General features: G+C 71.9%; 53 protein-coding genes, 1 pseudogene and 1 riboswitch. Of the genes and pseudogenes, 27 read left to right on the top strand and 27 right to left on the bottom strand.

Annotated elements, in window-relative coordinates; all coding sequences use genetic code 11:
* From ASG63_RS12235 to ASG63_RS12210, 6 genes are all read left to right on the top strand, one after another.
* On the top strand, positions 1-601 hold a 601-nt coding region (locus tag ASG63_RS12235; RefSeq protein ID WP_162248643.1), incomplete at its 5' end, for a DNA translocase FtsK.
* 126 nt (positions 602-727) lie between these two features.
* Complete coding sequence (locus tag ASG63_RS12230; protein ID WP_056216451.1) at positions 728-1687, top strand: LolA family protein; 960 nt, start codon at positions 728-730, stop codon at positions 1685-1687.
* 80 nt (positions 1688-1767) lie between these two features.
* Positions 1768-3051 (top strand): serine--tRNA ligase, encoded by a 1284-nt coding sequence (gene serS / locus ASG63_RS12225; RefSeq protein ID WP_056216449.1) that lies wholly within the window; start codon positions 1768-1770, stop codon positions 3049-3051.
* Positions 3051-3818: a 5'/3'-nucleotidase SurE gene (gene surE, locus ASG63_RS12220; RefSeq protein WP_056216447.1), complete on the top strand. Its 768-nt coding sequence runs from the start codon at positions 3051-3053 to the stop codon at positions 3816-3818. The genes serS and surE overlap by 1 nt, the downstream gene beginning before the upstream one ends.
* A gap of 259 nt (positions 3819-4077) precedes the next feature.
* The gene (locus tag ASG63_RS12215; RefSeq protein ID WP_156394180.1) at positions 4078-4734 is read left to right on the top strand and encodes a protein-L-isoaspartate O-methyltransferase family protein; all 657 of its coding nucleotides are present in this window, start codon (positions 4078-4080) and stop codon (positions 4732-4734) included.
* A gap of 119 nt (positions 4735-4853) precedes the next feature.
* Positions 4854-6224, top strand: a complete 1371-nt coding sequence (locus ASG63_RS12210; protein ID WP_056216446.1) for a M23 family metallopeptidase — start codon at positions 4854-4856, stop codon at positions 6222-6224.
* An 86-nt stretch (positions 6225-6310) separates the two neighbouring features.
* Here the strand turns inward: ASG63_RS12210 and ASG63_RS12205 are convergent, their stop codons facing one another.
* Together ASG63_RS12205 and ASG63_RS12200 are read right to left on the bottom strand one after the other, a co-directional pair.
* Positions 6311-7453 (bottom strand): polyamine ABC transporter substrate-binding protein, encoded by a 1143-nt coding sequence (locus ASG63_RS12205; RefSeq protein WP_056216444.1) that lies wholly within the window; start codon positions 7451-7453, stop codon positions 6311-6313.
* A complete protein-coding gene (locus ASG63_RS12200; protein WP_056216442.1) occupies positions 7450-7809 on the bottom strand; it encodes a RidA family protein in 360 nt (119 codons plus the stop codon). The genes ASG63_RS12205 and ASG63_RS12200 overlap by 4 nt, the downstream gene beginning before the upstream one ends.
* A 322-nt stretch (positions 7810-8131) precedes the next feature.
* Between ASG63_RS12200 and ASG63_RS12195 the strand changes: the two genes are divergently transcribed.
* Positions 8132-8398, top strand: coding sequence for a GlsB/YeaQ/YmgE family stress response membrane protein (locus ASG63_RS12195; RefSeq protein ID WP_056185315.1), 267 nt, complete (start codon positions 8132-8134; stop codon positions 8396-8398).
* Positions 8399-8508: 110 nt separating this feature from the next.
* Here the strand turns inward: ASG63_RS12195 and ASG63_RS12190 are convergent, their stop codons facing one another.
* Both ASG63_RS12190 and ASG63_RS12185 read right to left on the bottom strand, forming a co-directional pair.
* The gene (locus ASG63_RS12190; protein ID WP_056216439.1) at positions 8509-8727 is read right to left on the bottom strand and encodes a YgaP family membrane protein; all 219 of its coding nucleotides are present in this window, start codon (positions 8725-8727) and stop codon (positions 8509-8511) included.
* A gap of 116 nt (positions 8728-8843) precedes the next feature.
* Positions 8844-9746 (bottom strand): DUF3108 domain-containing protein, encoded by a 903-nt coding sequence (locus ASG63_RS12185; protein WP_082504141.1) that lies wholly within the window; start codon positions 9744-9746, stop codon positions 8844-8846.
* A 140-nt stretch (positions 9747-9886) separates the two neighbouring features.
* Here ASG63_RS12185 and ASG63_RS12180 point away from each other — a divergent pair, with 140 nt between their 5' ends.
* The 7 genes from ASG63_RS12180 (at position 9887) to ASG63_RS12150 (ending at position 16055) form a co-directional block, all read left to right on the top strand.
* Entirely contained in the window at positions 9887-10552 is a 666-nt protein-coding gene (locus tag ASG63_RS12180; RefSeq protein ID WP_056216437.1) for a DUF1045 domain-containing protein, read from the top strand.
* A gap of 12 nt (positions 10553-10564) precedes the next feature.
* Entirely contained in the window at positions 10565-11194 is a 630-nt protein-coding gene (locus tag ASG63_RS12175) for a DapH/DapD/GlmU-related protein (protein ID WP_056216434.1), read from the top strand.
* Positions 11195-11286: 92 nt separating this feature from the next.
* On the top strand, positions 11287-12081 hold the full coding sequence (phnC, locus tag ASG63_RS12170) for a phosphonate ABC transporter ATP-binding protein (protein WP_056216433.1): 795 nt from the start codon (positions 11287-11289) through the stop codon (positions 12079-12081).
* Between the two features lie 30 nt (positions 12082-12111).
* Positions 12112-13038: a phosphonate ABC transporter substrate-binding protein gene (gene phnD, locus ASG63_RS12165; protein ID WP_056216431.1), complete on the top strand. Its 927-nt coding sequence runs from the start codon at positions 12112-12114 to the stop codon at positions 13036-13038.
* 48 nt (positions 13039-13086) lie between these two features.
* Positions 13087-13965: a phosphonate ABC transporter, permease protein PhnE gene (gene phnE / locus ASG63_RS12160; protein ID WP_056216428.1), complete on the top strand. Its 879-nt coding sequence runs from the start codon at positions 13087-13089 to the stop codon at positions 13963-13965.
* Positions 13962-14813, top strand: coding sequence for a phosphonate ABC transporter, permease protein PhnE (gene phnE, locus ASG63_RS12155; RefSeq protein ID WP_056216425.1), 852 nt, complete (start codon positions 13962-13964; stop codon positions 14811-14813). Before phnE (ASG63_RS12160) ends, phnE (ASG63_RS12155) begins: the two co-directional genes overlap by 4 nt.
* Positions 14814-15194: 381 nt before the next feature.
* Positions 15195-16055 carry a universal stress protein gene (locus ASG63_RS12150; protein WP_056216423.1) on the top strand — a complete coding sequence of 287 codons (861 nt, stop codon included), beginning with the start codon at positions 15195-15197 and terminating at the stop codon, positions 16053-16055.
* Positions 16056-16559: 504 nt separating this feature from the next.
* Here the strand turns inward: ASG63_RS12150 and ASG63_RS12145 are convergent.
* The 3 genes from ASG63_RS12145 to phnF form a co-directional block, all read right to left on the bottom strand.
* The gene (locus ASG63_RS12145; RefSeq protein ID WP_056216422.1) at positions 16560-17075 is read right to left on the bottom strand and encodes a DUF1993 domain-containing protein; all 516 of its coding nucleotides are present in this window, start codon (positions 17073-17075) and stop codon (positions 16560-16562) included.
* Positions 17076-17140: 65 nt separating this feature from the next.
* Positions 17141-19093: a YgiQ family radical SAM protein gene (locus ASG63_RS12140; protein WP_156394182.1), complete on the bottom strand. Its 1953-nt coding sequence runs from the start codon at positions 19091-19093 to the stop codon at positions 17141-17143.
* Between the two features lie 256 nt (positions 19094-19349).
* Complete coding sequence (gene phnF / locus ASG63_RS12135; RefSeq protein ID WP_056216417.1) at positions 19350-20096, bottom strand: phosphonate metabolism transcriptional regulator PhnF; 747 nt, start codon at positions 20094-20096, stop codon at positions 19350-19352.
* A gap of 151 nt (positions 20097-20247) precedes the next feature.
* On the opposite strand from phnF, the gene phnG reads away from it, so the two are divergent.
* Genes phnG through phnN form a run of 8 tightly spaced genes read left to right on the top strand, consistent with a single transcriptional unit; the run spans position 20248 to position 26570 of the window.
* On the top strand, positions 20248-20691 hold the full coding sequence (gene phnG, locus ASG63_RS12130; protein ID WP_274534731.1) for a phosphonate C-P lyase system protein PhnG: 444 nt from the start codon (positions 20248-20250) through the stop codon (positions 20689-20691).
* A complete protein-coding gene (gene phnH / locus ASG63_RS12125; RefSeq protein ID WP_056216414.1) occupies positions 20691-21353 on the top strand; it encodes a phosphonate C-P lyase system protein PhnH in 663 nt (220 codons plus the stop codon). The genes phnG and phnH overlap by 1 nt, the downstream gene beginning before the upstream one ends.
* Positions 21344-22483: a carbon-phosphorus lyase complex subunit PhnI gene (locus tag ASG63_RS12120; protein ID WP_056216411.1), complete on the top strand. Its 1140-nt coding sequence runs from the start codon at positions 21344-21346 to the stop codon at positions 22481-22483. The genes phnH and ASG63_RS12120 overlap by 10 nt, the downstream gene beginning before the upstream one ends.
* Positions 22480-23394 carry an alpha-D-ribose 1-methylphosphonate 5-phosphate C-P-lyase PhnJ gene (locus ASG63_RS12115; protein ID WP_056216409.1) on the top strand — a complete coding sequence of 305 codons (915 nt, stop codon included), beginning with the start codon at positions 22480-22482 and terminating at the stop codon, positions 23392-23394. The genes ASG63_RS12120 and ASG63_RS12115 overlap by 4 nt, the downstream gene beginning before the upstream one ends.
* Positions 23394-24164 (top strand): phosphonate C-P lyase system protein PhnK, encoded by a 771-nt coding sequence (phnK, locus tag ASG63_RS12110; RefSeq protein ID WP_056216408.1) that lies wholly within the window; start codon positions 23394-23396, stop codon positions 24162-24164. Before ASG63_RS12115 ends, phnK begins: the two co-directional genes overlap by 1 nt.
* Complete coding sequence (gene phnL / locus ASG63_RS12105; RefSeq protein WP_056216405.1) at positions 24161-24868, top strand: phosphonate C-P lyase system protein PhnL; 708 nt, start codon at positions 24161-24163, stop codon at positions 24866-24868. The genes phnK and phnL overlap by 4 nt, the downstream gene beginning before the upstream one ends.
* 23 nt (positions 24869-24891) lie before the next feature.
* A complete protein-coding gene (locus ASG63_RS12100; protein WP_056216404.1) occupies positions 24892-26034 on the top strand; it encodes an alpha-D-ribose 1-methylphosphonate 5-triphosphate diphosphatase in 1143 nt (380 codons plus the stop codon).
* A complete protein-coding gene (gene phnN, locus ASG63_RS12095; protein WP_056216402.1) occupies positions 26034-26570 on the top strand; it encodes a phosphonate metabolism protein/1,5-bisphosphokinase (PRPP-forming) PhnN in 537 nt (178 codons plus the stop codon). The genes ASG63_RS12100 and phnN overlap by 1 nt, the downstream gene beginning before the upstream one ends.
* A 122-nt stretch (positions 26571-26692) precedes the next feature.
* Here phnN and pnp read toward each other — a convergent pair whose 3' ends face one another.
* The 3 genes from pnp to ASG63_RS12080 all read right to left on the bottom strand — a co-directional run bounded on the left by pnp (position 26693) and on the right by ASG63_RS12080 (position 30614).
* Entirely contained in the window at positions 26693-28864 is a 2172-nt protein-coding gene (gene pnp, locus ASG63_RS12090) for a polyribonucleotide nucleotidyltransferase (protein WP_056216400.1), read from the bottom strand.
* A gap of 206 nt (positions 28865-29070) precedes the next feature.
* Entirely contained in the window at positions 29071-29340 is a 270-nt protein-coding gene (gene rpsO, locus ASG63_RS12085) for a 30S ribosomal protein S15 (RefSeq protein WP_055950756.1), read from the bottom strand.
* 218 nt (positions 29341-29558) lie between these two features.
* A complete protein-coding gene (locus tag ASG63_RS12080; protein WP_056216398.1) occupies positions 29559-30614 on the bottom strand; it encodes a threonine aldolase family protein in 1056 nt (351 codons plus the stop codon).
* A 64-nt stretch (positions 30615-30678) separates the two neighbouring features.
* Positions 30679-30791: riboswitch (SAM-I-IV-variant riboswitch) on the bottom strand.
* A gap of 164 nt (positions 30792-30955) precedes the next feature.
* Here ASG63_RS12080 and ASG63_RS12075 point away from each other — a divergent pair.
* The gene (locus ASG63_RS12075) at positions 30956-32431 is read left to right on the top strand and encodes an amino acid permease (protein ID WP_082559286.1); all 1476 of its coding nucleotides are present in this window, start codon (positions 30956-30958) and stop codon (positions 32429-32431) included.
* A gap of 235 nt (positions 32432-32666) precedes the next feature.
* On the opposite strand, the gene ASG63_RS12070 is transcribed toward ASG63_RS12075, so the two are convergent.
* From ASG63_RS12070 to ASG63_RS12060, 3 genes are all read right to left on the bottom strand, one after another.
* Complete coding sequence (locus ASG63_RS12070) at positions 32667-33278, bottom strand: class I SAM-dependent methyltransferase (RefSeq protein WP_056216395.1); 612 nt, start codon at positions 33276-33278, stop codon at positions 32667-32669.
* A gap of 26 nt (positions 33279-33304) precedes the next feature.
* Positions 33305-34552, bottom strand: a complete 1248-nt coding sequence (locus tag ASG63_RS12065) for a DUF3419 family protein (RefSeq protein ID WP_056216393.1) — start codon at positions 34550-34552, stop codon at positions 33305-33307.
* A 76-nt stretch (positions 34553-34628) separates the two neighbouring features.
* Positions 34629-35438: an exodeoxyribonuclease III gene (locus tag ASG63_RS12060; RefSeq protein WP_056216391.1), complete on the bottom strand. Its 810-nt coding sequence runs from the start codon at positions 35436-35438 to the stop codon at positions 34629-34631.
* 166 nt (positions 35439-35604) lie between these two features.
* On the opposite strand from ASG63_RS12060, the gene ASG63_RS12055 reads away from it, so the two are divergent.
* Entirely contained in the window at positions 35605-36357 is a 753-nt protein-coding gene (locus tag ASG63_RS12055) for a lysophospholipid acyltransferase family protein (protein ID WP_056216389.1), read from the top strand.
* Between the two features lie 11 nt (positions 36358-36368).
* Here ASG63_RS12055 and tatC read toward each other — a convergent pair whose 3' ends face one another.
* The 6 genes from tatC to argS form a co-directional block, all read right to left on the bottom strand.
* Positions 36369-37169, bottom strand: coding sequence for a twin-arginine translocase subunit TatC (tatC, locus tag ASG63_RS12050; protein ID WP_056216387.1), 801 nt, complete (start codon positions 37167-37169; stop codon positions 36369-36371).
* Complete coding sequence (gene tatB / locus ASG63_RS25965; RefSeq protein WP_082559285.1) at positions 37166-37774, bottom strand: Sec-independent protein translocase protein TatB; 609 nt, start codon at positions 37772-37774, stop codon at positions 37166-37168. The genes tatC and tatB overlap by 4 nt, the downstream gene beginning before the upstream one ends.
* A gap of 117 nt (positions 37775-37891) precedes the next feature.
* Entirely contained in the window at positions 37892-38149 is a 258-nt protein-coding gene (locus ASG63_RS12040) for a twin-arginine translocase TatA/TatE family subunit (protein WP_055950728.1), read from the bottom strand.
* 251 nt (positions 38150-38400) lie between these two features.
* A complete protein-coding gene (nagZ, locus tag ASG63_RS12035; protein WP_056216385.1) occupies positions 38401-39408 on the bottom strand; it encodes a beta-N-acetylhexosaminidase in 1008 nt (335 codons plus the stop codon).
* Between the two features lie 273 nt (positions 39409-39681).
* The gene (locus ASG63_RS12030) at positions 39682-41157 is read right to left on the bottom strand and encodes an SPOR domain-containing protein (RefSeq protein WP_056216383.1); all 1476 of its coding nucleotides are present in this window, start codon (positions 41155-41157) and stop codon (positions 39682-39684) included.
* 30 nt (positions 41158-41187) lie between these two features.
* Positions 41188-42936 (bottom strand): arginine--tRNA ligase, encoded by a 1749-nt coding sequence (gene argS / locus ASG63_RS12025; protein WP_056216381.1) that lies wholly within the window; start codon positions 42934-42936, stop codon positions 41188-41190.
* 333 nt (positions 42937-43269) lie between these two features.
* On the opposite strand from argS, the gene ASG63_RS12020 reads away from it, so the two are divergent.
* Both ASG63_RS12020 and ASG63_RS12015 read left to right on the top strand, forming a co-directional pair.
* Positions 43270-43893 carry a transglutaminase-like cysteine peptidase gene (locus ASG63_RS12020; RefSeq protein ID WP_056216378.1) on the top strand — a complete coding sequence of 208 codons (624 nt, stop codon included), beginning with the start codon at positions 43270-43272 and terminating at the stop codon, positions 43891-43893.
* A gap of 205 nt (positions 43894-44098) precedes the next feature.
* On the top strand, positions 44099-44785 hold the full coding sequence (locus ASG63_RS12015) for a transglutaminase-like cysteine peptidase (RefSeq protein WP_056216376.1): 687 nt from the start codon (positions 44099-44101) through the stop codon (positions 44783-44785).
* A gap of 115 nt (positions 44786-44900) precedes the next feature.
* Here the strand turns inward: ASG63_RS12015 and ASG63_RS12010 are convergent, their stop codons facing one another.
* From ASG63_RS12010 to ASG63_RS11975, 8 genes are all read right to left on the bottom strand, one after another.
* Positions 44901-45230: a DUF6949 family protein gene (locus ASG63_RS12010; protein WP_055950713.1), complete on the bottom strand. Its 330-nt coding sequence runs from the start codon at positions 45228-45230 to the stop codon at positions 44901-44903.
* Between the two features lie 144 nt (positions 45231-45374).
* Positions 45375-45587, bottom strand: a complete 213-nt coding sequence (locus ASG63_RS12005; protein WP_055950709.1) for a DUF3126 family protein — start codon at positions 45585-45587, stop codon at positions 45375-45377.
* Positions 45588-45751: 164 nt separating this feature from the next.
* A complete protein-coding gene (gene cysE / locus ASG63_RS12000) occupies positions 45752-46609 on the bottom strand; it encodes a serine O-acetyltransferase (protein ID WP_056216374.1) in 858 nt (285 codons plus the stop codon).
* Between the two features lie 243 nt (positions 46610-46852).
* Positions 46853-47788 (bottom strand): helix-turn-helix transcriptional regulator, encoded by a 936-nt coding sequence (locus tag ASG63_RS11995; RefSeq protein WP_274534732.1) that lies wholly within the window; start codon positions 47786-47788, stop codon positions 46853-46855.
* Between the two features lie 351 nt (positions 47789-48139).
* Positions 48140-49036, bottom strand: a complete 897-nt coding sequence (locus ASG63_RS11990; protein WP_056216369.1) for a transglycosylase SLT domain-containing protein — start codon at positions 49034-49036, stop codon at positions 48140-48142.
* Between the two features lie 213 nt (positions 49037-49249).
* Positions 49250-50077 carry a Cof-type HAD-IIB family hydrolase gene (locus ASG63_RS11985; protein WP_056216367.1) on the bottom strand — a complete coding sequence of 276 codons (828 nt, stop codon included), beginning with the start codon at positions 50075-50077 and terminating at the stop codon, positions 49250-49252.
* Positions 50078-50092: 15 nt separating this feature from the next.
* Entirely contained in the window at positions 50093-50647 is a 555-nt protein-coding gene (locus ASG63_RS11980; protein WP_056216365.1) for a gluconokinase, read from the bottom strand.
* 113 nt (positions 50648-50760) lie between these two features.
* Complete coding sequence (locus ASG63_RS11975; RefSeq protein WP_056216363.1) at positions 50761-52089, bottom strand: hypothetical protein; 1329 nt, start codon at positions 52087-52089, stop codon at positions 50761-50763.
* Between the two features lie 240 nt (positions 52090-52329).
* Here ASG63_RS11975 and ASG63_RS26460 point away from each other — a divergent pair.
* Positions 52330-52498 (top strand): annotated as a pseudogene (locus ASG63_RS26460) (polysaccharide biosynthesis/export family protein); the annotation flags it as partial.

Raw genomic sequence — 52498 nt, 5'->3', positions numbered from 1 at the left:
CCCGACCCGGATCTCCTTCCAGGTGACGAGCAAGATCGACAGCCGCACGATCCTGGGCGAGATGGGCGCCGAGCAGCTGCTGGGCCAGGGCGACATGCTGTTCATGGCCGGCGGTGGGCGCACGACGCGCGTGCACGGGCCGTTCTGCTCGGATGCGGAGGTCGAGAGCGTGGTCGCCCACCTCAAGCGCCAGGGCCGGCCCTCCTACCTCGAGGCCGTCACGGCCGACGACGGCAGCGGCGACGAGAAGCCCGCCAAGGGCGCGAAGGCGGACAAGGCCGACCGGGCCGAGAAGGCCCAGGCGGCCGAGATCGAGGACAGCGACGCCCCGATCTTCGACGCCGGCGCCTATGCGGGCAGCGGCGGCATCGATCCCGGCGCCGAGCTCTACGACCAGGCGGTGCAGGTGGTGATGCGCGACCGCAAGGCCTCGACGAGCTACATCCAGCGCCGCCTGCAGATCGGCTACAACCGCGCCGCCTCCATCATGGAGCGGATGGAGATCGAGGGCATCGTCGGCCCGGCCAACCATGCCGGCAAGCGCGAGATCCTGATGGAGGGCGGCCACGCCGCCTCCGGCATGATGGATTACGACGACTGAGCCGGATGGCGCGGGTGGGGCGGTGGCCGTCCCACCCGTCGCATATTCGCCACAGGGCGGGCTTCTAAGCGGGCACCACCCGCACTCGATCCGCACGCCTACGCATCGCCTCAAGGGAGCGTCCCGATGATCGGCCGCCGTCACCGCCTCGCCGCCGGTCCGCTGCTCGTCCTGGCGGCGGGCCTCGCCCTGCCGCAGCCGGCCTCCGCCCAGGTCTCCTCGTTCCTCGACGGCCTGTTCGGCCGCAAGGAGCAGCCGGCCCCGGCCCCCGAGCCGGAGCCCGCCCCGGAGGCCGCGCCCCCGGCCGCCGCTCCGAAGAAGCCCGTCGCCCAGGCGCCGAAGACCACGAAGCCGTCCGACAAGGCGGCCAAGGGCGAGGCGAAAGCCCCCAGGGGCGAGGCCAAGGCCGCGGATCCGAAGGCTGCCGATGGGAAGGCCGCCGACGGCAAGGTCGCCGACGGAAAGGCCGCCAAGGTCGCGGCCGTGGGCGCGCCCGCCGCAGCCGCCGTCGCGGTCGAGGCGGACGACGCCACGGTGATCGCGCAGGCCAACGCCTACTTCAACGGCATGACCACGCTCACCGGCAGCTTCGTCCAGATCGGCCCGGACGGGCGCCGGATCGGCGGCAAGCTGACGCTGGCCAAGCCCGGCCGCCTGCGCTTCGACTACGACCAGCCCTCCCCTCTCGAGATCGTGGCCGACGGGACCTCGGTGGCGGTCAAGGACCGCAAGCTCGGCACCCAGGACCTCTACTTCATCTCGCAGACGCCCCTGAAATTCCTGCTGCGCGACAAGATCGACCTCGCCCGCGATCTCTCCGTCACCGACGTGGCCAACGATCCGGGCGGCCTGCGCATCGCCCTGGAGGACCGCTCGACGCTGGGCGGCACCTCGAAGATCCAGCTCTTCTTCGACGCCGAGGTGAAGACCCTCAGCCAGTGGCGGATCACCGATCCGCAGGGCTACCAGACCACGGTGCAGCTCACGAACCTGCAGAAGGGGCGCCCCGTGGAGGGGAACCTGTTCTTCATCAATTACGGGCGCGCCGAGGACAAGGCGGCCGAGCGCCAGATCCGCGCGCAGTAGCGGGGGGATCACCCGGCCGCGCTTGTCGGGCCGGGTCCGATGCGGCTAAGCGTCGGGCTCGCATCGTACGAGCCGAGCCCATGCACGACATCCGCGCCATCCGCGAGAACCCGGACGCCTTCGACGAGGCCCTGCGCCGCCGCGGGCTGGCGCCGCTCGCCGCCGAGCTGATAGCCCTGGACGACGCGCGCAAGTCCGCGATCTCGGCCGCGCAGGGCAACCAGGAGCGCCGCAACGCGCTTGCCAAGGAGATCGGCGGCGCCAAGAAGGCCAAGGACGAGGACCGGGCGCAGGCGCTGATGGCCGAGGTCGCCCGCCTGAAGGACGAGGCCCCGGCCCTGGAAGCCGCGCAGGCGGAGGCGGCGGCGACCCTCGACGCGCGCCTCGCCGCGATCCCGAACCGCCCGAACCCGGAGGTGCCCGAGGGCGCCGACGAGCACGGCAACGTGGAGTACCGGCGCTTCGCGGCGCACCGGCCCCAGCTCGCCACCGGAAAGCAGCATTTCGAGATCGGCGAGGCCTCGGGCCTGATGGATTTCGAGGCCGCGTCCCGGATGTCCGGCGCTCGCTTCGTGGTGCTCAAGGGCCAGCTCGCCCGCCTGGAGCGGGCGCTCGGGCAGTTCATGCTCGATCTGCATACCGGCGAGCACGGCTACACCGAGGTGGCGCCGCCCATCCTGGTCCGCGACGAGGCGATGTTCGGCACGGCGCAGCTGCCGAAGTTCCGGGACGACCAGTTCCAGGCGGGCGAGCACTGGCTCATCCCCACGGCGGAAGTCCCCCTCACCAACCTCGTGCGCGAGAGCATCCTGCGCGAGGAAGAGCTTCCCCTGCGCTTCACCGCCCTCACCCCGTGCTTCCGGGCCGAGGCCGGCTCGGCGGGGCGGGACACCCGCGGCATGCTGCGCCAGCACCAGTTCAACAAGGTCGAGCTCGTCTCGATCACCCATCCGGAGCAGTCGGCCGCGGAGCACGAGCGCATGCTGGGCTCGGCCGAGGCGGTCTTGAAGAAGCTCGACCTGCCCTACCGGATCATGACGCTGTGTACCGGCGACATGGGCTTCGCCTCCCAGAAGACCTACGACATCGAGGTCTGGATGCCGGGCCAGGAGACGTTCCGCGAGATCTCGTCCTGCTCGGTCTGCGGCGACTTCCAGGCGCGGCGGATGAACGCGCGCGTCCGCGCCCGGGATGGCAAGGCGGTGAATTTCGTTCACACCCTCAACGGGTCCGGCGTGGCCGTGGGCCGCGCGCTCATCGCCGTCATGGAGAACTACCAGAACCCGGATGGCAGCGTCACGGTGCCGTCGGTGCTGAAGGCCTATATGGGCGGGATCGATCGGATCGAGGGGTTCAAGAGCTGATGCGCATTCTCGTCACCAACGACGACGGCATCCACGCGCCGGGGCTCGAGACCCTGGAGGGGATCGCCCGGGCCCTCTCGGACGACGTCTGGGTGGTGGCGCCGGAGACCGACCAGTCCGGCGTCTCGCATTCCCTCTCGCTGAACGACCCCCTGCGTCTGCGCCAGGTCGCCGAGAAGCGCTTCGCCGTGAAGGGCACGCCGTCCGACTGCGTGATCATGGGCGTGCGCCACATCCTCAAGGACCACGGGCCCGACCTGGTGCTCTCGGGCGTCAACCGCGGCCAGAACGTCGCCGAGGACGTGACCTATTCGGGCACCATCGCGGCGGCCATGGAGGGGACGATCCTCAACGTGAAATCGATCGCGCTGAGCCAGGCCTACGGGGCCGGCGGGCGCGGCGCCATCAAGTGGCACTGCGCCGCCGAGCACGGCCCCGGGGTCGTCCGCAAGATCCTCGACATCGGCATCGAGCCCGGCATCGTCGTCAACGTGAACTTCCCCGATTGCGAGCCCGGGGAGGTCCTGGGCACGGCAGTGACGGCGCAGGGCTTCCGCAACCAGGCCCTGCTCCAGATCGATGCGCGCCAGGACGGGCGCGGCAATCCCTATTTCTGGCTCGCCTTCGCCAAGGCGACGTTCCAGCCCGGCCACGGCACCGACCTCAAGGCCATCGCGGAGAAGCGCATCTCGGTCACGCCGCTGCGCCTCGACCTCACCGACGAGCCGAGCCTGACGCGCTTCGCGCAGGGTTTTTCGGAGGTTTAGCAATCGTTTTGCTCAGCCCGATGCGGCCCTCCTCCCCCTTGTGGGGAGGCGTGGGAGGCGTGGGAGGTGGGGGTGGCTGGGTGACCCGCGACCGACTGAGGCCAGCGGAGCGACCCCCACCCCTGCCCCCTCCCCGCAGGGGGGAGGGGAACGCGTTCCATTCGAATCCGAGCCGCAACTCTGAGCAGCCGCGCCCGGGACAAGCCGTCCCCCCTGCGGCACACACCCAGAGACAATGGGCCTTCTTCGAGAATCAGCCATGATGCACGAGGGCTCGATCGAGGATGCCGCCTTCGTCATGGCCCTGCGGGGCCGCGGCGTGCGCGACACCGACACCCTGCGGGCGATGGAGCGGGTGCCGCGCGAGCGCTTCGCCCCGGCCCGGCACCGCGACCTCGCCCGGCGCGACCTCGCCCTGCCCCTGGCCTGCGGGCAGACCATGACGGCGCCGACCACGGTGGCGGCGATGCTGAAGGCCCTGGGCCTGCGCCCGGGCGCCCGCATCCTCGAGATCGGCACCGGCTCGGGCTACGTCACCGCCCTGCTGCTGCGGCTGGGCGCCGCCCATGTCCGCAGCCTCGAGCGCTACGCCACCCTGGCGGACGAGGCCCGCGACAACCTCGTGCCGGAGGACCGGCCGCTCGCCACGATCACCATCGGGGACGGGCTGCACCCGGCGACCCTGCGGGGGGCGGAGCCCTTCGACCGCATCCTCCTCAACGGGACGGTTCCGGCGATTCCTGGGCACTTCGGCGACCTGCTCGGCCCCGGCGGCCGCCTCGTCGCCCCGGTCGGCCGGCCCGAGGCGGCGGGCCTCGTCACCTGGACGCGGGGACCGGACGGCGCCCTGGACGTGCGCCCCGGCGCGGCCGTCCGGCTGGCGCCGCTCACCCCGGGGCGCGCCGGCGTCCTGTAGCGCGAAAGGTTCCGGCGGAGCCCCGTCCTTGCCGCGAACGTGGTGAATCGGAACGGTTGCTTAACCTGAATCGGGTTTGAATGACGTCATCAAGTTGCGTCAGGCAAACAGGTGCGTCGATGCGGGTTCGCGGGACTGGTCGAGGGTTGAGGACGCTGTCGCGTTTCGCGCTCATCGGCGTGATTGGAGGCGGTGCGGCCGCCTGTTCTTCGGATGCGTCCCGGTTGGGCGATCCCTTCGGCAATCCATTTGCCTCGAACCTGTCGAGCGAGCCCGCCGCGACGGGCAGCCTGCCCGACGGCGAGATCGCCCCGGCGCCGGTGGTGCGCACCAGCCGCATCCAGTCCCAGGCCCTCGGGGCCCCGGGCGCGGCTTCCTCGCCGGCGGCCATGTCGCCCCGCCCGATGGCGGCGGCCCCCGCCCCGGCCCGGCCCCAGACCACGCGTCTCGCCTCCACCGAGCCGGTCTCGGGCGGCATGACGGGTTCGGCGGTCTCGGGCATGAATCCCGATGCGGCCCGCATGAGCACCCGCGCAGTGCCCGCCGCGCCGGCCCCGAAGGTGATCGACCGGGCCGCCGAGAAGCGTGCCGCCGACGCCCGCCGCGAGGCGGAGGCCCGCGAGGCCGCCGAGGCCAAGGTCGAGGCCAAGCGCCAGGCCGAGGCCGCCAAGCTCGCCGAAGCCCGCAAGGTCGTGGAGGCTGCGAAGGCCTCCGAGACCCGCAAGGCCTCGGAGAAGGCGGCGGCCGCCGCCAAGCTCGCCGAGACCAAGGCGGCCGAGGCCCGCAAGGCCCATCCCCGTCCCGGTCAGGCCGTCGCCAAGGCCGAGGACAAGGCGGTCCGCAAGATCGAGATCAAGGAAGCCAAGGCGGAGGTGAAGGCCGAGGCGAAGGCGGACGCGGCCAAGGACGCGGCCAAGAAGGCCGAGGCGGCCCGCAAGACGGCCGAGGCCGAGGCGGCCAAGCTGGCCAAGGCCGACGCCGCCAAGGAGGCCGCCCGCAAGGTCGCCGAGGCGAAGGCCGCGGAGGCCGCCGCCAAGGAGGCCGCCAAGGCGCCCGTGAAGGTCGCTGCGGTCGAGGCGCCCAAGGCAGAGCCGGCGAGCACCGGGTCGGTCGCCGCCTCCGAGCAGTCCTTCCGCTGGCCCGCCAAGGGCCGGGTGATCTCGGGCTACGGCACCTCCGGCAACGAGGGCATCAACATCTCGGTGCCCGAGGGCACCGCGGTGAAGGCCGCCGAGGACGGCACCGTGGCCTATGCGGGCTCCGACGTGAAGGGCTACGGCAAGCTCGTCCTGGTGCGCCACTCCAACGGTTACGTCTCGGCCTACGCCCATAACGGCGAGCTCGACGTGCGCCCCGGCGAGAAGGTCAAGCGCGGTCAGACCATCGCGAAGTCCGGCGCCTCCGGCAACGTGACCTCGCCCCAGCTCCACTTCGAGATCCGCAAGGGCGCGACCCCGGTCGACCCGATGCCGCACCTCGCCAGCAACTGACCCCCCCCGGTCGGAGCGTCCGAAAACACGAAACGGCGGTCCCTCGGGGCCGCCGTTCTCGTTTGGGGGGCCGGTCGGCGACGGCCTCAGCGGCCGGTGCGCACCCGGGTCCAGCTCCGGGTGACGAAGCGCTGGGTGCGGTCGTCCCAGGCGGTGTTGCTGGCGAGGCGCTGCATCGTCGCCTCGTCCGGGTAGATGCCGGGATTGGCCAGGATCTCGGGCTTGACGAACTTCCGGGCCGCCGCGTTGCCGCTGGCGTAGGAGACGAAGTTGGTGTTGGCCGCCGCCACCTCGGGCCGCATCAGGTAGTCGAGGAAGCGGTGGGCCTCGGCAGGATGGGGGGCGTCCTTCGGGATCGCGAGGGCGTCGAACCACATCAGCGCGCCCTCGCGGGGGATGACATAGCCGATCTCGACCCCGTTCTTGGCCTCCTCGGCCCGCTTGCGCGCCTGCATGATGTCGCCGGAATAGCCGACCGCCAGGCAGAGGTCGCCGTTGGCCAGCCCGTTGATGTATTCCGAGGAGTGGAACTTGCGCACCGAGCCGCGGACCTTGAACAGGGCGTCGGTGACCTGGGTGATGTCGTCCCAGCGCTTGGAATCCGGCTTGAAGCCATAGAACGGCAGCAGGCTCGGGATCAGGTCCTCGGGGGAATCGAGCAGCATCACCCCGCAATCCTTGAGCTTGGCCATCAGGCCCGGATTGAGGACGAGGCCCCAGCTGTTGAGGGGCTGGTTCGCCCCCAGGCGCTCGCGCACCTGGGCGAGGTTCACGCCGATGCCGGTGGTGCCCCACATGTAGTCCACGGCGTAGGTGTTGCCGGGGTCGTAGGTGGCGAGCCGCGCGGCGATCTCGGGCCAGGCATGGACGAGGTTGGGAATCCGGGCCTTGTCGAGGGGCTGGAACACGCCCGCCCGGATCAGCCGCTGCAGGAACGGCCCGGAAGGGGCCACCACGTCGTAGCCCGAGCGCCCGGCCAGCAGCTTGGTCTCGAGGATCTCGTTGTTGTCGTAGGTGTCGTACACGACCTTGATCCCGGTCTCCCGGGTGAAGGCGTCGAGCACCTTCGGGTCGATGTAGTCCGACCAGTTGTAGATGTTGACCACGCGCTCGCCCTGCGGCGCGGGCGTCTGCGCCCGGGCCCCCGGCAGGCCGGGCGCCAGGGCGGCGAGCGCCCCGGCGACCAGCCCCCCGGACAGGAGCGCGCGGCGGGTGCCGGCTCGGCTCATGCCTGTCCTTTCGCGGCCACGACCACGATCTCGACAAGGTATTCGGGGGCGGCGAGCTTGGCCTCCACCGTGGCGCGGGCCGGCGGGTTGTCCTTCGCCACCCAGGCGTCCCAGGCGGCGTTCATCTCCGCGAAGGTGGCGATGTCGGCCAAGTAGATGGTGGCGGTGAGGATGCGGCTCTTGTCGGTGCCGGCGGCCGCCAGCAGGCGGTCGATCTCGCCCAGGATCTCCTGAGTCTGCGCGGTGACGCCGGCGCCCACCACCGTGCCGGCCACCTGGCCCGCGAGGAAGACCATGTCGCCGTAGGTGACGGCCTGGCTCATGCGGGGACCGGATTCGAAGCGCTGGATCGTCATGGCGGGGATACGTGCCTCTCGCGTGTCGGCCGCGGGATGCCGCGGGGCACCCCTGGAATGCCCCCTTGGCATCCCGGCTCGGGGCAAGCGTTGTGCCGCGTCGGGGACCCGAACGTAAAGGCCCCCCGCGCCCGGCGCGCGCGGCGAACCGGCCGCGCCGGATCGGCGTTTCCGTCCACGTGACAAAGTCCCGTCGTGCGGCGCAACTCATCCCGCGGGTGCGGCGTTCTCACCCCATGCGCCAAGGCCAAGGCTCGAAAGCCGGCCCCTGCCGCCAGTGACGTCCGACCCAGAGGGTTCGGCCAAGTTCGAGGATCAGCTCATGGGTATCATCTGGACCATCATCATCGGCTTTCTGGCCGGTGTCATCGCCAAGTTCATCATGCCGGGCAGCAACGAGCCCGGCGGCTTCATCCTGACCACGATCCTCGGCATCGTCGGCGCCTTCGTCGCCACCTTCCTCGGCCAGGCGCTGGGCTGGTACGGTCCGAACCAGGGCGCGGGCCTGATCGGCGCCGTCGTCGGCGCCATCGTCGTGCTGGCGATCTACGGCTTCATCCAGGGCCGCCGCTCGACCACCACGCTGTAAGGCCAGCGACGTCCGAAGCCCGAAACGAGACGGGGCGCCTCACCGAGGCGCCCCTTTTTCGTGTCCGGTCGCGATCCGCCCGATGCCGTGGGCACCGGGCGCGGGGCCGGTCAGGCCTCGGTGGCGGCCTTGACGGCGCAGTGGCCGGTGGCGCCGCGGATGGCGAGGCCGGCGCCGACCACGAGGGCCGCGAGGCTGAGCCACTTGTTCGGGCGCGGCTGCGCGGCGGCGGCGGCGATGCCGAGGCCGAGCACCACCGAGACGGCGCGCTCCGTGGTGGTGAGGTTCGGGGTGCCGCTGAAGATGTCGTGGATCATCGCATTGGCCATGCTGGCGTCTCCTGTGCTGCGTCGCGGGGCGAACGCGGCGGGGGAACGGGCGTTCCACCGCCGGCGTGCGGGGCGGCACGAGGTCGTCGCCGGGGCCGGTCCCAGCCACGCCCCAGCTAGCGGGCGTTGGGCAGCCGCACGGTCACCCCGGGCCTCGCCGCCGGGGCGTCCGGGCCGGCCGGCGGCGCCCCGCCCCAGCGGGTCGCCTCGATGCGCACCGAGCCCCAGCCGGTGGCGACCGTGATCGACAGCGGCAGCAGCAGCGCCCCGTCGAGGATCGGGGCGAAGCGCACCCGCATGTCGTCGTTGGCGGCCATGCGGCGGACGTTGCTCCCGCCGGAGCGGTGCCCGGAGATCGGCACCCAGCGCACCCGGCAGTCGAGGGCGGGGCCGCGATAGGCGCCCTCCGTCACCGTGGCGAGGCTGCCCCGCGACAGCACGAGGTCGGCCCGGCTCGCCCCGTCGAAGACCGGGATGCGCCGGTCGCACAGGCCGGGGTCCAGGGGAGCGGTCCCGAGGGGAATCGTCAGCATGGTCAGGGGGTCGACCACGCCGACCCTGTCCTCCGGCGCCACCGGGACCCGGTCGTCGCGCGGGGTCGGGGGCGGCGCGACGCTGGCGCTGCGCACGCGCCCGCCGGCGAGGTCGAGTTCCACCGCGATCGGCTTGCCGCCGTAGCGGCTGTCGATCCGGAAGGTGGCGGTGACCGCGCCGGCGCGATTCGTCGACCCCGCGACGGTGGCCTTGCCGGCCCCGTCGAAGAAGAATCCGGCGAGGCCGCGCAGGCCCGCCTCGAGCTCGAGGGCGTAGCGCGCGTCCGCCCGCTCGACCGCGAGGCTCGCCTCGCCCGCCGGCAGGTTCAGGAAGCTCAGGCCGTAGGCGGCCGTGAAGCGGCGCGTGGGCGCCTCCCCCGCGGCCTGCGCGCCGGCCCCGCCGGCCACCAGCAGGGCGACCGCCACGGCAAGGGAGGGCGGGGTCAGGGTCCGGATCTGTCTGTGCCTGCGCGCGGACACGGCCATCGCCTCATCGCGCCTCGGACGGCGCCCAGCCTGTCATATCGGCGTCGGGCGCCCGTGGTATGCGCGCTTCGGCACCTCGCGCGCGGGCGCACCCCGTGCGGCCCACCCCGCCCCTCGCGTGCCGCCAGGACACGACCCCGTTGGACCGACCCGCCCGATACGCCCTGTACTTCACGCCCGCCCCCGGCTCGGCCCTGGCCGCCTTCGGCGAGGCGATCCTCGGTCCCGGCCCGGCGCCCGGCCCGGAGGCGCTCCGGGCGATCCTGGCCGCCCACACCGCCGAGCCGCGCACCTACGGCTTCCACGCCACCCTGAAGGCGCCGATGCGCCTCGCCCCCGGCGCCACCGAGGCCGATCTCCTCGCGGCGGCCGAGGCCCTGGCCGCGCACCGGAGCCCCCTGCCCGTCGGCCCCCTGCGGGTCGCCGCCCTCGGGGCCTTCGCCGCCCTGGTGCCGGTTGCCCCCCCGGCCGCCCTCGGCCTCCTCGCCGCCGAGTGCGTCGCGGCCCTCGATCCCCTGCGCGCGCCCCTCACGCCCGCCGAGCGGGCCCGCCGCCGCCCCGAGCGCCTCGATCCCCGCGGCCGGGCGCTGCTGGAGAGCTGGGGCTACCCGCACGTCTTCGAGGCCTTCCGCTTCCACATGACGCTCACCGGCCCCCTCGGGCCGGAGGACGGGGCGACCGCCCTGCCCCTGCTGGCCGCCGCCGCCGCGGGCCTGCCCGACCTGACGGTCGATGCGGTGAGCGTGGTCGTCCAGGACGGCGCGGGCCCGTTCCGCCTCCTACGCCGCCTCCCCTTCCCCGCCTGACAGGATCGCCCGATGGTCTCCGATCGCCTCGGCCTCGAACCGGCCGTCCACCCGACCGCCGAGCTCTCGGCGTGCCGCCTCGGGCGCTACACCGAGGTCGGCGCGCGCACGCGCCTCAGCGAGACGCATCTCGACGATTACACGTACATCGTCGAGGACGGGCAGGCGAACCACACCACCATCGGCAAGTTCTGCTCCATCGCCTCCCACGTGCGGATCAACCCCGGCAACCACCCGATGGAGCGGGCCTCGCAATCCCACTTCACCTACCGGGCCGGCGCCTACTGGCCGGGGGAGGAGCGGGACGAGCCCGCCTTCTTCGCCCGGCGCCGGGCCCGGCCCGTCCGCATCGGCCACGACGTCTGGATCGGCCACGGCGCCGTCATCCTGGCCGGGCGCACCATCGGCACCGGGGCGGTGGTGGGCGCCGGCACGATCGTGACGCGGGATGTCGCGCCCTACACCGTCGTGGTCGGCAATCCGGGCCGGGTCGTGCGCCGCCGCTTCCCCGAGGCGATCGCCGAGCGCCTGCTGGCCCTGGCCTGGTGGGATTGGGACCACGCCCGCCTGCGCCGCGCCCTGCCGGACTTCCGCGCCCTGTCGATCGACGCGTTCCTGGAGCGCTACGAAGCAGAGGCCTGAGGCTTCCAGCTCTCGATTAGCCGAACAACTGTCATGATCCTGTCGTGCCCCGCGGGTTTACCGGCGTTCATCGTGAAGCGCCGGATACCCGCATGCTGATCCTCGAAGATCTGACGCGCCGTTACGGCGACCGCCGCGCCGTGGAGCGCGTCTCCCTCGCCATCCCCCGCGGCCGCTTCGTCGGCGTGATCGGGCGCTCGGGCGCCGGCAAGTCGACCCTGCTGCGGATGATCAACCGCCTCGCCGAGCCGACGGGCGGCCGCATCCTGTTCGACGGCCTCGACGTCACGGCCCTGCGCGGGCGGGACCTGCGGCGCTGGCGGGCGCGCTGCGCCATGATCTTCCAGCAGTTCCACCTCGTCGGCCGCCTCGACGTGCTCAGCAACGTCCTGATGGGCCGGCTCTCGGAGGTGCCCCGGCACCGCGCGCTGCTCAAGCTCTGGTCCGAGGGCGAGCGCGCCCTGGCCCTGGCCGCCCTCGACGGCTTCGGCATGGGCGACTTCGCCGGGCACCGGGCCGACCAGCTCTCCGGCGGCCAGCAGCAGCGCGTCGCCATCGCGCGGGCGATGATGCAGGCCCCCGACCTGATCCTGGCCGACGAGCCCGTGGCCTCCCTCGACCCGCGCAACACCCGCATCGTCATGGACGCCCTGGCCGAGGCCAACCGGCGCCACGGCATCACGGTCCTGTGCAACCTGCATTCCCTGGATCTGGCCCGCACCTATTGCGACCGCCTCGTCGGCCTCGCCGACGGCCGCCTCGTGTTCGACGGCGCCCCCGCCGACCTCACCGAGGACGTCGCCCGCCAGCTCTACGGGCTGGAGGCGGGCGAGGTCATGGACGCGCCCGCGCGCCGCGCGCCCTACCCCGCCGCCCTCGTCGCCTGAGTCCTGAAACCCTCCATCCGGGAGTTTCCCATGCTGACCCGCCGATCCCTCGCCGGAGCCCTCGCGCTCGCCCTCCTCGCCGCGCCCGCCGCCGCCCAGGACTGGAGTGCGGCCTATCCGGAGCTGACCCTGGCGGTGATCCCGGCCGAGAACGCGTCGGGCACCACCGATCGCTACGCGCCGATGACCGCCTACCTGTCGAAGGCCCTCGGGGTGCCGGTCAAGCTGCGCATCGCCAACGACTACGCCGCCGTGATCGAGAGCCAGCGCGCCGGCAACGCCCAGCTCGCCTTCTACGGCCCCGCCTCCTTCGCCCGCGCGGTGATGACCGGCGTCAAGGTCGAGCCCATCGTCAACCAGCGCCACAACACCGGCGCCTCGGGCTACTATTCGGTGGTCTACGTGCGCGCCGACAGCCCCTACAAGACGATCGAGGACCTCAAGGGCAAGAACCTGGCCCTGGTCGACCCGAACTCCACCTCCGGCAACCAGGCGCCGCGCTTCTTCCTGAACAAGGCCGGCTACCCGGTCGACACGGTCTTCGGCAAGACCGTCTATGCCGGCAGCCACGAGAACGCGGTCCTCGCCCTGGTGCAGGGCACCGTGGACGCGGCGGCCAACCTCTACAACACCGACACCGACACCATGGTCACCCGCATGGCCGCCAAGGGCATGCTGAAGAAGCCCGACGGCACGCCGATGAGCCAGGCCGATTTCCGCGTGGTGTTCAAGTCCGACTTCCTGCCCGAGGGCCCCTTCGCCATGCTGTCGAGCCTGCCCGACGCCCTCAAGGCGAAGATCCGCGAGGCCCTGGTGGCGATGCCCACGGCCGACAAGGCGGCCTTCGACCGGCTCTCGGACGGCAAGGACCAGGGCCTCACCCCCGTGACCCTGAAGGACTACCAGCCGATCATCGAGATGCTGAAGTTCAACGACGACCAGCGCCGCAAATCTTGACCGGACCCGTCACGAGCCGTGGGCGCGGGGGCGCGCCGGGGACGACCGATGCCTGAGCGGATCGCGCCCCTGCCCCCGGACCGGGCCGCCGCCCTGGCGGGGGCCTACGACGCCGTCGTCGCCGCGACCCGGCGCCGGACCTGGGCGGGCTTCGCCGGGCTCGTCGTCCTCACCGGGCTCGCCGCCTGGGCCGCGGAGGTGCGCCCCTGGGTGCTGGCGACCCATCTCGGCCGCTTCACAGACTACATCGTCCAGATCCTGCCGCCCCTGACCTGGGCGAACCTGCCGGGGGACCTGGCCGAATGGTACTGGGGCGGGCCGAAATGGCTCGGGCTCCTGGGGGAGACCCTGCTGATGGCCTATCTCGGCACCCTCCTGGGGGCGATCGGCGGCGTCCTCCTGTGCTTCTCCGCCGCCGCCAACGTGACGGGCAGCCGGACGGCCTGCATCCTGGTGCGGCGCGGGCTCGAATTCTGCCGCACCGTGCCCGAGATCGTGTTCGCGCTGCTCTTCGTCATCGCCTTCGGCCTCGGGCCGATGGTGGGCGTGCTGGCCCTGGCGATCCACAGCACGGGGGCGCTCGGCAAGCTGTTCTCGGAGGTCGTCGAGAACATCGACATGCGGCCGGTGGAGAGCCTCACCGCCGCCGGGGCCGGGCGGATCGAGACCCTGCGCTTCGCCGTGCTGCCGCAGGTGCTGTCGAACTTCGTCTCCTACGGGCTGCTGCGCTTCGAGATCAACGTGCGGGGTGCCGGCGTCATGGGCTTCGTCGGCGCCGGCGGCATCGGGCAGGAGCTCCTCGTGGCGATCCGCAACTTCTACTACGCCGACGTCAGCGCCATCCTGGTCCTGATCATCCTCACCGTGATGGCGATCGACCTCGGCACCGAGCGCCTGCGCCACGGGCTGCTCGGGGGCCTGCGATGACCGGCCCCGACCCGACCCCGGCCGAGATCGCCGCCCTGCGCCGGCGCTTTCCCGACAGCTTCCGGCCGGCCTGGCGGGGGCGCCTCCTGGCGGTCCTGGCGCTGGCCGGCCTCGCCGCCCTGGCGGCCTACGCCCTGGTGCGCCTCGATGTCTCCGGCGCGCGCCTGCTGGCCGGTCTCGGCCGCCTCGGCGAGTTCAGCCTGCTGATGTGGCCGCCCGAGACCGGCGGCCGGGCCTTCGCCTTCCTCCAGGCGCTGGCCGAGACCCTCGGCATCGCCTTCATCGGCACGCTGACGGCCGCGCTCCTGGCCTTTCCCGTGGCGTTCCTGGCCGCCCGCACCGTGGTGCCGAACCCCTTCGTGCACTTCACCGTCCGGCGCGGCCTCGACGTGATGCGCTCCGTCGACGTGCTGATCTGGGCCCTGATCTGGATCAACGTCGTCGGGCTCGGCCCCTTCGCCGGGGCGCTCGCCATCGCGTGCGCGGATGTCGGGGCGCTGGGCAAGCTGTTCTCCGAGGCGGTGGAGACCGCCGACGCCAAGGCCGGCGAGGGCGTCTCCGCCTCCGGCGGCACCGCGCTGCACCGCATCCGCTTCGGGCTGATCCCGGCGGTGCTGCCGGTGCTCGGCAGCCAGGTGCTGTACTTCTTCGAATCGAACACCCGCTCGGCCACCATCATCGGCATCGTCGGCGCGGGCGGCATCGGCCAGTATCTCAGCGAGCTGATCCGCGTCCTCGAACTGCGCCAGGTCGCCTTCCTGATCCTGATGATCCTGGTGACCGTGGCCCTCATCGACGCCGTCTCGGGACGCCTGCGCCGGGCCCTGATCGGCGGGGCCGCGCGCTAGGCGGCCGGTCCCGCGGCGAGATGGGGCGGATCGGGTCTGACGCGGCCCGGATCGTCCGCCCCGGGCCGGCCGGTCGCCGCATGGGGGATCGAGCCGCCGGGCGAACGTCCGAGGCATCGGCGCATCTCGCCGAGGGCGGGCGCCGTCGGGGACGTCCTGCCGGAAAGCTCCCGGGTCGGTACGTCATCGCAGGGGCGGGCTGTCCCGCGCATTCCAGGCCTTCCCGGGTCCGTGGTGGTGCGTCCCGTCTTCGCGGCACGCAGTGGAAATCCCGCCCGGCCGCGTTCGCCGGGATCGGGCCTGCGCGATGACTTGAGGTGGATCAAGGCGGATCGTTCGAAACCGGCCGAGGCTGAGGGCGGCTCAATCGGGAGACGAACGATGTCCCAGGCCGTTCCTTCGCCGCTCTCTGCCATCCGCGACATCCTCGTCGGGACCGCCATCGAATCCGACCGCCCGGAGGCCTCCGCCGCCATCGGCTACGGGCTGACCCTCGCGAGAGCCGCGGGCGCCCACCTGACGGTCCAGTCGGCCTCGTGGCGGCTGACCGGCGACGATGCCTGGCTCGGCGCGTTCGACCTCGACGGCGTGGCCGCCATCGACCGGCGCCTCGATGCGCTGGCTCGCTCCGTCGCGGACCGCGTGGCCGGGGATGCGGCGCAGGCGGGCGTGATCTGCACGGTCGAGACGCCGAGCCTGCCCTTCCCGGAGATCGTGGGCCGGCTCGCGAGGCAGGCGCGCCTGCACGACCTGACGGTCCTCGACGCGGGCTCCCGGACCTACGACATCGACCGCGAGATCGTCGAGAAGGCCCTGTTCATCAGCGGACGCCCCGTCATCGCCGTGCCGCCGGGCATCGAGGCCTTCTCCGCTCAGCGGATCTTCGTGGCCTGGGACGGCAGCGCGCAGGCGGCGCGGGCGGCCAACGACGCTCTGCCGTTCCTGCGCGCGGCCGAGGTGGTGGAGATCGTCTGCGTCGCCGACCCGGAGGACCTCCATGCCGCCGTGCCGGGCGCCGAGTTCGCCCCCCATCTGGCGCGCCACGGCGTGGCCGTCACGGTCGTCGACCTGCCGGTGGCGGACGGCATCGCGGAGACGCTGTGCGACCGGGCGCGGATGCTCCGGGCCGACCTGATCGTGGCCGGCGCCTACCGGCATTCCCCCATCCGGGAGTTCTTCTTCGGCGGCGTCACCCGGGCGCTCCTTCGGGGCAGCCCGGCGGCGCTGTTCCTGGCCCATTGAGGTTCCTGGCCCATTGAGGAGGGCTTCCATGACGATTCCGAGACGACACGCCGGCGGTCGGACCCCGGGACGGGGGGCGCGGGCGAGCGATCCGCCCCGGCCCGGCCCGCGCCGCGCGGGGGAACCGGCATCCCCGGTCCGGCCCGCGCCGCCCGCCGCACCGGCGGTCGCCGGGGATGCCTGCCGAGATCCGTGCCGAACTCCTCGCCCGGATGATTGGATGTGCCCGATGGACGAGGACGACCGGCGCGCGCGGGACGCCGCCTGGGGCTTCGTCGAGTGAGTTCGGGACGTCGTCGGCCCGCCCGCATCCCATCCTCTGCCCGGGGGCAATCGGTCCCCGGGCCGGGACATCCTGGCTCGTCCCGCGCGCGCCCGCCTTGATCCCGCCCGGCCGTCACGATCCGGGTCCTGCCGGGGGGCGGATCGGCCGCCACGGCGTCCACCGGCAGGCCGGCGACGAGCGCCCGGTCTCGGGTTTCGGGTTTCGGGCGCCTGGCGCGCCTACTTCGTCGTGGGGAGGGTCGGCGGGCCGAGATGCTGGAGGTAGTCGATCTTGCCGAGGCCCACCCCGGCGCTGCGGAGGATGCCGTACGCGGTGGTGACGTGGAAGAAGAAGTTCGGAAGCGCGAAGCCGGTGAGATACGCCTGCCCGCTGAAGCGGTATCCCATGCCGTTCGGGAATTTCAGCTCCACCTCGCGCTCCGCGCTCAAGGCGGCCGGATCGACGCCCTCGACGAAGGCGATCGTCCTGGCACAGCGCGCCTGGAGTTCGGCGAAGGTCGTCTCGACGTCGGGCATCGCGGGCGCCTCGATCCCGGCGAGCCGGGCCACCGCGTTCTTCGCGCTGTCGGAGGCCATCTGATACTGGGCCGGCAGGGGCTTCATGTCCGGCGCCAGCCGCCGGCCGATCAACGCGGCCTCCGGCTGTTCCGATGCCGCCTTGTCGAGCCACGCGCTCATGCTGCGCAGGGCGTTGACGAAGATCGGGACGCTGACGTCGCGGATGGGGATGCTCATCCGGGGGGCGTAGGGCACCTGTCGCCCCGGATGCGGTGAGACCGCGCACATGGCGCGCGGGACCGTCACTTCCGCAGCGGCACGCCCTTCGTGGTGAAGCGCGGCGCGCCCGGATGGCGGGCGGGCTGCGGCTGGCCCCGCCCCTTGCCCGCCCCGGAGCCCGTTCCCGACGGCTGCGAGACCGGAACCAGCTGGTCCGGCCGCGGCCCGATGAGATCCGCCCGGCCCATCGCCCGCAGCGCCTCGCGCAGCAGGGGCCAGTTCTCGGGGTCGTGATAGCGCAGGAACGCCTTGTGCAGCCGGCGCTGCCGCAGTCCCTTGATCGCGTCGACCGGTTCGCTGCCGCCGCGCCGTACGCCCTGCAGGGGGTTGATCTCGGTGTGGTACATGGTCGTCGCCGTCGCCATGGGCGAGGGCAGGAAGGTCTGGACCTGATCGGCGCGGTAGTCGTTCTTCTTGAGCCAGAGGGCGAGGTTGAGCATGTCCGCGTCGGTCGTGCCCGGATGGGCCGCGATGAAGTACGGGATCAGGTAGTACTTCTTCCCGGCCTTCTGGGCGGCGGCGTCGAACATCTCCTTGAAGCGGTCGTAGGTGCCGATGCCCGGCTTCATCATCAGGTCGAGGGGGCCGCGCTCGGTGTGCTCGGGGGCGATCTTGAGACGGCCGCCGACGTGGTGGGTCACGAGCTCCTCGACGTATTCGGGGCTCCGGACCGCGAGGTCGTAGCGCACGCCGGAGGCGACCATCACCTTCTTGACGCCCTCCACCTCGCGGACCTTGCGGTAGAGCCGGATCAGGTCGTCGTGCGAGGTGTTCAGATTCGGGCAGATGTCGGGGAAGACGCAGGAGGGCAGCCGGCAGGCCGCCTCGATCTTCGGGTCCTTGCAGGCCATCCGGTACATGTTCGCCGTCGGCCCGCCGACATCCGAGATCACGCCCGTGAAGCCCGGCGTCTTGTCGCGAATGTGCTCGATCTCGCGCAGGATCGAACCCTCCGAGCGGTTCTGGATGACGCGGCCCTCGTGCTCGGTGATGGAGCAGAAGGTGCAGCCGCCGAAGCAGCCGCGCATGATCGTCACCGAGAACTTGATCATGTCCCAGGCGGGGATCTTGGCGTCGCCGTAGGACGGATGGGGCGCGCGGGCGTAGGGCAGGTCGTAGACCGCATCCATCTCGTCGCTGGAGAGCGGGATCGGCGGCGGGTTCAGCCACAGGTCGCGGTCGCCGTGGCGCTGGACGAGGGGGCGCGCGTTGCCGGGATTGGCCTCCCGGTGCAGCACCCGCGAGGCGCGGGCATAGGCCTCCTTGTCGTCCTTGACCTCGTCGTAGGCGGGGAGCCGGATCACGGTCTCGCCGGGGCGGCGGCTGGCGGCCTCGTCGGCCGAATCGAGGTCGTCGGCGGGCAACTCGGTGTAGGGCTCGGGCACCCGGCGGAACAGGGCGACGCCCCGGACGGAGTGGAGATCCTGCGGGGCCTCGCCGGCCGCGAGGCGGTTGGCCACCTCGACCACGGCGCGCTCGGCATTGCCGTAGAGGAGCAGGTCGGCCTTGGCATCCGCCAGGATCGAGCGGCGCACCTTGTCGGACCAGTAATCGTAATGGGCGATGCGGCGCAGCGAGGCCTCGATGCCGCCGAGGATGATCGGCACGTCCTTGTAGGCCTCGCGGCAGCGCTGCGTGTAGACGATGGTGCAGCGGTCCGGCCGGGCGCCGCCTTCGCCTCCGGCCGTATAGGCGTCGTCGCTGCGCAGGCGCCGGTCCGCCGTGTAGCGGTTCACCATCGAATCGAGGTTGCCGCCGGTGACGCCGAAGAACAGCGTCGGCCGGCCCAGGGCCTTGAACGGCTCCGCCGATTGCCAGTCCGGCTGCGCGATGATGCCGACCCGGAAGCCCTGCGCCTCGAGCAGCCGGCCGATGATGGCCATGCCGAAGCTCGGGTGGTCCACGTAGGCGTCCCCCGTCACCAGGACGATGTCGCAGGCGTCCCACCCGAGCCGGTCCATCTCGGCGCGGCTCATGGGCAGGAACGGCGCCGCCGTCCGGTTCAGCGGCGGCGTGCAGGCGAGGGGAGCCACGGAGCGACTCACGGGAGCTTGGAGGTCCATGGGGCCCGTGCATAGACCGCCCGGGCCACGATCTCAACGAAGCCCGCGGCGGCCGGGTGCCGCGACCACATCGGACCGGCCGCGACGCCGTGCCCGTCCGCCTCGTCCGTCTCCTGGCCTTTCCCGTACTGCCAGCACGTCGCCCGCCCCGGCCGAATCGGAGCCCGCCTCACTCCACCACCAGCTCCACCCGGTCGGCGGCGAAGAGGCTGCGGGTGGCCTGGATGCGGGTGCCCGCGCCGTCCACGTTCACGCTCGACAGGGCGATCAGGGTGCGGCCGGGGGCGATGTCCAGGCGCTCCGCCTCCTCGGGGCTGGCCGGGCGGGCGCCGATTCGGGTGGAGAGGCGGGTGTAGTCGGCCACCCCGAAGCCCGCATAGGCGCGGGTGAGCGAGCCGCTGGCGGCGTAGGCGGCGTCGAAGCCGGTAAAGCGCGGCAGGGGCAGGCAGGTCCGGGCCGTCGAGATCGGGGCGCCGTCGGCCCGGTGCACGGTGAGGAGTTCGAGGATCGGCGCGCCCGGGGCGATCCCCAGGGCCTCGGCCCAGTCCGCATCCGCCGGGTTGGTGGCGGCCGCGATCAGGTCGCCCCAGGCCTCGCGCCCGGTGCGCGAGACGATCTCGGAGAAGCGGGTGCGCGGGCCGATCGGGTAGGCGATCGGGCCCTGCTCCACGAAGCTGCCCCGCCCCTGCGTGGTCCGCACCAGCCCGCCCTCGGCGAGCACGCCGAGCGCCCGGCGCACCGTGTGCCGGTTCACGCCGAAGCGCGCGGCGAGCGCCGCTTCGGCCGGCAGCTGCGCCCCGGCCGCCAGGGTCCCGCCGCGGATCTCGTCCGCCAGGGCGTCCGCGATCTGCCGCCAGGCGGCGAGGCCGCCCCCGCGCTGGAGCGCCGTCACGCGGCTGTCGCCCGCCTCGGTCATGGGTGGCTCGCGTGCGTCGTCTGCATGGTGTCCTCGAAATGCACGGTGTCCTCGAAAGCCCTTGCGCCCGATCATCCGCTTGTCTACACATATAGACAGGTTTGGAGACCGACCGATGCCGAGCGCCAGCCAAACACCACCCGGGCCCGGGATGCCAGACCTTGCCCCGCGCCAGCGGGCGATGGCGCGGGCCGGCCAGGCCTCCGCAGACGAGTTGCTGGCCGCCCTGGCGCGGGCCGGCGCCGCCCCCGAGGCGGAGGACCTGCGGGCGCCCGAGACGGGCCTCGTCATGGTCCGCGGGCGGATCGGCGGCGACGGCCGGCCCTTCAACGCCGGCGAGGCCACGGTGACCCGGGCGGCGGTGCGCCTGCCCGGGGGCGAGACCGGCTTCGCCTACCATCTCGGCCGCGACCGGGCCCGCGCCCGCCTCGCCGCCATCCTGGATGCCCACTGGCAGCGCCCGGAGGCGCGGCCGGCCCTCGAGGCGGCGCTGGCGGAGATCGCCGGCCGCCGGGCGGAGGCGGCGCAACGGGCCGCCCGGAAGGCGGCGGCCACCCGGGTCACCTTCTTCACCCTGGCGCGGGGCGAGGATTGATGGCGCATAGGCTCGCCCCCGGCTTCGCCGATCCCGTCCACGAAGGCCAGGCCGTCTTCCGCGCCGCGATGGAGGCCCTGAGCCGGCCCGGGCGGATCCGCCCTCTGGTCACCGCCCTGGCGCCGCCCGGCCCCCTCACCCCCGAGCTCGCGGCCCTGGCCCTGGCGCTGACCGACGCCGACACGCCGGTCTGGCTCGATGCGCCGCTCCGGGCGGACCCGGCGGTCGCCGGCTTCCTGCGCTTCCACACCGGGGCGCCCCTGGTCGCGGCCCCCGCAGAGGCCGCCTTCGCACTGATCGCCGATCCGGCCCATTGCCCGCCCTTCACGAATTTCGCCCAAGGCACCCCCGCCTACCCGGATGCCTCCGCCACGCTGATCCTGGCCGTCGACACCCTCTCCGACGAGGCAGGGCCGGGTTTCACGGGGCCGGGTTTCGCGGGGCAGGTTTTCGCGGGACCCGGCATCCGCGGCACGGCGCGGCTCGACGCCGGCCCCCTGCCTGCCGCCTGGGCCGCGCGCTGGGCCGCGAACCATGCGGGCTTCCCGCTCGGGATCGACTGTCTGTTCGTGGCGCCGGGGCGCCTCGCCGGGCTGCCGCGCTCGACCCGGCCCGTCGCCGCCGAAGCTTTGCCGGGTTCGGAGGCTCTGCCATGTACGTAGCGGTCAAGGGCGGCGAGGCCGCCATCGACAACGCCCACCGCCTCCTGGCCGAGGTCCGGCGCGGCGACCCGGCCGTGCCCGAGCTCACCGTGGCGCAGATCCGCGAGCAGATGCGCCTCCTCGTCGACCGGGTGATGACCGAGGGCTCCCTCTACGATCCCGATCTGGCCGCCCTCGCCCTGAAGCAGGCCCGGGGCGACGTGGTCGAAGCGGTGTTCCTGGTGCGGGCCTACCGCACCACCCTGCCGCGCTTCGGCGCCACCGAGCCGGTCGACACCGGCGCGATGACCCTGGCGCGGCGCATCTCCGCCACCTTCAAGGACCTGCCCGGCGGGCAGGTGCTCGGCCCGACCTTCGACTACACCCACCGCCTCGTGGATTTCGGCCTGGCCGACGGGGATTCGCGAGACCGCTCCCCCGATCCCGCCGCCGAGGCGGAGCCGGAGGCCGATGCCGCCGCCTGCTCGCGGGTCACCGACCTCCTGGGGCAGGCCGGCCTGCTCGAACCCTCGCCCCCGGACGCGGGCGCCCCCGTGGGCGACCTCACCCGCGAGCCGGTGGACTACCCCGTCGACCGGGCGGTGCGGCTCCAGGGGCTGGCCCGGGGCGACGAGGGCTTCCTCCTCGCCCTCGGCTACTCGACGCAGCGCGGCTACGGCCGCACCCACCCCTTCGTCGGCGAGATCCGGGTCGGGGCGGTGGACCTCGAATTCACCCCGGAGGAACTCGGCTTTCCGGTCGGCCTCGGCACGGTGGACCTGACCGAGTGCCAGATGATCAACCAGTTCCACGGCCACGGGGCGGTGCCGCCGCAATTCACCCGGGGCTACGGCCTCGTCTTCGGCCAGGGCGAGCGCAAGGCCATGGCCATGGCCCTGGTCGACCGCTCGCTCCGGGCCGCCGAACTCGGCGAGGCCGTGGCGGTGCCGGCCCAGGACCAGGAATTCGTGCTGGCCCATTGCGACAGCCTGCAGGCCACGGGCTTCGTCGAGCACATGAAGCTGCCGCACTACGTGGATTTCCAGGCCGAGCTCGACCTGGTGCGGCGCCTGCGCGCCGAGCACGCCGCCCGGGCGGCGGCGCCTCCGCCCGAATCCGACGAATCGCCGCTGCGGGAGGCCGCCGAATGAACCCGTCCAATCCCGCCGCGGCGCCCGCCGCCGCCCCCGTCTCGGCCGGCCCCGGCTACAGCTTCGCCTATCTCGACGCGGGCACGAAGCGGATGATCCGCCGAGCCATCCTCAAGGCCATCGCGATCCCGGGCTACCAGGTGCCCTTCGCCGCCCGCGAGATGCCGATGCCCTACGGCTGGGGCACCGGCGGCGTGCAGGTCACCGCCGCGATCCTCGGCGCCGCCGACGTCCTCAAGGTGATCGACCAGGGCGCCGACGACACCACCAACGCGGTCTCGATCCGGCGCTTCTTCACCGCCACCGCGGGAATCGCCACGACGACGCGCACGGCCGAGGCCAGCGTGATCCAGACCCGCCACCGCATCCCGGAGGCGCCGCTCGTCGAGGGGCAGGTCCTCGTCTACCAGGTGCCGATCCCCGAGCCCCTGCGCTTCCTCGAACCGCGCGAGACCGAGACGCGCCAGCTCCACGCGCTGGCCGAGTACGGCCTCATGCACGTGAAGCTCTACGAGGACATCGCCCGCCACGGCCACATCGCCACCACCTACGCCTATCCGGTGGAGGTGGCCGGCCGCTACGTGATGGACCCCTCCCCGACCCCGAAATTCGACAACCCCAAGATGGACGACTGCCCCGCCCTCCAGCTCTTCGGCGCTGGGCGCGAGAAGCGCATCTACGCGATCCCGCCCTACACGCGGGTGCGCAGCCTCGACTTCGAGGACCACCCCTTCCGGGTCCAGAGCTTCGACCGCCCCTGCGCCCTCTGCGGCGCCGAGGGCGTCTATCTCGACGAGGTCGTCCTCGACGATGCCGGCGGGCGGATGTTCGTCTGCTCGGACACCGACCATTGCGAGAGCTGCCTTGGCGAGACTCGCCGCGCCGACGGTCAGACCGGGGAGGCCGCGTGATGGACCCGCTCCTGAGCGTCGAGGGCCTGACCAAGCGCTACGGCCGGCGCCTCGCCTGCGACGGCATCGGCTTCACCCTCGACCCCGGCGAGGTCCTGGCGGTGGTCGGCGAATCCGGCTCCGGCAAGTCGACCCTGCTCTCGCTCGTCGCCGGCGAGGTCGCGGCCGATGCCGGATCGGTCGCCTACCGCCTGCGCGACGGCGCGACGCGCGACCTCGATACGCTGAGCGCGGTCGAGCGCCGCGCGCTCATGCGCACGGATTGGGGGTTCGTGCGCCAGGACGCGACGCAGGGCCTGCGCATGGCGGTCTCGGCCGGGGGCAATGTCGGCGAGCGCCTGATGGGCATCGGCGACCGCCATTACGGCCGCATCCGCGCCACCGCCCTCGACTGGCTAGCCCGGGTCGAGATCGCCCCCGACCGGGTCGACGACCCGCCGACGCGCTTCTCCGGCGGCATGCGCCAGCGCCTGCAGATCGCCCGCAACCTCGTCACCGCCCCCCGCCTCGTCCTCATGGACGAGCCGACCTCGGGCCTCGACGTCTCGGTCCAGGCCCGCCTCCTCGACCTGATCCGGGGCCTGGTGGCCGAGCTCGGCCTCGCGGTCATCATCGTCACCCACGACCTGGCCGTGGCGCGCCTGCTCTCGCACCGCGTCCTCGTCATGCGGGCGGGCCGGGTGATCGAGACCGGCCTGACCGACCAGGTCCTCGACGATCCGCAGGCCGCCTACACCCAGCTCCTCGTCTCCTCGGTGCTCGCCGCATGACGCCTCCCCTCCTCGCCTTCGAAGACGTGGCCAAGAGCTTCACCCTGCACCTGCGCGGCGGCGCCGTGCTGCCCGTCATCGCCGGCGCCACCCTGGCGGTCCGTCCGGGCGAGTGCGTCGTGCTCGGCGGCGCCTCCGGCGCGGGCAAGTCCTCCCTGCTGAAGATGGCCTACGGCAACTATCGCTGCGCCGCCGGGGCGATCCGGGTCCGCGACGGGGCCCGCATCGTCGACCTCGCCACGGCCGCGCCGCGCGAGATCCTGGGGCTGCGCCGCACCACGCTGTCCTACGTCTCGCAGTTCCTGCGGGTGATTCCCCGGGTCGGCGCCCGCGCCGTGGTGGAGGCCGCCGGCCTCGAGGGCGGCCTCGCCCCCGCGGCGGCCCGGACCCGGGCGGGCGACCTCCTGGCCCGCCTCAACCTGCCCGAGCGCCTCTGGGCCCTCCCGCCCGCCACCTTCTCGGGGGGCGAGCAGCAGCGGGTGAACATCGCCCGCGGCCTCATCGCCGACCGGCCCATCCTGCTCCTGGACGAGCCCACCGCCTCCCTCGACGCGCGGAACCGCGCCGTGGTGGTGGACCTCATCGCCGAGAAGCGGGCCGCCGGCACCGCCATCCTCGGCATCTTCCACGATGCGGACGTGCGCGAGGCGGTGGCGACGCGCATCGTCGACGTCTCGGCCTTCCACGGGGCGCTGGCGGCATGATTCGGGATCGGGAACAGGCAAGCATGACGGACCGGGTCCAGATCCTCGAGAACGCCCGCCTGGTCCTGCCCGACCGGGTCGAGGACGGCTGGCTCGCCGTGGTCGACGGGCGCATCGCCGAGATCGGCACCGGTCGCGCCCCCGAGCGCGGCCTCGACTGCGCCGGCGACACCCTCATCCCGGGCCTCGTCGAGCTCCACACCGACCACCTGGAGAGCCACTACGCCCCGCGCCCCGGCGTGCGCTGGCATCCCCTCGGGGCGGTGCTGGCCTACGATGCGCAGATCGCGGCGTCGGGCATCACCACGGTGTTCGACTCGCTGCGCGCCGGCACCGACCCGGACGGCAGCGGCCTCGGCACCGAGCTGGAGCTGCTCGCCGCCGCCCTGGCGGAGGCCGGGGAGGCCGGCCTGTTCCGGGCCGAGCACCGCACGCACCTGCGCTGCGAGATCCCCTCCCCCGACGTGGTCGAGACCGTGCGCGCCTTCGCGGGGCGCTACCCCATCGGCCTGCTGTCGCTGATGGACCACACGCCGGGTCAGCGCCAGTTCCGTGACGTCGACAAGTACTTCGTGTATGCTGGGCGCGGCGGTCGCTCCCTCGAGGAGATAAAACGCAGCACCGCCCGCAAGATGCGCGACGGCCGCGCCCTCAACGCCGTGAACCGGCCCGCCCTGGTGGCCCTCGCCCACGCGCACGGCATCCCCCTAGCCAGCCACGACGACACCACCCTGGCCGATGTCGCGCTGTCGCGGGAGGAATCGGTGGTCCTCGCCGAGTTCCCCACCACCCTGGAGGCGGCGGAGGCTTCGCACGCGGCCGGCATCACCGTGATGATGGGGGCGCCCAACCTGATCCGGGGCGGCTCGCATTCCGGCAACGTCGCGGCCCATACCCTGGCGGAGGCCGGCACCCTCAGCATCCTATCCTCGGACTACGTGCCGGCGAGCCTGCTGATGGCGGCTTTCGGGCTGCCCGAGCGCGTCCCCGGGATCACCCTGCCGGACGCCATCGCCACCGTGACGGCGAACCCCGCCCGCGCCACCGGCCTGACCGATCGCGGCCGGCTGGCGCCGGGCCTGCGCGCCGACCTCGTCCGCGTCCGCCTCGCCCGGGGCGTGCCGGTGGTGCGCCAGGTGTGGCGCGCCGGCGAGCGGGTGGTGTGATGGCGGGCGGCTTCGCCCTCGTGGTCGGCCCGAGCGGGGCCGGCAAGGACACCCTGCTGCGGCTGGCGCGGGACGCGCTGGGCGGTGATCCCCGTTTCGTCTTCCCGCGCCGCCTCATCACCCGCGCACCCTCGGCCCACGAGGACAACGTCGCCCTCACGGAGGAGGCCTTCACCGAAGGCGCCGCCGCCGGCGCCTTCGCCCTGCACTGGCGGGCGCACGGTCTCGGCTACGCGATTCCCGGCAACGCCGTGGAGCCGGCGCGGGCCGGACGGCTGGTGGTCTGCAACGTTTCCCGCCGGATCGTCGAGGAGGCGCGGCGGACCCTGCCACAGGTCGGCGTCGTCGCCATCACGGCGGCCCCCGAGGTGCTGGCCCGGCGCCTCGCCGCCCGCGCCCGGCCCGAGGACGGCGACCTGCGCACCCGCCTCGACCGCGTCGTCCCGATCGCGGCCGAGTGCACGATCTGGAACGATCGCGATCCGGACAGCGCCGCCGCCGTGCTGGTCGCGCACCTGCGGGAGCGGGCGGCCTGAGCCTCGGCCGATCGCGGGTCAAGGCGCTGTCCAAACGAGAAGAGCGCGGCCCCGGCGGGACCGCGCTCTTCTCGTTCTGACCGTGCGGCCGGGCGCTCGCGCACCCGGCCGGATCGGATGGCCTACGCCTCCTGGCGAGGTCCGCGGGCGCGGTCCTGCTCGGCGTTGCGCTCGGCCTTGAGCTTCTCGGTGAGGTCCTCGCCGGTCTCCTGGTCGACGACCTTCATGGACAGGCGGATCTTGCCGCGGTCGTCCTGGCCGAGGAACTTCACCTTGACCTTCTGGCCCTCCTTGACGACGTCCGTCACCTTGGCGACCCGCTGGGCGGCGAGCTCCGAGATGTGGACGAGGCCGTCCTTGGCGCCGAAGAAGTTCACGAAAGCGCCGAACTCCATCGTCTTCACGACGGTGCCGTCATAGATCATGCCCGGCTCGGCCTCCGCCACGATGGACCGGATCCAGTTGTAGGCGGCCTTGATGGCCTTGCCGTCGCTGGAGGCGATCTTCACCGTGCCGGTGTCGTCGATGTTGATCTTGGCGCCGGTCTTCTCGACGATCTCGCGGATCACCTTGCCGCCGGTGCCGATCACTTCCCGGATCTTGTCGGTGGGGATCTGCATGGTCTCGATGCGCGGCGCGTACTCGCCGAGCTCGGGACGGGCATCGGTCAGGGCCTTCGCCATCTCGCCGAGGATGTGGACGCGGCCTTCCTGCGCCTGATGCAGGGCGACCTTCATGATCTCCTCGGTGATGCCCGCGATCTTGATGTCCATCTGCAGCGAGGTGATGCCGGCTTCCGTGCCCGCCACCTTGAAGTCCATGTCGCCGAGGTGATCCTCGTCGCCGAGGATGTCGGACAGCACGGCGTAGCGCTCACCCTCGAGGATGAGGCCCATGGCGATGCCCGCCACCGGACGGCGCAGGGGCACGCCCGCATCCATCAGCGACAGCGAGGCGCCGCAGACGGAGGCCATCGAGGAGGAGCCGTTGGACTCGGTGATCTCGGACACGACGCGGATCGTGTACGGGAACTCGTGGGCCGGCGGCAGCACGGGGTGTACGGCGCGCCAGGCGAGCTTGCCGTGGCCGATCTCGCGACGGCCCGGGGAGCCCATGCGGCCGGTCTCGCCCACCGAGTAGGGGGGGAAGTTGTAGTGCAGCAGGAAGGTCTCCTTGTAGGTGCCTTCCAGCGCGTCGATGAACTGCTCGTCCTCGCCGGTGCCGAGGGTGGCGACCACGAGGGCCTGGGTCTCGCCGCGGGTGAAGAGCGAGGAACCGTGGGCGCGGGGTAGCACGCCGACCTGGGACTCGATCGGGCGCACGGTGCGCACGTCGCGTCCGTCGATGCGGGACCCCGTGTCGAGGATGTTCCAGCGCACGACCTTCGACTGCGCTTCCTTGAACGCGGCCTTGACCTTCTCGGCCGGGAAACGGGCCTCGCCCTCGGCGGGGCAGAGCGCGGCCATCACCTTCGCCTTCACGGCGTCGACGGCGGCGTAGCGCTCCTGCTTGACGGTGTTCTTGTATGCGGCGCGCAGGTCGGCCTCGCACACGTCGAGGACGGCCTGCTCCACGTCGCCGTTCTCCGGCGCCTGGAAGTTGCGGGGCTCCTTGGCGGCCTTCTCGGCGAGGCGGATGATCGCCTCGATGACCGGCTGGAAGTGCTTGTGGCCGAACATCACGGCGCCGAGCATGACCTCCTCGCCGAGTTCCTTGGCCTCGGACTCGACCATCAGGACGGCGTCCTGGGTGCCGGCGACGACGAGGTCGAGGGTCGAGGCCTCGAGGTCGGCCACGTGCGGGTTCAGGGTGTACTGGCCGTTGACGTAGCCGACGCGGGCGGCGCCGATCGGGCCCATGAAGGGCACGCCCGACAGGGTCAGGGCGGCGGAGGCCGCGACCATCGCGAGGATGTCGGGGTCGTTCTCGAGGTCGTGGGTCAGGACGGTGACGACCACCTGGGTGTCGTTGCGCCAGCCCTCGACGAAGAGGGGGCGGATCGGGCGGTCGATCAGGCGGGAGACCAGGGTCTCCTTCTCGGACGGACGGCCTTCGCGCTTGAAGTACCCGCCGGGGATTCGGCCGGCGGCGTAGGCGCGCTCCTGGTAGTTCACCGTGAGGGGCAGGAAATCGATGCCGGCCTTGGGCTCCTTGCCGGACACGACGGTGGCGAGCACCGAGGTCTCGCCGTAGGTCGCCATGACGGAACCGTCGGCCTGGCGGGCGACCTTGCCCGTCTCGAGGACGAGCTTGCGGTCGCCCCACATCAGCTCTTCGCGTTGGATATCGAACATATGTCTAGCCTTCCTGCGGTCGGGCGAACCCGGCGCCGTCAGGGGCAAGATGGCGGGGGGCGCCGCGCGCCGCGCCCCCCGCGATCCTGTCCCCGACGCATCCGCCTTCAAGTCGCCCGGGTCTTCGGGTGGCCGGACCCATTCCGGCAGCCCGAACTGTCAAAACGCGGTCCCGGGCCGGGCCCGGAACCGCGTGAACGCCGTGTTTAGCGGCGGATGCCGAGACGCTCGATGAGGCTGCGGTAGCGGGCCTCGTCCTTGCGCTTGACGTAGTCGAGCAGCGAGCGGCGCTGCGAGACCATCTTCAGGAGTCCGCGGCGGGAATGGTTGTCCTTGCCATGGGTCTTGAAGTGGCCGGTGAGGTTGGTGATCCGCTCGGTGAGGATCGCCACCTGGACCTCCGGAGAACCGGTGTCCTTGCCGCCGGTCGCGTATTCCTTGATGAGCGCGGTCTTGCGCTCTGCCGTGATCGACATCGCAGTGCCTTTCGGTCCGGGTTTTCGGAAACGGGCGGCCTCGTCAGGAGGGCCGCGCCACGCTCGCGGAAGGCCGGTGCCGGGATGTCGTCCAGCACGGTCAGGCCCACAAGCAGCTTGTGCCCCGGCCCCGTTCATACGGGTCGGAGCGGCGCGGACCATACACGAAACCGGCCCTGACGCCAGCCCTCCGTCCGTCGCAGGGAGAAATCGACGTCTCAGGCCGCCACGGAGACCGAGGCGCCCACGGCGCGGATGTCCGCCGCCAGGGCCTCGATCCGGGCCGGGTCCGAATCCCAGGCGAACATGAAACGGGCACCGCCGCCGATGAAGGTGTAGAAGCGCCAGCCCCGGGCGCGCAGGGCCTCGAGGTGCTCGGGCGCGGCGCGCAGGAACACGGCGTTGGCCTCCACCGGGAACATCAGGTCGAAGGCCGCCACATCGGCCACGGCGGCGGCGAGGCTCTGCGCGCATGCATTGGCGTGGGTCGCGTGACGCAGCCAGGCCCCGTCCTCCAGCACCCCGACCCAGGGAGCGGAGAGGAAGCGCATCTTCGAGGCGAGCTGCCCCGCCTGCTTGCAGCGGTAGCCGAAATCCTCCGCCAGGGCGGCGTCGAAGAACAGGATCGCCTCGCCCGCCGCCATGCCGTTCTTGGTGCCGCCGAAGCAAAGGAGGTCGACGCCGGCCTTCCAGGTCATGTCGGCGGGGCTGCAGCCGAGGCTGGCACAGGCATTGGCGAAGCGCGCCCCGTCCATGTGGAGGCGCAGGCCGAGATCCCGGCAGGTGGCGGCGATCGCCCGGATCTCGGCGAGGCTGTAGAGCTGCCCCGTCTCGGTGGGCTGGGTGATCGTGACCACGCGGGGCTTGGGGAAATGGATGTCCGAGCGCCCCGTGGCGACGCCCCGGATCAGGGCCGGGTCGAGCTTGCCGTCGGGGCTCGCCACCACGAGCAGCTTCGAGCCGTTGGAGAAGAACTCGGGCGCGCCGCACTCGTCCGTTTCGACATGGGCCGAGGCCGAGCAAATGACGCTGTGGTAGGATTGGCAGAGAGAGGCCAGGGCCAGGGCGTTGGCGGCGGTGCCGTTGAAGGCGAAGAAGACGTCGGCGGCGTCCGTCTCGAACAGGGTCCTGAAGGTGTCGGCCGCCCGCTTCGTCCACGGGTCTTCGCCGTAGGCCGGTACCGAGCCGCGATTGGCCGCGTCCATGGCGGCCCAGGCCTCGGGGCAGATGCCGGCGTAGTTGTCGCTCGCGAATTGCTGGGGCTCGGGGGGCATGGGTCGCTCTCGTCTGGCCAAGGTCCGCATCGGGAGTGCAGCGGCCGGCCGAACAGAGATATGGCGAAGCCCGTTTGGTTGCCGGTCCGGCCACATCCCCGCCGATTGCCGGAGGGTGCCACCTTGCCCGGGGGAGCAGGTTGGCGTCAGGGATCGCCCCGACTCTTGATGCGGCCCATGATTTACCAGAGGGGTCCGGCTCTGACAACACGGGCAGGTTGCCGCCTGGTGCGGGAACTAGATCGTGGCGTGAAATCCGGGGCGAGTGCTCGGCACCCCCTGCCTGGCCCGGGACTTGCCCCGACTGGCCCGCGATCCACCGTCATGCGAAGGTCCTGCCGATGACGGGCAACAGCCTCACCGCGCGCAAATCCGTCGCCGACATCCTGGCGGCCGACGCCGAGGGCGAGGGACCCTCGCGCCTGCCGCGCTCGCTCTCGGCGTTCGACCTCGTCGCCCTCGGCGTGGGTGCTACCATCGGGGCGGGCATCTTCGTCCTCACCGGCACGGCGGCGGCGAACTATGCCGGCCCCGGCCTGACCCTGTCCTTCGTGCTCGGCGGCATCGCCTGCGGATTCGTCGCGCTCTGCTATGCCGAGCTCGCCGCGATGGTGCCGGCCCCGGGCAGCACCTACACCTATGCCTACGCAACCCTCGGCGAGGCCTGCGCCTGGATCATCGGTTGGGATCTCGTTCTCGAATACGCGATGAGCGCTGCGACCGTGGCGGTGGGCTGGTCGGGCTACGCTCGCTCCCTCCTCGCCGATGCCGGCCTGCACCTGCCTGCGTTTCTGTCGGCGGCTCCCTTCACCCCCCTGCCCGGCGGGGGCGCCGCATGGTTCGACCTGCCGGCGGCGGCCGTGATCGGCCTGCTGACCCTGCTCCTCGTGCGTGGCAACCGTGAATCGGCCCGGGTGAACGCCGTGATGGTGGCGATCAAGGTCGCGATCATCCTGTCCTTCGTCGGCGTCGGTGCCGCCCATGTGGATGTGGGCCTGTGGTCTCCCCTGGTGCCGGAGAACACCGGCCCCTTCGGCGCGTTCGGCTGGAGCGGCGTGCTGCGCGGGGCCGGCGTGGTGTTCTTCGCCTTCATCGGCTTCGAGACGATCTCGACGGCGGCGGGCGAGACGCGCCGCCCCCAGCGCGACGCGCCGATCGGGCTCCTGGGGTCGCTGGCGATCAGCACGGTGCTCTACGTGGCGGTGGCGGCGGTGCTCACCGGCCTCGTCCCCTACCGGGCCCTCGACGTGCCCGACCCCATCGCCAAGGCGGTGGAGGCGATCGGCTTCGGGGCCTTCGCGGTGGCGATCAAGATCGGGGCGATCCTCGGCCTGACCACGGCGGCGCTCGCCGCCCTCTACGGGCAGGCCCGGATCTTCTACGCCATGGCGCGCGACGGTCTGTTGCCGCCGGCCTTCGCACGGGTGCATCCGCTCTTTCGCACGCCGGCCGCCAGCCAAGTCACCATCGGCGCGGTGACGGCCCTGGTGTCGGGGCTGGTTCCGATGGATCTCCTGGGCGAACTGGTGAGCATCGGCACCCTTTTCGCCTTTCTGGTGATCTGCACCGCCGTCCTGGTGCTGCGCCGGACGGATCCGGGGCGCCCCCGCCCCTTCCGGGTGCCGGGCATGCCGGTGGTGCCGATCCTCGGCATCCTGTCCTGCCTCGCACTGATGCTCGGCCTGCCCGGAGACACCTGGTTGCGGCTCGCCCTGTGGCTCGTCGTGGGGCTGGCGATCTACCTCGGCTACGGTCGACGGGCGGCGCGGCTGCGCCGGCTGCGCGCGCCGGGCCTCGGGGCGGGCGCGGCGCGCTGAACCTCAGGAGTAGTGGCGCGGGCTCGGACGGCCGGAATAGCGCCGGCGCAGATAGGAGACGAGCTTCGGGAGCAGGAAGGCGACGAGGAGCTTGCGCATGGGAAAACCTCCGGTTGGGGTGGGCGGCCTGGAAGCCGCCGCGTCGGAAACCCAATGCGGGGTCGGGCCCGGGCGTTCCGGAGACGGCTGAATCAATCTCTGCGATCGTCGGTCGCCGGGAGAGTCCTGCACCGCCTCAGCGCGTGATCACCGCGTGCACGCAGTAGCCGCGGAAGCGCTGCTGCACCCGCGCCTCGGCGTCCAGGGCGGAGGCCACGGCCGCGACCGCCCGCGGCAGGTCTGCGCGCGGCGTCACCGCGAAAGCCGCGAGCCATCGGTTGAGGAGGCTGCGGGCGGGCCGCGGCAGGCCCGCCTGATCGCCGAAATCCACCACGTGGAGCTGGCCGCCTGGCGCGAGGTGTCCGGCGGCCTGGGCCAGCACCCGCTCCCACGGCGGGATCATCGACAGGGCGTAGGAGATCACGATCCGGTCGAAGCGGGCCCGCCCGAAGAGGGCCTCCGGGTCGAAGGCCGTGGCGTCCCCGCGCGCGAGGCGAATGCGGGGCTGGAGCCCGGCACGTGCGATGCTGCGGGCGGCCGTGGCGAGCATTGCCGCCGAGACGTCGAGGCCGTGGCAGGCGGCCTCCGGGTAGCTTCGGGCGATGCGCACGAGGTTCCGTCCGGTGCCGCAGCCGATCTCCAGCACCGAACCGCCCGCCGGCACGGCGAGGTCCGCGATCGCCCGGTCACGCCCGAGGAGATAGAACTTGCGGCTGGCGTCGTACAAATGGCGCTGGCGCCGGTACATCCGGTCCATCGCCCGCGCGGCGTCGCTCACGCCGCCCGCCTACGGTAGAGATGGAAGCCGCCGTAGATGGCCGAGCGGTCGCGGGCCTGTCCCGCGCGGCTCTCGGCCTCGGCATAGTCCCAGGCGTCCAGGATCCCGTCCGGCACCCGGCCCGGCAGGCAGCGCTCGTCGGCGGCCGTGCGGAAGATGACCCGTGCGCCCGGCCGGGCGGTGCGGGTGATCTCGGTCCACAGGGCGGTCAGGTCGGCGTCGCTCATCCAGTCCTGCGCATCGAGGAGCACGTAGGCATCCGCACTCCGGTCGGGGCTGGCGGCCAGGAACGCCGTCATCGACTGCTGGCGGTAACTCACGCGTCCGGCCCGGGCCCGCAGGGTCTCGAAATGGCGCGGCTGCAGGTAGGGCGGCAGGGCGGCGTCGGGACCCGGGGCGTAGCCCCGGCCGAAGGCTTGCCAGGCGAAGTAGTTGTCGGCGAGGTCGAAGTCGCAGGCGAGTCGCTCCAGGCGGTGGCGCAGGACGTCGACCATGCCGCCCGGGTGGTCCTGGGCGAGGGCGCGGTACTGGGCCGGGGGAATTCCGAGGCCGTAGAGGGAGGCCGGGCGCCGGATCAGCCAGCGCACGAGGCGCTTTTCGAACAGGGGGGCCACGTGCGCCGCGAACAGGCTGCGCTGTTCGGCGCGGTCGCGGGCCTTGAGGACGGCGGAGAGGTCGCAGCCGTAGAGCCGGGCCAGCCGATGCCCGGTCCCGATGAAGCGCCCGAGCAGGCCGTGGCCGAAGACGTTCTCCGAGAAGGCGGCGATGCGCCGACGCCCGTCGAGGCGATGGGCCTCCCAGTAGGCGCGTGCGGTGGCGTCGAGGTGGGGCGCGATCCATGCATCGTAGGCGGCGATGTTGTCGGCTCTGTCGGCCCGCCCGAAGAAGCGCAGGTAGGCTGCCGAATCCGGCAGCCGCGTCAGGGCCGCGAGCTTGAGGCGCCCCAGGGCGATGTGCGCGCCGTTGAGATCGACCGCGCTGATCCGCGCCGGATCGGCGGTGAGGTAGGACAGGACGTTGCAGCTGCCCGACGCGATGGCGACGACGTGGTCCTCCGGCCCCAGCGCCAGGGCCTCCAGATCGACCGCCGGATCCTCCCAGATCTGGGGATAGACCAGCCCGCTGAAGGCCAGGGTGAACAGCCGTTCGGACAGGCCGGCGCGGGACAGGGCGCGGCTGCGATGCACGGCCTGGGTCAGGCCGAGGCTGGTTTCGCGGCGGACCGCCCGTGCTGCGGGATTCATGCGGGCTCTCGGGCTGTCCATCGGGGATGATGGACGCCGCCCCTACGCCTCGCGCATGACCGGCCGGTGACAGCCCTCAGAGTTCCAGGGTCAGCGTCACCGGCGCATGGTCGGAGGGGCGGTCCCAGCCCCGGACATGGCGGGCGACCGTCATGTCGCGCACCGTGCCGGCGAGGTCGGGAGAGACCCAGGCATGGTCGAGGCGCCGGCCCTTGTCGGCCGCCGACCAGTCGGGGGAGCGGTAGCTCCACCACGTGTAGATCTTCGTCGGCTCCGGCACGAGCAGGCGGGCGGCATCGACCCAACCGGCCTCGCCCCGCAGGGTCTCGAGCCGCTCGGTCTCGATGGGGGTGTGGCTCACCACGTCGAGGAGCTGCTTGTGCGACCAGACGTCGTGCTCCAGGGGCGCCACGTTGAGGTCGCCGACCAGGATCGCGGGGCCCGTGACCCGACGGCCGCCCCAGGCGCGCAGTTCGTCGAGGAAGTCGAGCTTGTGCGCGAATTTCGGGTTGAGGCCGCGGTCGGGCACGTCGCCGCCGGCCGGGACGTAGAAATCGTGCAGGACGATCCCGGCCGCCGCCCCGGCTTCGGGGCCGAGGACCGCCGAGATGTGGCGCGCGTCCTGGCGCTCGCAGAACGCCATCACGTCGCGCGCGAGGAGGGGAAAGCGCGACAGGATCGCGACGCCGTTGTAGCCCTTCTGGCCGGCGAACACGACGTGCTCGTAGCCGGAGCCCCGCAGGGCCTTCAGCGGAAACGCGTCGTTAGGGCACTTCGTCTCCTGCAGGCAGAGCACGTCCGGCTGGGCCTCGGCGAGGAAGCGCAGGACCGAATCGATGCGCAAGCGCACCGAGTTGATGTTCCAGGTGGTGACGGTGAGGCGCACGGCGTTCGGCTCGCGTGAGACTGGAAAATGTTTAAAGGATCGTGCGCGCGTCGGCGCGGCGGGCCGGCATAGACCGGATCGCCGCCGCCGTCGCCGGGGAAATGCCGCGCCTGGGGCTCCTGATCCGCGAGGGATCGCGCCCGGGGCGAGATCGAGGGATCGTCACGTGTCGCGCATCCGTTCCGCGCTCTTCAACGCCTACTGGGCCGGCTGGACCGCCCTGTTCATCGTGCCGCTGGCGGTGCTCGCCCTGCTGGGCGCGCCGGCGCGGCCCATCCGCGCCTTCACCCGCCTGTGGTCGCGGGGCATCCTGTTCGGCCTCGCCCGCATCGTCGGGCTCACCTATGTCGAGGAGGGCCGCGACCGCATCCCGGCCGAGCCCTGTCTCATCGTGGCCAACCACCAGTCGGCCTGGGAGACCCTGGCCTTCCTCGTGCTGGTGCCCAACGTCGCCATCGTGGCCAAGCGCGAGCTGGTGGCGATCCCCATCGTCGGCTGGTTCCTGCGCCGCTCGCCGATGATCATCATCGACCGGGCCAACGGCACCCAGGCCCTGCGGGTGATGATCGACGAGAGCCGCGCGGCGATCGCGCAGGGACGCTCGGTGCTGATGTTTCCGGAAGGCACCCGCGGCGGCATCGCCGAGCCGGTCCAGTTCAAGCGCGGGGTCGAGCTGCTCTATGCCAAGCTCGGCCTGCCGGTGCTGCCGGTGGCGGTGAATTCCGGCCTGTACTGGCCCCACGGGGGCGCCCGCCACAGCCCCGGCGCCGTGACGGTGAGCTACCTTCCGCCCCTGCCCCCGGGCCTGAGCGGCGCCGAGTTCATGCGCGGGACGCAAGGGGCGATCGATGCCGAGCTGAACCGCTGGCGTGATCCTGCCGCCCCCGTCGCCTCGCCCCTGCCGGCCGATGCCCCGTAGGACCGAAAGCCTTACGGGTCGAGCCCCTCGGCCTTGCGCTTGGCGGCCCGGCGGCGCTCGACGCGGGCCACCGAGAAGATCGAGGCCTCGTAGAGCAGCAGCATCGGAATGGCGAGGGAGAGCTGCGAGATCACGTCCGGCGGCGTCAGCACGGCGGCGGCCACGAAGACCAGGACGATGGCATAGCGGCGCTTCTCGCGCAGGAACGCCGTGTCGATCACGCCGATCTGCCCGAGCAGGGTCAGGATCACCGGCAGCTGGAAGGCAATGCCGAAGGCGAAGATCAGCGTCATGATGAGCGAGAGGTACTCGTCCACCTTCGGCAGGAGCGCGATCGTCGCCTCGCCGGGCTGCCCGATCTGCTGCAGCGAGACCGAAAACTGGATCAGCAGCGGCATCGCCAGGAAGAACACCACCAGGGCGCCGAGGATGAAGAAGATCGGGGTGGCGACGAGGTACGGCAGGAAGGCTTGACGCTCGTTGCGATAGAGGCCCGGGGCCACGAAGGCGTAGATCTGCGTGGCGATGACCGGGAAGGCCAGGAAGCCGGCCCCGAACACGCTGAGCTTGATGTTGGTGAACACCTGCTCGAGGAAGTGCGTCGCGATCAGCTTCGCGTTCTCGACGCCCACCACGGAGACGTAGGGGTAGACGAGGATATTGTAGATGTGCCGCGAGAAGAAGAAGCACCCGAAGAACATCACCACGAAGGCGGCCAGCGACTTGATCAGCCGCGACCGCAATTCAATGAGATGGTCGAGGAGCGGGGCCCGCGAGGCTTCGATCTCGGCTTCGTCGGTCTCGTTGATCATCGGCCGGAATCAAGCTGGGGTTTGGCCGGCGTCTCGAAGCGAGGCGACGCGCTGGGAGTCGGGTCGGGGAAGGCGGCCGGGGGTTCGGCGGTCCAGGCGTGGGGCGTGGCCGGAGCGGGCGTTTCCGAGGCGGAGCGCGGCGGCAGGTCGGGCAGCGCTTCCACGGGGCCGGGCACGTGTCGGACGGGCTCGGACGGCAAGGTCTCGGGTGGCATCGGCGCAGGCGGCGCCGGCATCGTCGCCTCGCGCTCGGCCAGCTGGTCGGCGACGTTGGCAAGGCCCTGGGTCGGCGAAGGGGTCGTCTTGGTCTCGGTTCGGCCGTCAACAGCGCCCTTCAGCTCGTCGCGGATGGTCTGCACCGGGTTGAAGGTCGGCCCCATCGTACTCGCCGAGCGCTTGACCCCATCCACCTCGCGGCGGATCTCGTCGAACTCCGCCTCGCGGATCGCCTCGTTGAACTGCGACTGGAACTCGCCGGCCATGCGGCGCATCTTGCCGGTGATCTGGCCGACCGTGCGCAGGGCCTTCGGCAGATCCTTCGGGCCGATGACGATGAGGGCGACGCCGCCGATCAGCATCACCTCGCCCCAACTCATGTCAAACATGGTGTCGACTGTCCCGCGACCCTGCGCTGCCCATCCACGGCGTGCTGCCCATGGCAGGTCGCGGCGCCGTGCGCCAGACCCGCGATCGGCCGCAGCGCCCCATTCTCGCGTGGCGGATCAGACGACCTTGCGGTCGGCCGACACCGTGTTGGCGGTGGCGGGCTCCCCCTGGTGGGGCAGCGTCCGCACCGGCTCGCCCGCGCTCGGCGGCGGCACGGCCGTGGTGGTCGGCGTCTCGTCCTCGGCCATGCCCTTCTTGAAGGCCTTGATGCCCTTGGCGACGTCGCCCATCAGGTCCGAGATCTTCCCGCGGCCGAACAGCAGCATCACGATGCCGGCGACGATGATCCAGTGCCAGATACTCATGCTGCCCATGGCAACCTCCCGCGCCACAGCCCGAACACTGCGCGGCGCCGTCTCGTGTGTCGATTGATGGCGAACCTAAGGATCGGGCACCCCGAGCACAAGAAGTGCGGGTGACGCGCGCTCCGTTCCGATCGCCGCATCGCGGGCATGCAAGTTTCCGGCCCACCGCCGGGTCATAGACCAGCCGCGCGCCGTTGTCGCCTCGTCCGGCCATCGGCGCGCGGGACGTCAGGTGGCCGAGCGTCCAGGCGACCCGGACCTCAGGCGGCCATCGACAGGGCTGCCGCGAAGCGAGCCCGGGCCTCGTGCACGTCGAAGGCGTCGGGGCCGGCGGGCAGGCGGGCCAGGGCAGCCTCGGCCCGGCGCAGGGCCGCTCCGGCCAGGGCGGGGGCACCCTCGGCGACGCCCAGCATCTCGTCCGGATCGCCGTTGCAGTGCAGGCCGACATCGATTCCGGCGGCGAAGCAGGCCTCGGTCCGGGTCCGGAACGTGCCCTGGAGGGCGTGCATCGAGAGGTCGTCGGTCATCAGCAGGCCGTCGAAGCCGATGGCGCCGCGGATGATGTCGCGAATCACGATGGCCGATTGCGTCGCCGGATGGGCGGGATCGAGGGCCGTGAGCACGACATGGGCGCTCATGGCCATCGGCAGGTCGGCGAGGGCTCGGAAGGGCACGAAATCCTGGGCGCTGAGGCTGGCGAGGTCCGCCTCCACCACCGGCAGGCCCTTGTGGCTGTCGCAGCCGGCGCGGCCGTGGCCGGGGATGTGCTTCATCACCGGCAGCACGCCGCCCTGCATCAGGCCCTCGGCCACGGCCCGGCCGATCTCGGCCACGCGGTCGGGGGTGGTGTCGTAGGCGCGGTCGCCGATCACGTCGTGGGCGCCGGCCACCGGCACATCGAGGACCGGGGCGCAGTCGACGTTGATGCCGACGCTGGCGAGGTCATGGGCCATCAGCCGGGCGCCCAGATGCGCGATCGTCGCGGCCGATCCGTTGAGCCCGGCGAAGCGACGCCCCGCCGGATAGGCCGGCCAGTGCGGCGGTCCCATGCGCTGCACCCGGCCGCCTTCCTGGTCGATGAGGATCGGGGCGTCGGCGCGGCCGACCGTGTCCCGCAGGACGTCGGTCAGCGCCCGGACCTCGTCAGGCGTGCCGATGTTGCGCTTGAACAGGATGAAACCCCAGGGCGCCACGTCCCGGAAGAAGGCGGCCTCCTGCGCCGAGAGGGTCTTGCCGGCGCAACCAAGGATCAGGGCACGGGAGGTCATGATCGGGGACGCATCCTCGGTGGATCGGCGCGGTGGATTGGGCCGGCGGGGTGGGTCGACGCTCGGAGGGGTTCGGCGACGAATCGACATCACGCCAATCGGGGCAGGATGCGGCCGGACAACGTCGAACGGAATGGGGGGGCTCACGGGAGGGGGCGAGCGTGGTACGGTGGCCACAGGACGAGCGGCGCCTTGAAGGCGCCGCGCCCGCTGGCCGGTCGACCGACCGGGCGCGCGCCGGCGCCCGGTTCGTCCAGCGTCCGGGAGCGGACCTCAGTTCTTGGCCACGAAGCACTGGCCGCCGGCACCCTGGAGCTGGGTGCACAGGCTGGTCGCCTCGGTCTTGCCGAGGGGCCCGACCCGGACGCGGTAGATCGTCTTGCCGTTCACCTCGGCCTGACGGATCAGGGCCGGCTGGCCGGAGAGCTGGCTGTATTTGCCCTGCATCTGGCGGAAGGCGGCCTGGGCCTCGCTCTCGCTGGTGCGGACGCCAAGCTGGACGGCGTAGCCGCCCCCGCCCGCGGAGGCTGCGGCGGATGCCGCCGCGACGGGCGGCGGGGCGGAGATGGCGGAGGTCGCCTCCGGGGCCACGGCGGCCACGCGCTGGGGCGCTTTGACGCGCGGGGCCGGGGCCGGCTCCGGCGGAGTCGCGGCGGGCGCTTCGGCCACCGGGGTCGTCGCCACCGGCGGCGGCAGCCGGGTCGCGCGCTGGCGCAGGGACGGGCTGGCGGCGCCGTCGCCGGTGGCGCCCGGCAGAGTCATGGTCGGGATCACCGACGGTGTCGTCGCTTCGGCGGAGGCCTCGCGCTGCGGCGGCGGCGGGGGCGTATCGGGCTTCACCGAGACCGTGCGGACCCGACGGGGTTCGCCGAGGGACTCGCCGAGGCCGCCCTGCTGGGCCGGCTGGGGCGCCGCTGCCGGAGCGGCGCTGCCGGGGGTCGCTCCCCCTTCGCCGGTCCCGAGAGCCGCCCGGGCGGCCTGGGCCACGTCGAGGGGCTGCTCCTCGCGGTTGACGATTCGGATCTGGCCGTCTTTGGCGGTGCGCTCGTAGATCTGCTTGTTCTGGTCCGGAATCTCGACCCCATCGGACTTCTGCGGCGCGATCTTCAGCGGCGCGGTGTCGGCCAGGATGGTGGGGACGCCGCCGCTGCCGCCGGACTGGCCGTGCAGGCCGCGCCAGGCCAGGGCGCCGGTGACGCAGAGGGCGAGAACGCTGAGGCCGGCACCCACCGACACGAGGCGGCTGCGCTTGCGCGGACGCTCCAGGGAGCGGACCCGGTCGTCTGCGTCGTTGGGGGCGAATTCGGCCGCGTTGGGATCCGGATAGGCGCCCTGCGAATCGGCATAGGCGCCGTGATCGACGGAGGCGAGATACTGGTCGAAGGCGTCGGTCGGCGAGACCGGCTGCTGAGCGGCCTGGTGCACGGGGGCCGGGGCGTGAACGGGCGTGTGAGCCTCGACCTGGGCGGGGCGGCCCTGGACCGGGCCGTCGCCGAAGCTCGGCTCGATGCGGCCGCGCGCGGCGGCATCGGCGCGGGAATCGCGGGCCTGGAGTAGGGCGCGGAAGGGATCGTCCTGCCCGACGATGCGGGCGAGTTCGGCCAGGGGGTCGGCCTTGGCCGCAGCCGGGGCCTGAGCCTGGACGGGCGCGACACCCTGGACGGGCGCCTGGGCCGGCGCCGGTGGCTGCTGCAGATCTCGCGCAAAGGCGTCGAAATCGACCGTCGCCCGCGAAGCGTTCGTCGTCATGGCAGCATCCCTCTTCACGCCGAGATCACCTCACCGCATTTCGTCCGGCGCGGTGACGCCCAACACCGCGAGGCCGGAGGCGACAACGCCCCGCAACGCCTCAACGAGGGCCAATCGAGCCCGAGTGGAGTTTCGGTCGTCAGGATTAATAAACCGTAATTGCGGCAAGTCTTTGCCTTTGTTCCATAAACCGTGCAGCGACGAGGCCAGTTCGTAGAGGTAGAACGCCACGCGATGCGGTTCATGGGCGCCGGCCGCCGCCTCGAGGACGCGCGGGTACTGCGCGATCAACCGCATGATCTCCCCTTCGCCCGGATCGGTGAGACAGGCGAGGTCGGCCTCGCCCAGCAGCCCGGCCCGCGAAAAATCCTCACCCGGCATCGCCTGCGCGGCCTGGCGGAACACCGAGACGCAGCGCGCATGGGCGTACTGCACGTAGAAGACCGGGTTCTCCTTCGACTGCTCCACCACCTTGGCGAGGTCGAAGTCGAGGGTGGCGTCGTTCTTCCGGTAGAGCATCATGAAGCGCACCGGATCGCGCCCGACCTCGTCGACGACCTCGCGCAGGGTGACGAACTCGCCGGCGCGCTTCGACATCTTCACGGGCTCGCCCGCGCGCAGCAGCCGCACGAGCTGGCACAGCTTCACGTCGAGGGTGGCGCGGCCGTCGCTGACCGCCTTCACGGCGGCCTGCATGCGCTTGACGTAGCCGCCATGGTCGGCACCGAGCACGTCGATGAGATCGGTGGCGCCCCGGGCGATCTTGGTCCGGTGATAGGCGATGTCGGAGGCGAAGTAGGTGAAGGAGCCGTCCGACTTCAGCAGCGGCCGGTCGACGTCGTCACCGAACTCCACGGTGCGGAACAGGGTCTGCTCGCGATCCTCCCAGTCCTCGGGCAGCTGCCCCTTAGGCGGCGGCAGGCGACCCTCGTAGACGAGGCCCTTCTTGCGAAGCTCCGCCAGCAGGACGGGCACCTCCTCCTTGAGGGTGGCTTCGGAGAAGAACACGTCGTGATGGATGCCGAGGCGGGCGAGGTCCTCCCGGATCAGGTCCATCATCGCCGCGATGGCGAAGGCCCGCACCGTCGGCAGCCAGTCCGCCTCCGGCTGGTCGAGGAGGGCACGGCCATGGATCTCGGCCAGCCGGGCGCCCACCGGTACGAGGTAGTCCCCCGGATAGAGCCCCTCCGGCACCGGGCCGACGGCCTCGCCCAGGGCCTCGCGGTAGCGCAGGAAGGCCGAGCGGGCGAGCACGTCGACCTGCGCGCCGGCATCGTTGATGTAGTATTCGCGCGTCACGTCGCGCCCGGCCGCCGCCAGGAGGTTGGCCAGGGCATCGCCGAACACCGCCCCGCGCCCGTGGCCCACATGCATCGGGCCGGTGGGATTGGCCGAGACGTACTCGATGTTGACCGGGCCCCCCGGCATGGTGCCGCCCCCGTAGGCCTCGGCCTCCGTGAGGGCGGCCCGGACGACGGCGTGGAAGGTGCCAGGGGCCAGCCGGAGGTTGATGAAGCCGGGGCCGGCGACACTGGCCTCCGTCACGTCCGGGTCGGCGCGCAGGGCCGCGGCCAGGGTCTCGCCCAGGGCCTTGGGGTTGGTCTTCGCCTCCTTGGCCAGCACCAGCGCGGCGTTGGTGGCCAGGTCGCCGTGGCTCGCATCGCGCGGCGGCTCCACCACCACGCGGGCGAGGTCGAGCCCCTCGGGCAGCTGCCCGGATTGGATGAGGGCCTGCACGGCGCCGCGCACGCGGGCCTCGAAGGTGGCGAAGATGTTCATGGTGCCGTAAAATTCCGTGTCCGGGGCTTGGCGGGGACGTCCGTCCCGCGGGGAACGCTCCGCCCCCTCGCCCAGGCCGCGGCATAGCAAGGGCGCTCCCGGGTGTCACGGCGGGCCCGCCCGCTCCGCTTCCGGTAAGCCCCCTCTCCGAGCACGGTTACCGACCCGTTGGCGGAATCGCGCCGTTTCGCGCCATCACCGAGACGGCGCATTCGGTCTGTCGCACGAGAGCCGCAATCGCGCCCGCGAATCGATAAAATTGCGCGGATCGGCTTCAGCGCGGAACAGGCGCCGCGGCGGCACCCTGGCGGCATAGGACGTGAGGACGCCGCCATGGACCGGACGAAGACGATTGCGCTGATCCTGCTCGCGGTGCTGGCCGCGACGACCGGTGCGTCGACGGCCCAGACCCTGGCGGCCCTGCCCACGCCCTCCCCCGCCGCCCCGACCCTGGCCGCGGCCCGTCCGCTGCCGGCCTGGGCCGCCTTCTGCCAGCGCTATGCCGCCGAATGCGCGATCGACGCGAACGAGCCCAACCGCATCACGCTCACCCCGGCCATCTGGAACACCGTGGTCTCGGTCAACCGTCGCGTGAACAAGTCCCTGCACGCCGTGACGGACCAGGAGCACTGGGGCGTGCCGGATCGCTGGGACCTCGCCGAGGACGGTTCGGGCGATTGCGAGGATTACCAGCTGCTCAAGCGCAAGCTCCTGGCCGAGGGCGGCCTGCCGCGCCGGGCGATGCGGATGACGGTCGTCATCGACGAGAAGGGCGAGGGGCACGCCGTGCTGACCCTGGTCACCGACCGCGGCGACTTCATCCTCGACAACAAGACCAGCGAGGTCCTGACCTGGTACCGGACGGGCTACGTCTTCATCAAACGCGAGTCTGCGGATACGGTGGCATGGGTTTCGCTAGGCGGGGTGACCTCGCCCGTCACCACCGCCAACCGCTGAGCATCCCGGCGTTGGCCGAACGGGCTCTCGGGCACCGGCTGTCCCGACGGCGTGGCGCGATCCGGAAGCATCTTCTCGTCGCACGAACCTGTAGGGAACCAACGCGCCCCGGTGCGCGTTAACGCGGGTTTAACTTTCCGATTGAGCCTGGATCGTTCCCGTGTAAACCTTGTCGCTCCACCAGCGGGATGGCAGGGCGACCGGCATGCGGCACGCGATACTGCGAAGCGTCGAGGGACTGCCGCACGGGCCGCGTGGGAGACTTCGGCGACGCCTCGCCCGCACGGTGCAGTTCGGCCTCGTCGGGACCATCCTGCTCATCGGCGGTGCCAGCACCGAGGCCCAGACCGTCGCGGCCCTGCCCGATGCCGCGGCCCTGGAGGAAGGCGCCCCCGCTCGCCCCGTCGCCGCCTGGACCGCCTTCTGCGCCCGGATGCCCGCCGAATGCACCGTCGACACGACGCAGCCGGCCGTCATCGCCCTCACGCCGCGCATCCGCGACCTGCTGAACCGCGTCAACCGGCGGGTGAACGCCCGGATCAAGCCGATCACCGACCTCGCCCATTGGGGGGTCGTCGACCGCTGGGATTATCCCGACGACGGCTTCGGCGACTGCGAGGACTACCAGCTCCTCAAGCGCCGGATGCTGGTGGAGCGCGGCCTGCCGCGCCGGGCCCTGCGCATGACCGTGGTCATCGACGAGATCGGCGAGGGCCACGCGGTCCTGATGGTCCGCACCGATCGCGGCGACCTGATCCTCGACAACAAGACCAATGCGGTCCTGTCCGGCCCGCGCACCGGCTACACCTTCATCAAACGCGAGGGGCAGGATGGTCTGGCCTGGGTCACCCTGAACGGCGGGGCGTCCCCGGTGGCCACCGCCAACCGCTGAGGGCGGCTCCCGTCGGCACGCGAAAGGCCGCCTCCGGAGGGGCGCCCTTTCTACGTCGGTGGTTCCAGATGTTGGCCGGGACCCGTCCGGAAACCGCGGGGCCGGCGGCGGGCGCTCAGACGCCCGCGATCAGGTGCGCGAGGTCGAGGGCGACGCGGCCCGACATCAGGCTCCAGCCGCAGGCGATCATCGTGGCGATCATCACGAAGGGAATCGGGCGGCGCTCCAGCCGGCGGCCACGCACGGTGTTGCGCAGGATGATGAAGGGTGCGCCGAAGGCCAGCATCGGCAGGGCCGCCACGGCCGTGACGCCGCCGCGCTCCAGCAGGCTGAAGCTCGCGCGACGCTCCGTGAACAGCTCGAAGGCGCTGGCGAGGAGGCCCGAGAGGGCGAGACCGACGCAGAGGGTCTGCAGGGAATCGAGGGCCGAGGGGCTGAGGGTCATGACGCGAACGCTCCACCATCGAGAGGCGATGTGGCGCGCACTGTGCCGCGTCGTTTACGAAACGTTAAGGGTTTCCTGCCGTCAGGGTTAAATCCACGCACAGGCCGGTGCGGCCTGTCGGGGCCCCGCGGCAGGCAGGGGACCTCAATCCTCGAGATCGATGTCCAGGATCGCCATGGCGAAGTTGAACGAGCGGTCGCCGTCCTCGTCGTCCACCGAGACCACGCCGAGGAATTCCTCGCCGATATAGACCTCGGCCGAATCGTCCTTCTTGGGACGAGGAACGAGGCGGATGTTGGTGTTGGCGAAGGTCCGGCGGAGGTAGTCCTGCACCTTCACAATGTCGGTCTTGTTCACGCTGATCGCCTCTCGCGTTCGGGTCGTCTCCGGCTCATGGCCGGTCGCGCGCGGCGGCCCCGAGGGCCTGCCGGCGGCCGGGGCCGGGCTGGCCTCCGCTTGCCACGCCATCGGAGGATGGGCAAGCCGGGCTTCGGATCGATCCCGGCGTGCCGGGCGCGCCGTCAGATGCCCTCGGCCATGTGAATGAACTGGTCCATGGCGACGAGCTGGTCCATGGCCCGCGACGGCTCGGCGCAACCGGCGGTGCCGACCACGCGGGCGGGCACGCCGACCACGGTGGTGTTGGCCGGCACCGGGCGCAGCACCACCGAGCCGGCGGCGATGCGGGCGCAGGCCCCGACCTCGATGTTGCCCAGGATCTTGGCACCCGCGCCGATCATCACGCCGTGGCGGATCTTGGGGTGACGGTCGCTGCCCTGCTTGCCGGTGCCCCCCAGGGTGACGGCGTGGAGGATCGAGACATCGTCCTCGATCACCGCCGTGGAGCCGACCACGAGGCCGGTGGCATGGTCGAGGAAGATGCCGCGCCCGATCCGGGCCTGCGGATGGATGTCCGTCTGGAACACCTCGGAGGACCGGCTCTGGAGGTAGAGGGCAAGGTCGCGCCGCCCGGCCGTCCAGTACCAGTGGGCGAGGCGATGGGCCTGGATGGCGTGGAAGCCCTTGAAGTACAGCACCGGCTCGATGGCCCGGCTGGTGGCCGGGTCACGATCGAGCACGGCGGCGATGTCGGCGCGAAAATCCTGGCCGAGGCTCGGCTCGGCGGTGATCGCCTCGAAGAAGCCGTGGGCGATGAGCTCGGACGGCAGCGAGGCATGTCCGAGCCGGGCCGCCACGCGGTGCGCCACGGCGCCCTCCAGCGAGGTATGGTTGAGGACGGTCGCCACGATGAACGAGGCGAGCTGCGGCTCCTCGCGCACGATCGCCTCGGCCTCGGCCCGCAGGCGCGCCCAGATCGGATCGCAGACCGCCAGCGGCTCGGCGCCTTTCGCGGCGATGGGGAAGGGGCTGGCGGACATCGGGGCCTCCTCTGGGCCGGGCGCGTCGCGTGGGGCCGAAGCGCGCCGCCACCCGACGCGCGGGTCATACCGCGTCAGTGGGTTTCTGCTCCCGCCGCGCGGCGTTCCGGAATGGTCGTGTCTGTCGTCACGGGGTCCGGCAGAGGAAACCGGTGCCGGACCGCGCATCCCATAGCTTGGTGCGCATCGCACGCCCGATCAAGAGCGCACGCTGTCCCGGTCCGATCGGTCGGGCCCGAGCCGTCAGGCGCTGCGGCGGTGGTCGAGGGTGCCGAAGCGCGCCTCGATGGCCTCGGCCAGGCGGTCGACCATCACGTCGACCGGCACGTCGGAGGTGTCGACGACCGACGAGGCGCGGGCATAGAGCGGCTCGCGGCTGGCCAGGACGGCGCGCAGTTCCTGCATGGCCGAGGGGTGGTCGCCGGTGGTGGTGAGTTCGCCCTGGTCGCGCACGCGCTGCATGTGCTCCTCGGGCCGGGCCCGCAGCCAGATCGTGAAGAAGGCCTGGAGGAGCAGGTCATAGGTCAGAGGCTCCGCGACGATGCCGCCGCTGGTGGCGAGCACGAGGGGACCGGGATGCTCGGTGAGGCGGCGCAGGGCCGCCTGCTCCAGGCGGCGGTAGCCCTCCTGTCCGTAGATCGCGAAGATCTCCTTCACCGAGAGCGCGTTCTCGCGCTCAATCTCGGCGTTGAGTTCGACGAAGGTCCAGCCCAGGCGATCGGCGACCCGGCGGCCGAGGGTCGACTTGCCGGCGCCCCGCAGGCCGATCACCGCGACGCGCGGCTGCGGAGCCTCGCCGCTGGCCGAGGACTGGCCCGACAGGATGCTCTTGGCCAGGGCGATCTGCTCCGGCGACGCGTTGCCGAGGAGATCGCGGATCACGTGCCAGTCCGGCAGGGTCTCCTGCCCGGCGATCAGGTCGTCCAGGCGCACGCCCATCGCGTTGGCGACCCGGCGCAGCAGGATGATCGAGACGTTGCCCTGCCCGCTCTCGAGCTGCGCGATGTAGCGCTCCGACAGACCGGAGGTCTGCGAGAGGAGCTTGCGCGACAGGCCCCGCACGGTCCGGGCATGACGAACCCGCCGGCCGAGATCAGCCAGGAAGGTCGATTCTTGTTCTACCGCGCCGGCCATGCCGTCGTCCGTTTCCTCGGTTCGCGGTCGGGCCGAAGCCCGCACGCAGGGTGCCACAACAGGGGGTCGATACCGGGACTATGCTCCCGGATATGGAAATATTATGCCCAGCTTCGGCGTTTCGAATCTGTCAAAATGCAACAACGCGGAACTTCGATGGCGGAACAGTGCCCTTGGATCGTTGCCGCGAGGGGGCCGAACCGAGCCCAAGCACGCTGCTTCGCATTGCACCATGTGAGGCGAGGCGCGGTCCGACGCAAGCGGTCAGGGGCACCAGAACGGGGGAAACCCGGAGAATCGGTTCGGTGCCGTCTCCGTCGGAGCCGTGACGGTCAGGCCGGTCTGGGACTGCCCTTGCGCGCAAACGCCGCGCGGGAGGAGCGAGGGCGGGACGGCCTACTGCGCGGCGGCCGGCAGGGCCGAGGCCTCGAGCACGGTGCCGGCCACCGGGGCCTTCTTCGCCACCCCCGGCCGGCCGACCGCGGCCAGGGCCGGCGCCGACGGACGGCGGGGCGGCAGCGGAACTTCGATCGACTCCGTGAAGACGGCCTCGACCTGGGCGCCGGCCTGGGTCATGCCCGGGACGACGCCGGGATGGGGGCTGATGGCTGCCGCGGATGCCGGGGGGGCGGCGTCGGCCGGCGCCAGGGCCGCGACCGCGACCGTGCCGAGACCGGCGAGGGATGCGGGCCTGCGGGGCGGCAGCGGCACCGCGACCGTCTCGGTGGGAACGCCATTGGCGGCGGGGCTCGGGGCGTAGGCGAGGGCGGTGTTGGCGGCGATGACGGCGGGGCTGTCGGCGCGGGCGAAGGCGTTGGAGAAGGCCTCGCCGGATTTCGGCGTCTCGAGATCCTCGGGGACGCTGGTCTCGATGCCGAGGCGCTTGGCGGCGTAGTAGTAGCCCCGATTGTAGAAGTTGTAGGCCTGGGCGATGTCGCCCTTGGCGGCCCGGTAGGCGCCGGCGAGGTAGGCGATGCCGTAGCGGAGGTTTACCCGCGGGTCGAACAGGCCCGCCGCATCCCCCTGGTAGCCGAGGCCCCGGGCGGTCGCATGCTTGATCTGCATGAGCCCGAGGGCGCTGCCGCCCTTCGCGTTCGGGTTGTAGTTGCTCTCGCGCTTGACGACCTGGTGGACGAAGCTCGACGGCACCCCGTTGGCCTTGGCCTGCTGCTCGATCAGGGCATCGATGTTGTCCCGCGCCGCCGCACCCTGGGCCAGGGCCGCGCCGGCCGGGAGCATCCCGCACGGGAGGGCGACCGCGGCGATGGCGAGGAGCAGGAAGCGCTGGTTCATCGGAGACCCGGATCGTCCTTGTTCTTGGACGGTCAAGGTCCGGGCGAATTGAGGCCGGAAAGCGGCTCCGGCGGGCCGAGCGTGACCGTTTCCGCATGTGCTGTGTCGCACATGGCACAGTCGCCGCCGCCGTGTTCGGATTGTATCCAAAGCGATTCGCCAATGTTGCCAAAGGCCTCGCAGCATCGGAAGGGCGACGGCGCGCGGACCGCCTCAGCGCCGCAAAATGAATTCGTCGATGGCTTTCGCGAACCCGTCCGCATCGTTCGTGGCCGTGACGGCCCGCGCCGCGGCCTGGACGGCCGGCTCGGCGTTGCCCATCGCAACGGAAAATCCGCTCCGGGCGAACATCGGTACGTCGTTGGCCGCGTCGCCGAGGGTCGCGATCCGGGCGTGGTCGAGGCCGAGATGCCGGCTCATGGCATCCACGAAGGCGGCCTTGCCGGAGCCGGGCGGCGTCACATCGAGATAGTAGGCCTGCGAGCGATGGACGTCGGCTCGCCCCGTCAGCGCCGCGGCGGTCTCCGCCTCGCAGGCCTCCAGGTGCGCCGCATCGGCGCTGACGCCGACGATCTTGGCGGCTTGGTCCAGGAGCGGTTCGAGGTCCGCGACCACGTTCGGCTCGGCCTGCAGGGTCCGGCGCTCGAGGTCGGTGTAGGGCCCGTGCGGATCGGTGAGGTTCCACTGCCCGCGGGCGAACACCCAGGTGGCGAGACCGGCCTCGGCGAAGCGCCGCACGGCCTCGCGGGCGGTCTCGGCCGGGATCAGCGTCTCCGACAGGAGGGTGAGATCGGGGGCGACCAGGGTGCTGCCGTTATAGGCCCCCATCGGCAGGGTGAGGCCGAGCTCGGCCACCAGCGACCTCAGACCCACGGGCGGCCGGCTCGACGCGATGGTGAAGGCGATGCCCGCCGCCTCCAGCCGCCGCACGGCCGCGCGGGTCGCGGGCGTCAGCCGCTTGTCGGTGGTCACGAGGGTGCCGTCCACGTCCGAGATCACCAGGGCGATCGCGGCGGGCAGCGGTTCGGAGGACGGGGGCATGGAACTCGGGGGGGCTCACGGTTGCGGGGCGCCCTCCCCCAATCCCAACCGGGCCACGATCGTTGCGACGATGGTCTCGGGGGCTGCATCGATGCCCACCGCCACGGCGTTCTCCTCGGGGGCCGGCGGCTCCAGGATCGCGAACTGGGTGTCGAGGAGGCCTGCCGGCATGAAGTGCCCTTGCCGGCGCGCGAGGCGCCCCTCGATCAGGGGGCGGTCGCCCGCCAGATAGACGATCCGCACCTCCTCCCGGCCGCGCACCAGCACCTCGCGATAGGCCCGGCGCAGGGCCGAGCAGACCACCACGCCGGGAGTCCGCTGCTGCAGCTGCGTGTCGATCCAGGCGCCGATCGCCGCGAGCCAGGGCGCGCGGTCGTCGTCGTCGAGGGGGTGCCCGGCCCGCATCTTGGCCACGTGCCCGGGGCTATGGAAGCTGTCGCCGTCGACGAAGGTCCAGCCGAGGCGCTCGGCGAGCCGGGACGCCACCGTGCTCTTGCCCGAGCCCGAGACGCCCATCACCACGAGGACCCTGGGCCTGCCGCCCGACGCCGGAATCTGACCTGATGACATCGTGCGCCCCGTCCTGGCAGCCGCCCCGGACGGGCCGGCCCCGGCCTCTTAGCAGGCCGCGGCGCCCGGAGGCTGTGCGGAAACATGCCGGACGAAGGCGGGTTTCCCCGGCCTCAGGAGGCGAGCGGCGTCCCCGGACAGGCGCCGGGCGACGCGGACCGCGCCGAGGCGGGATCGGGCGATACGGGGTCGGGCAGGATGGGCGCGAGCGCCCGCTCGCGCAGTCGCTGCGGGCCCAGGGTCATCGCGAAGAAGTCGTAGTACCCGCGCCGGTCGTTGGCCAGGAGGAACTGGAAGTGCATCCGGAACGGACGCCAGCGCACCTTCCGGTAGGTCTCCGTGCTGATGATCTCGCGGAACCGGGCCGAGCGCACCAGGGGGTTGGCGACCGCCCGGCCCTGAAGGTCGAGCTCCAGATGCACCACCGGGTTGAAGCCGGGGAAGTTCATCCAGTCCTGGGGCGCCTGGAAGTCGGCCCAGACGAGGCGCTGCGAGGTCACGAGACTGGCGATCTCGCCGCGCAGCCCCTTGGCCCCGCCCTGCATCGCCACCAGGGGCAGGCCGGACCCCAGGGTGACGAGGGCGAGCGTGGTCGTTCCGGTGCCGAGATGCGGATCGTGGGCGAGCACCCGGGCGGTCACCTCCACGGCGCTCAGGGCTCCCGAGGAATGACCGAGGATCAGGATCTCGTCGGGCGGGTCGCCGACCGCCAGGGCGGTGCAGCGGGCGAGGACATGCGCGGTGAAGGCCTCGAGCCGGCGCTCGTAATCCGGCCGCCGGCCCTGGCCGTGCTGCCAGTTGAAGACCCAGTCGTTCAGGAGCTGCCAGAAGAAGATCCGGTTGAGGACGGCTTCCATCGCCTTGATCCAGGCGAGGCCGATGAGGAGGCCTGCCGGCAGCGTCACCCAGAGCGGCCACCCGAGGCTGTGCCCGAAGGCCGTTCCCAGATGGGCATGCACGAAGGCGGCGATGGCCAGGGTGCACAGGGCGAGGAGCAGGACCATCACCAGCGGGTAGAGGATGACGTTGCCGTACTTCCAGTTCAGCCGGTAGAATCGCAGCATCAGGCCGGAGACGATGGTCTGGAGCGTGCCGAGGACCAGGAGGGCGACGCTGACCGGACGCCGGCGCCGGAAGTCCGCGCGGACGATGTCGTCCCAGAGGAGCACGTCGTAGGTGGTCTCGGCCCCCTGCGTGGCAGGCTGGCCGGCCACGCGCCAGCTCTGAACCAGCCCGTCGGCGCTGAGATGCGCAGCGGTTACCGTGCGTTTCGGCTCTCCGAACCGCTTGGCGTAGCGGGCCAGCTCTCGGACGAACAGCATACGGTAGCGGCTGCTGCCCTCAGGATCGTAACCCGGAATGTAAAAGACGTGCCGTCGTCGGACCGATCCCGGAACACCCTGGGCTAGCCCAGGAGGTGTGTAGTCAAACGACGCTGTCATCGAATCCGGTTCTGCCGAAACCCAGGTCAGGCAAATTCACTGCTGCCTCCCCGACGAGAACGCACATCGCGTTGCTTCTTTCAAGTATCGTCTCGGACACGATTTTTTGGGAAAGACGTGGGTAGTGGGGACGGCTGGCGGCCGACGGGTGCTCACCGCGAGACTGTGTCCCGGCCGCCACGGACAGGGACCCGGCGATGGTCTAGGCAGCCCATGAGAGAAACCGACAGGCGATCCCGCATGCGCGCACTGCCTTTGGCCCTCTGCACCGTTCTGGGCACTGCCCTGACGGTGTCGGGCTGCTCGTCGCTTCTGCCTGCGGCCGGCCCGACGACGGGGGCGGTTGTGGAGGGGGCGGACGTGTCCACGAGCGAGGGGACGTTCGCCCGCTACGAGATCGTGGACCTGT

Origin of the sequence: Methylobacterium sp. Leaf94 (assembly GCF_001426045.1) — a bacterium.
GTDB lineage: Bacteria > Pseudomonadota > Alphaproteobacteria > Rhizobiales > Beijerinckiaceae > Methylobacterium.
This window is presented reverse-complemented; position numbering and strand designations above follow the sequence as displayed.

Coding starts and splice junctions, on each gene's coding strand:
- argS (WP_056216381.1), bottom strand. CDS start 42,936: ATGAACATCTTCGCCACCTTCGAGGCCCGCGTGCGCGGCGCCGTGCAG.
- ASG63_RS12065 (WP_056216393.1), bottom strand. CDS start 34,552: ATGAATCCCGCAGCACGGGCGGTCCGCCGCGAAACCAGCCTCGGCCTG.
- phnD (WP_056216431.1), top strand. CDS start 12,112: ATGCTGACCCGCCGATCCCTCGCCGGAGCCCTCGCGCTCGCCCTCCTC.
- ASG63_RS12150 (WP_056216423.1), top strand. CDS start 15,195: ATGTCCCAGGCCGTTCCTTCGCCGCTCTCTGCCATCCGCGACATCCTC.
- tatB (WP_082559285.1), bottom strand. CDS start 37,774: ATGTTTGACATGAGTTGGGGCGAGGTGATGCTGATCGGCGGCGTCGCC.
- ASG63_RS12100 (WP_056216404.1), top strand. CDS start 24,892: ATGACGGACCGGGTCCAGATCCTCGAGAACGCCCGCCTGGTCCTGCCC.
- phnG (WP_274534731.1), top strand. CDS start 20,248: ATGCCAGACCTTGCCCCGCGCCAGCGGGCGATGGCGCGGGCCGGCCAG.
- phnE (WP_056216428.1), top strand. CDS start 13,087: ATGCCTGAGCGGATCGCGCCCCTGCCCCCGGACCGGGCCGCCGCCCTG.
- ASG63_RS12140 (WP_156394182.1), bottom strand. CDS start 19,093: ATGAGCCGCGCCGAGATGGACCGGCTCGGGTGGGACGCCTGCGACATC.
- phnF (WP_056216417.1), bottom strand. CDS start 20,096: ATGACCGAGGCGGGCGACAGCCGCGTGACGGCGCTCCAGCGCGGGGGC.
- ASG63_RS12015 (WP_056216376.1), top strand. CDS start 44,099: ATGCGGCACGCGATACTGCGAAGCGTCGAGGGACTGCCGCACGGGCCG.
- pnp (WP_056216400.1), bottom strand. CDS start 28,864: ATGTTCGATATCCAACGCGAAGAGCTGATGTGGGGCGACCGCAAGCTC.
- rpsO (WP_055950756.1), bottom strand. CDS start 29,340: ATGTCGATCACGGCAGAGCGCAAGACCGCGCTCATCAAGGAATACGCG.
- ASG63_RS12020 (WP_056216378.1), top strand. CDS start 43,270: ATGGACCGGACGAAGACGATTGCGCTGATCCTGCTCGCGGTGCTGGCC.
- ASG63_RS12230 (WP_056216451.1), top strand. CDS start 728: ATGATCGGCCGCCGTCACCGCCTCGCCGCCGGTCCGCTGCTCGTCCTG.
- phnE (WP_056216425.1), top strand. CDS start 13,962: ATGACCGGCCCCGACCCGACCCCGGCCGAGATCGCCGCCCTGCGCCGG.
- ASG63_RS11980 (WP_056216365.1), bottom strand. CDS start 50,647: ATGTCATCAGGTCAGATTCCGGCGTCGGGCGGCAGGCCCAGGGTCCTC.
- tatC (WP_056216387.1), bottom strand. CDS start 37,169: ATGATCAACGAGACCGACGAAGCCGAGATCGAAGCCTCGCGGGCCCCG.
- ASG63_RS12030 (WP_056216383.1), bottom strand. CDS start 41,157: ATGACGACGAACGCTTCGCGGGCGACGGTCGATTTCGACGCCTTTGCG.
- ASG63_RS12190 (WP_056216439.1), bottom strand. CDS start 8,727: ATGGCCAATGCGATGATCCACGACATCTTCAGCGGCACCCCGAACCTC.
- cysE (WP_056216374.1), bottom strand. CDS start 46,609: ATGTCCGCCAGCCCCTTCCCCATCGCCGCGAAAGGCGCCGAGCCGCTG.
- phnN (WP_056216402.1), top strand. CDS start 26,034: ATGGCGGGCGGCTTCGCCCTCGTGGTCGGCCCGAGCGGGGCCGGCAAG.
- ASG63_RS12200 (WP_056216442.1), bottom strand. CDS start 7,809: ATGACGATCCAGCGCTTCGAATCCGGTCCCCGCATGAGCCAGGCCGTC.
- serS (WP_056216449.1), top strand. CDS start 1,768: ATGCACGACATCCGCGCCATCCGCGAGAACCCGGACGCCTTCGACGAG.
- ASG63_RS12080 (WP_056216398.1), bottom strand. CDS start 30,614: ATGCCCCCCGAGCCCCAGCAATTCGCGAGCGACAACTACGCCGGCATC.
- ASG63_RS12195 (WP_056185315.1), top strand. CDS start 8,132: ATGGGTATCATCTGGACCATCATCATCGGCTTTCTGGCCGGTGTCATC.
- ASG63_RS12120 (WP_056216411.1), top strand. CDS start 21,344: ATGTACGTAGCGGTCAAGGGCGGCGAGGCCGCCATCGACAACGCCCAC.
- ASG63_RS11975 (WP_056216363.1), bottom strand. CDS start 52,089: ATGACAGCGTCGTTTGACTACACACCTCCTGGGCTAGCCCAGGGTGTT.
- surE (WP_056216447.1), top strand. CDS start 3,051: ATGCGCATTCTCGTCACCAACGACGACGGCATCCACGCGCCGGGGCTC.
- ASG63_RS12145 (WP_056216422.1), bottom strand. CDS start 17,075: ATGAGCATCCCCATCCGCGACGTCAGCGTCCCGATCTTCGTCAACGCC.
- phnC (WP_056216433.1), top strand. CDS start 11,287: ATGCTGATCCTCGAAGATCTGACGCGCCGTTACGGCGACCGCCGCGCC.
- ASG63_RS12115 (WP_056216409.1), top strand. CDS start 22,480: ATGAACCCGTCCAATCCCGCCGCGGCGCCCGCCGCCGCCCCCGTCTCG.
- ASG63_RS12210 (WP_056216446.1), top strand. CDS start 4,854: ATGCGGGTTCGCGGGACTGGTCGAGGGTTGAGGACGCTGTCGCGTTTC.
- phnK (WP_056216408.1), top strand. CDS start 23,394: ATGGACCCGCTCCTGAGCGTCGAGGGCCTGACCAAGCGCTACGGCCGG.
- ASG63_RS12205 (WP_056216444.1), bottom strand. CDS start 7,453: ATGAGCCGAGCCGGCACCCGCCGCGCGCTCCTGTCCGGGGGGCTGGTC.
- phnH (WP_056216414.1), top strand. CDS start 20,691: ATGGCGCATAGGCTCGCCCCCGGCTTCGCCGATCCCGTCCACGAAGGC.
- ASG63_RS12185 (WP_082504141.1), bottom strand. CDS start 9,746: ATGGCCGTGTCCGCGCGCAGGCACAGACAGATCCGGACCCTGACCCCG.
- ASG63_RS12040 (WP_055950728.1), bottom strand. CDS start 38,149: ATGGGCAGCATGAGTATCTGGCACTGGATCATCGTCGCCGGCATCGTG.
- ASG63_RS12070 (WP_056216395.1), bottom strand. CDS start 33,278: ATGTACCGGCGCCAGCGCCATTTGTACGACGCCAGCCGCAAGTTCTAT.
- phnL (WP_056216405.1), top strand. CDS start 24,161: ATGACGCCTCCCCTCCTCGCCTTCGAAGACGTGGCCAAGAGCTTCACC.
- ASG63_RS12215 (WP_156394180.1), top strand. CDS start 4,078: ATGATGCACGAGGGCTCGATCGAGGATGCCGCCTTCGTCATGGCCCTG.
- ASG63_RS12010 (WP_055950713.1), bottom strand. CDS start 45,230: ATGACCCTCAGCCCCTCGGCCCTCGATTCCCTGCAGACCCTCTGCGTC.
- ASG63_RS12175 (WP_056216434.1), top strand. CDS start 10,565: ATGGTCTCCGATCGCCTCGGCCTCGAACCGGCCGTCCACCCGACCGCC.
- ASG63_RS12075 (WP_082559286.1), top strand. CDS start 30,956: ATGACGGGCAACAGCCTCACCGCGCGCAAATCCGTCGCCGACATCCTG.
- ASG63_RS11985 (WP_056216367.1), bottom strand. CDS start 50,077: ATGCCCCCGTCCTCCGAACCGCTGCCCGCCGCGATCGCCCTGGTGATC.
- ASG63_RS11990 (WP_056216369.1), bottom strand. CDS start 49,036: ATGAACCAGCGCTTCCTGCTCCTCGCCATCGCCGCGGTCGCCCTCCCG.
- nagZ (WP_056216385.1), bottom strand. CDS start 39,408: ATGACCTCCCGTGCCCTGATCCTTGGTTGCGCCGGCAAGACCCTCTCG.